A 55,355-nucleotide genomic window follows, 5' to 3' on the forward strand; every position below is an offset into this window, starting at 1 on the left:
ACTGGCTTGGCAGCGGCTGGCTTAGCAGCGGCTGGTTTGGCGGCAACGGCTGGTTTCGCTACAGCTGGTTTTGCGGCTGGTTTAGCAGCAGGTTTGGCAGCCGCTTTTACAGCAGGTTTTGCCGCTGACTTGGCTGCCGGTTTTGCAGCGGCAGGTTTTGCAGCCGGCTTGGCAGCAGGTTTCGCCGCAGCGGTGCGGGCAGCTGGTTTAGCGGCCGGTTTTGCAGCTGGTTTTGCAGCCGGTTTAGCGGCGGCGGCTTTAGCCACGGCCGGCTTGGCAGCAGCGGCTCTTGCAGCGGCAGGTCGTGCGGCGGCTGGTTTGGCAGCCGTGGTTCTAGCCGCAGGTTTTGCAGCGCTGGCAGCAGCCGGTTTTCTCGCAGCCGGTTTGGCTGCGGCAGTTTTAGCGACTGGTTTGGCAGCTGCCGGTTTGGCAGCAGCAGGTTTGGCCGGTGCTTTTGCAGCAGCCGGTTTGGCAGCGGCTTTCTTCGCAGGTGCCGCAGCAGGCTTGGCCGCACGCAAGGACAACACCTTGCCGACAGCCTCTTGTACACGACCGACGCCCTGGGCCAGTTTCAGGCTTTCCTGAGCATCGCGCTTGAGTTGCAGAATGTAGCCGCGGGTTTCCGATTGACGATCCTTGAGGGCATCGAGCAACTCCTCAAGATCGGCCACTGCTTCCTTGGACTTGGCTTGTGCCTTGGCTTTTCCGGCCGCCGCAGCGTCCTGCAATTTGGTGCGGGACTTGTGCAGTTTTTCTTGCGCTTTTCCGCGCTGCTTTTCCAGCTTGGCGAGCAATTTTTCAGCATCAGCCAAGGCTTCGGAACAAGCGGTTTCCAGATGCTCGAGCAAGCTGCCCGAGAGTTGTTGGAGCAGGTGCAATGGAGTGTTTACTGGCTTCTTGGTGGCCGACATGGTTTACCTCCTGGCTGAAGTGAGTGCGGCTCATACTAGACCTCTGCTGCAACCGCCGCTAGGGCATGTTGACACTATCGAAAGCGCTACGTTGCAAAGGATTGAAAAACTTCTGCCGCGGCGCAAAAGCAGTTCACCGTTGTGCGCATTCCCGCTGGCATAATCGCCCGCATTTCAGGTCGGAGAGTGCTCATGTCGCGCTACCTTTTTTTATCGCTGTGCGTGTTTTTTCCAGTGGCTCAAGCCGCTGCAACAACGCAGGAAAATGAAGCCCACGACCTCGCTTACAGCCTGGGTGCAAGCCTTGGCGAACGCTTGCGCCAGGAGGCTCCCGGGCTGCAACTCCAGGCACTGGTCGAAGGATTGCAGCAGGCCTATCAGGGCAAACCGCTGGTGCTGAAGGACGAACAGATCCAGCAAATATTGACCGAGCATGAAGCCCGGATCGCCATGCAGTCAGCCGAGCCGCAAAGTGAAATGGCACTGGAAAAAGAACAGCGTTTTCTCGCCACGGAGAAAGCCAGACCCGGCGTGCGCGAACTGGCTGATGGCGTGTTGCTGACCGAGTTGACGCCAGGCGCTGGCGCCAAGGCCGGACCGAACGGCAAGGTGCAGGTGCTGTACATCGGTCGCTTGCCCGACGGCACGGTGTTCGATCAGAACAGTCAGCCACAATGGTTCAGTCTCGACAGCGTGATCGCCGGATGGCGTAGCGCGCTGCAAAACATGCCGGTCGGGGCGAAGTGGCGACTGGTGATTCCATCGGCTCAGGCCTATGGCGCCGATGGTGCCGGTGACGTGATCGCACCGTTCACACCATTGGTGTTCGAAGTCGAGTTACGTGGAGCCACCAGCTAAATAGCGGGCATAAAAAACGGCGCGCCTTAGCGCACCGTTTTCAGGTACTGCGGGAAGCGATTCAGGCTTGAACCGAATCGGCTTCCTTGTGTGCGGTATGTAGCACTTCGATCAGGCAGTCTTCCAGCTCGAAGCGTTCGTGTAACAGCCCGCCCAGCTCCTTGAACTTCTCGGCGACGCACTTGCCTTCATCGCAAAGGTCATTGAACGCGAGAAGCTTCTCGGTAATGACGTCGATACGCGGGTAGATCGTCTCGGCGAGTTCCAGACCACGCTTGTCGTTGAAAGCCTTGGCCTCCCCCGTCAGCTGTTCATAGATCTCAAAATGCCCGGCAGACACGTAATCGACCAGCACACCGCAGAACTCCTGCAAGGGCTTTCGATTCTCGCTCAGCGCCTCAGGCTTTGCGCCGAGCTTGTCGTACGCATCGATCAGCTCTTTGCGCTCCTGCAACCAGCGATCGATCAGCAGGTGCACTCCGCCCCAGCGTTCCTGAGCATTCTGACAACTTTCGAGCATGGTGATCTCTCTTCCCTTGTGGGTCAGCTGCTCTATGCCCGTTCGCCTCTTGTAACGTCAGTGGGCGGTCAGGCAGAGCGTCATCGAGCAACATAATTCCAATGACACGTGCGGGCCAGATTATGCCCGCACGACACTGGCTTCAAGGTACGCAGGCGATAAAGTTCATACAAGTGTTTAATCGCCCGCAAAGGCCCGGTGCGACGACTCGCCGCTGAGTGGTCGCTGATAGCTGGTCCAGACCAGTCGCAACGACTGGTAAACGGCCAGAATCATCATCGCGACGAAGAACAGCAGGCTCCACTCGGTGAGACTCAGATCGAACAGCGTCCAGGAAATTTCCACACAATCGGCAGCGCCCTTGAACATTTGCCGTACGACCGATAGCCACGGAGAACTGGCCAACAGGTCCGCCAGACGGGTCGAGCACGTCGCTGCCTGCTCCACCGGAAGGCTTTGCAGCACGACCTGTCGCCACGCCGTGATGGTACCGGCCAGGCTGCAACAAAGACTGAGCAGCCAATACAGAACGTTGCCAATGCGACCGGGGCCATGGACCGAAGCCATCAGGCAGACACCGGTAAAGAGCGCCAGGCAAAACCGTTGCACAAGACACAAGCCGCAAGGCCGCAGGCCGACTGCATATTCCAGGTAGTAGGAAACACCCATCGCCAGGGCACCCGCAATGAAAGCCATGAAAAACAAGGAGCGTGAGCAGGCCAAAGACATGGCTTTTCCGTAAAAGTGGTGACAGACCATTACGGTAGAGGAAAGCGCGACGGCCTTTCAAGGCAAGTGCCCACAGAGACTTCAGCGCAGGTGTAGGGAAATCCCGACGCAGGCGAGAGGATAAAATGTAGTCCTCTGTAGGACTTTGCCTGCGACGAAATTTTGCGACCGAATTTCAACTAATCATCGCACTGCGGCGAGGGCGATTGCTCCCTCGTCGCAAGTCATCACTCAGACGCCGGAGGTTGGCGCCAGCGAGGGGGGGATCAAGCGCGGACTGCCACCGGCAGAGGGGCCGCGAGCAAGCGTTCATCCAACAACCCCAGGCCTTCCTGAAACAGCTGGTTGCTGCGCTCGGTATCGCCCATTTGCGCCAACAACCTCGCCAGCTCCGCACAGGCTTCCGGATGGCGTTGTACACGCAGGCTGCTTTCCAGATAGTCCCTGGCCTTGCCCCACAAACTGTTTTGCAGGCATAGACGACCCAGTGTCAGCAGCAGGCCCGGATCGGCCGGATGATCCTTGAGCCAGCCTTCGGCGGCTTGCAGCTGGCGGGCCGGATCATTGCCGCGAACCAGTCCGTAGAGACGTGCCAGATGACTGTCGTAGCTGCGTTTGAGAGCGGTGCGCAGCACTTCTTCGGCCTCGACCTGAACCCCCAACTGCCGCAGTTGTTCGGCATATGCGAGCACCAGTTGCGGCTCCTGACGCTGTGCTGAAGTCAGTTGTTGCCAGGCACGTTCGAGCGATTGCTGCCCCACCGTTCCGTCTTCTTCCCGTTGCGCCGCCAGGGACAGGTTCGCCCCCCAGGCCCGACGCTCCAGATCGGCGAGTTCGGCCGCCGGCAGGATTTTGTCCTTGCGCAGCTCCGGCAGCAGGCGAATCACTGCCGACCAGTCACCACGCTGCGCAAGCAGGCGCTGCAACTGACGCAGGGTCTGTGCGTTATGAGGATGGCGTTCACGCATGGCTTGCAGGGTAGCGAGGGCACCGTCGGTATCACCGCGATCGGTCTGCAACTGAGCGTGGCTCAAGGCGATCGCCAACTCGGCCTGAGGCTGTCGCTCCAGGGCGCGCTCCAGCAAGTTGTCGCTTTCTTCGTAATTGCCTTGTTCGTTCGCGGCACGGGCAGCGCCGAGGTAGTAAAGCAGCGGCTGGCGCTCGGCTTCGGCAGCCCGATGCAAGTGCCGTTGCGCGCTGGCCCAACGGCCCTCGGCCAGGTCCAGCTGACCGTGTTCGATCGCCACCTGCACCCGACGGCTGCGGTTACGTCGCGACCACGGATTGACCACGCCACTGGAAGCCATCACCAGTTCGACCAGCGACTTGATACCCCAGATCACCAGCCAGAGCACAGCCACCAGCGCCAAAGTAGCCCACAGGCTCGACTCATAGCGGAAGGTCTTGTAGGCAATCAGCACGTAACCGGAGTGTTCGGCAATCGCCAGCCCCAGCGCAGCGGCAGCGGCGATCACGAGGAACACGATCACATAGAGGCGTTTCATGGCGTGGCCTCCGGCGCGGTGTTCGCGGCAGGCCTGGCCAGCGGCTTGACCGAATCTTCGGCGTTGACGTTGCGCCGTTCCAGATACCCCTGCACCGCGCTCAGGGTGCCGGTCATGTCCGGCGTGACGACGGTGACAGGTTGCTTGCTCAACTCGGCCACCTGCTCAAGCATGACTTTGCTTTGCGCGTTGTCCGGGTTGAAGTTGCCCTTGAGGATGTCCCGCGCTTCGTCCAGCACCTGGGAGTAAACCGCCGCCTGGCCATTGAGTGCGGCCCACTGCGCTTGCTCCAGCGCCAGGCTCAGGGCCAGGCGTACCTGACTCAGGCTCTGGCCGGCCAGCAATGGGCGAACGTTTTTGTCGGCATTGAAATCGATACGGATGTAGCGCGAAATCTGATCCCACCATTGCGCCCAGCGGCTGGCACCGTCGCCATCGGCAGTCAGGCCCAGCAACGAATCGCCACGGTCCTTGTACTCCGGCGCCAGCTCGGTGAGGCTGGCCACTTGATCGCGCAGCGCGCCCAGACGCAAGAACAGCCCGGTGCGATCAGGTTGTTCGGTGCTGCGCAAGGCGATCAGGGTCTTGGCTACCTGCTCGCGAGCGGCAAAGGAGCCCGGGTCGTTCTGCTCGCGCAGTATCTCGTCGGCACCCTGGACCAGTGCCTGGGCACTGCTGATGTCCTGCAAGGCGGACAGTCGCAGGCTGGCCAGACGCAGCAAGTGCTCGGCCTCGGCCAGACGCCAGTCCTTGCGACTGGCGCCGAGCACGGTTTCCAGCCGTTGGTTCAACCGCTGCTGATCACCTTGCAGCTGAATCACCAGACGACTGCGTGCTTCCAGTTCATCGGCGGGAGGCAATTGCGCCAAGCGTGCGCTCAGGCGTTCCTCATTGAGCTTGAGGCTTTGCGCCTGGTCATTCAGCGCCTGCACCTGGCTCAGTTGCTGCTGATTATTGGCCTGCAGGTGACGCACCTGCCAGACACCCCAACCGCCCACCGCGACACCGGCCGCACCCAACAGCAGCGCGATGATTGCCAGACCATTGCCTCGACGCTGCTCGGCAGCAGGCGGCGGCATTTCATCAACAGGTGCATCAACAGGTGCATCAAGCACAGGTCGCACGTCATCTTTAGGCAAGGCTGTTTCGCTCACGTATCCATCCTTTGCATTAGAAAACGGGTACGGGATGCTCCCGTAACGCCGTCAGCAAGGCCGCGGCACTGGCGCCGCGACAATCCACAACTGATTTGGCCCCGGCGGCACGCGCCAGCTCGGCAACCCTGGGGCTCGGTACAAACAACGGCAATCGCGCCAACTGCGGCCAGGCATCGCCAGCCAGTTGATGCAGGTGCTCAAAACCTTGTCCACTGCTGACCACCAGCCCGTTCAGGCGTTCCGCCTGGATCCGTTGCGGCAGCAGTGTCGGCGGGTAACTCGGCAATCCCCGGCGGTACAACTCCAGATACTCGACACTAGCACCAAGCTCACGCAAACGCTCAGCCAGCAACTCGCGCCCGCCCTCCCCACGCAGGATCAGCACTCGCGCATCGGGTTGTGCGATAGCCTCGCGCAGTCGGGAAAGTTCGAGCAAGGCTTCACTGTCATCGCCTTCTGCCGGGAAGCTCACATCCAGCCCGTGATCCTCGAGGATCTGCGCAGTCGCCGCGCCGACGCTGAACCACTTCACACCAGGCGGTGTTGGCCAATATCGCTCGAGCAGTTCGACGCCGATCCGGGCTGCCGGCTTGCTGACCACGATGACGGCGCAGAACTGATCCAGCGCCTGAATCACATGGCGCATTGTGTCAGTGGCCGCAATGGGCATGATGTCCAAAAGCGGCAGACTGTTACTGAATATCCCCTGCTCGGCCAGAAGACTGCTCAGCGCCGCCGCTTCTTCGGCGGGACGCGTCAGCAGCAAGCGCCAGCCGATCACTCGTGACCAGCCTCGCCATAGACCGCTTTGAGGATGGCGTCGGCACCCTGGCTGAGCAGGTCTTCGGCGACTCGCACACCCAGCGCCTCGGCATCGCCGCGAGGGGCGCGGGCTTGCGCGCTGAGCAGCAGGCCACCGGCTGGATCGCCCACCAATCCGCGCAACCAGACCTGCTCACCTTCCAGCACGGCGTAGCAGGCAATCGGCACCTGGCAGCCGCCATTGAGGTGCTTGTTGAGGGCACGTTCGGCGGTCACGCGGGTGGCGGTGTCCTGGTGATGCAGGGGCGCCAGCAACGCATGGATTTCACTGTCGGCGCTGCGGCATTCGATACCCACCGCACCCTGGCCACCGGCCGGAAGGCTGTCATCGACGCTGATGGCCGAGGTGATGCGATCTTCAAAGCCCAGGCGGATCAGGCCGGCAGCGGCGAGGATGATGGCGTCGTATTCGCCGGCATCGAGCTTGGCCAGGCGAGTGTTGACGTTGCCGCGCAGGAAGCGGATTTCCAAGTCCGGGCGACGGGTCAGTAGTTGAGCCTGGCGGCGCAGGCTGGAGGTGCCGACGATGCTGCCCTGGGGCAACTCATCCAGGCTGGTGTAGGTGTTGGAAACGAAGGCATCGCGCGGGTCTTCCCGCTCGCAGATGCAGAACAGACCGAGGCCTTCGGGGAAGTCCATCGGCACGTCCTTCATGGAGTGCACGGCAATGTCGGCTTCATTTTCCAGCAGCGCGGTTTCGAGTTCCTTGACGAACAGGCCCTTGCCGCCGATTTTCGACAGCGGTGAGTCAAGCAGCTTGTCACCACGGCTGACCATGGGGACGAGAGTCACCAGCAGGCCCGGATGAGCTGCTTCAAGACGGGCTTTGACGTATTCGGCCTGCCACAGGGCGAGAGCGCTTTTGCGGGTGGCGATGCGGATCTGGCGAGAGGACATGGATCAATCCGTACTGAATAGATACGGTAGATAATAACAGCTCAGCCAAATCCACTTTGACTTGTATCAGATACTACTCGGCCTCCCTGGCCCCGGATGTCCGGCAATCGGGTGTGAAATTGGCCTGCGAACAGCTGTTTAAAGCTGTTGCATCATTTTGCGTACCCCAGCCACATGACGCCGGCTGACGATCAGCGCATCACCATTGAGACCTTTGAGGAACAGCTGAAAATGCCCCAGGGGTGTGCGCTGCAGTCGCTCGATACGCTCGCGGGCGACCAGCGCATTGCGATGGATACGCACGAAACGGTCACCGAATTCGTCTTCGAGGGCCTTGAGCGGCTCATCGAGCAGCACTTCGCCGCTTTCGTGGCGCAAGGTCACGTATTTGTGGTCGGCAATGAAATACACCACCTGATCCAGCGGAATCAGCTCGATCCCTTTACGGGTTCGGGCGCTGATATGGCTGCGCGGGCCGTTGCCGCTTTCGGCAGCAGGGCGGGTCAGGGCGGCGAGCTGGGCACGATTGGGGCGCTCGGCTCTCTTTAATGCGTCATGTAATTGTTCAGTTCTCACAGGTTTCACCAGATAGCCTACGGCGCTGGCCTGTAAGGCTTCCACGGCAAATTCATCGGGCCCGGCGCAGAACACCACGGCGGGCGGAGTTTCGCGTTCGCACAACCGCGCAGCCACTTGCAGGCCATCCAGGCCGGGCATGCGGATATCGAGCAGCACGATATCCGGTTTGTGGCTGTCGATCAGTGCCAACGCCTCTTCGCCATTCGTGGCACTAGGCTCCAGGACACTGTATCCCTCGAGTTCGCCAACCATTCGGCTCAGGCGCTCGCGGACCAAGGGTTCGTCATCAACGATCAGGACATTCATATTGCGCTGGATTCCTGCGTGAGTCTCGCACAAGGATAGCGTAGACAGGTGAAGTGACGTCCGTCACCGCGATCCACGCTAAGACTAGCGCGAGCGTCAAAAAGTGCCGCTGGTCCGGCGGCTAAATTTTCATCTGCCGGGCGATTGGCGGTCCAGGTCCGCATTGGCGACACATCGCCACAGGGTTTGCTGATACGCAATATGAACACCCCACTCTTCTTATAGCCAGCGGCTGCACCGAGAAGTGCGCTGATCCTACTGTCCAACTGTAGACGGTTGCCGGGACGATATAGCTCAATTGGAAAATATCGTTCGGCAAAAATACGCGGGTCTTACCCGGGCCAGGGCTCTCACCCCCCCAAAAAACGTATCGACCAGTGTCAGCGACAGGATTGGCAACCCTGTTATTATCCGCGCCAGCGTTCCACGCCTTCTTACCTCAAGCCGATACGAGCGAATTCATGAGCACTGACAAGACCAATCAGTCCTGGGGCGGCCGCTTCAGTGAACCCGTCGACGCCTTCGTCGCCCGCTTCACCGCCTCCGTCACCTTCGACCAGCGCCTGTATCGCCACGACATCATGGGCTCGATCGCCCACGCCACCATGCTGGCCAAGGTCGGCGTGCTGACCGATGCCGAGCGCGACAGCATCATCGATGGCCTGAACACCATCCAGGGTGAAATCGAAGTCGGCCAATTCGACTGGCGCATCGACCTCGAAGACGTCCACATGAACATCGAGGCGCGTCTGACCGACCGCATCGGCGTGACCGGTAAAAAGCTGCACACCGGCCGCAGTCGTAACGATCAGGTCGCCACCGACATCCGTCTGTGGCTGCGTGACGAGATCGACCTGATCCTGGCCGAAATCACCCGCCTGCAAAAAGGCCTGCTTGAGCAGGCCGAGCGCGAAGCCGGCAGCATCATGCCGGGGTTCACCCACCTGCAGACCGCACAGCCGGTGACGTTCGGACACCACATGCTGGCCTGGTTCGAAATGCTCAGCCGCGACTACGAACGCCTGGTCGACTGCCGCAAGCGCACCAACCGCATGCCGCTGGGCAGCGCGGCGCTGGCCGGTACCACCTACCCGATCGATCGCGAATACACCGCCCAACTCCTGGGCTTCGACGCGGTTGGCGGCAATTCGCTGGACAACGTCTCCGATCGTGATTTCGCCATCGAATTCTGCTCGGCGGCCAGCATCGCGATGATGCACCTGTCGCGGTTCTCCGAAGAGCTGGTGCTGTGGACCAGCGCGCAGTTCCAGTTCATCGATCTGCCCGACCGTTTCTGCACCGGCAGCTCGATCATGCCGCAAAAGAAAAACCCGGACGTACCGGAGCTCGTGCGTGGCAAGACCGGTCGCGTATTCGGCGCGCTGATGGGCCTGCTGACCCTGATGAAAGGCCAGCCTCTGGCCTACAACAAGGACAACCAGGAAGACAAGGAACCGCTGTTCGATGCCGCCGATACCCTGCGCGACTCGCTGCGGGCCTTTGCCGACATGATTCCGGCGATCAAGCCCAAGCACGCGATGATGCGCGAAGCGGCCCTGCGCGGTTTCTCCACCGCCACCGACCTGGCCGACTACCTGGTGCGTCGCGGCCTGCCATTCCGTGATTGCCACGAAATCGTTGGTCATGCCGTGAAGTACGGCGTGGACAGCGGCAAGGACCTGGCGGAAATGAGCCTGGAAGAACTGCGCAAGTTCAGCGACCAGATCGATCAGGACGTGTTCGCCGTGCTGACCCTGGAAGGCTCGGTCAATGCCCGTAACCACATCGGCGGCACCGCGCCGGCGCAGGTGAAGGCTGCCGTGGCTCGCGGCCAGGCGTTGCTCGCCAGCCGTTAAATCGCCAAAAGCTTCGTCGGATCGCCGCCCGGAGCAAGCCCGCTCCCACAGGGTTTACGCAATCTTGTGGGAGCGGGCTTGCCCGCGATGACTGACTTCAAAACCCCACAGAACTACTTCTTGGCAGCAATCATCGCCATGAACGCTGGCATAGCCGCTTCCCGGTCTGCCGCCACGCGCTGCACATTCGGGTTACCCCCCAACCGCTCCAGCAACGCCTTGGCCTTCGGCATCTCGGCCAACAGATCGATGCCAAACAACTTCTTGGCGACCCCGCACGCCAGCGGCACGCTGAACAGGAAATACAAATCCGCCACGCTCAAGCTGTCGCCAGCCACGTAAGGGCTGAATTTGGCGTGCCGGCCCAGCGCCGCCATCCCCAGCAACAATTCGGCTTTGGTTTTTTCCTTGATCGCTTCCGGCAGGGTCATGCCGAAAAAGGCTTCGGGATAGCAGGCCCGGCCTGGCAATTCGATGTACAACTCGATTTCCCTGGCCAGTGCCAGCACCTGCGCGCGCTCGAACGGATCGCTCGGCAGCAGCGACGTGCCTTTCTGGCTTTGCTCGATGTATTCGAGGATCACGCTGGTTTCATTGATGAAGCCTTGCTCTACCTGCAGCACCGGGACCTTTCCGCGCGGGCTGATGGCCAGTGCCTCGGGGCTGGTGCCAGCATAAAACGGTACTTCTTCGAAAGGCAGTCCTTTTTCCAGCAGCGCCAGTTTGACCATGTTGTAGTAGTTACTGACGGAGAATCCATAAAGCTTGATCATCACAAAGCCTCCAGGCCATGCGGGGTGGGCGGTGCCTGTTTATAGAACGCTGCCGGGATTCTTGCCAGCAGCATCACGCGACTGAATGCGGGTAAACTGGCCACCTTTCCCTGAGGAGCCTGCCATGAGCGAGCCTACCGATATCGATAACGACGAAGAAGAGTTCGCCGAAAGTACCCTGATCCAGGCCATCGAAAACCAGATCGAAAGCGACAACCCGCCAGCGGCCAAGGCGACGTTCAACAAGCTGACGCTGGTGGGCTATGAGCGCGAAGAAATCCTCAACCTGATGGCTCACGTTCTGGCGGTAGAAATCGACGCGATCCTCGAAGAAGACCGCGCGTTCAACACCGAATGGTACGAAGCTGCGTTGCGCGCATTGCCCGAGTTGCCGCCGGAAAAGCAGTAAGCCCCATCCCTTTCCTGTAGGAGCAGCCGGTCGACGCTCGATCGCTCGCGAAAAACCCGAGAGCGCCGCGGGGCATCCGGTTTCCAGCGTTATCGTTGACGACCTTCGCGAGCAATCGAGCGTCGACCGGCTGCTCCTACAAAGAAAAAACCCTGTCGCGAGTACTGGACATGCCGGACAAGCGGGTTCACCTTAGGGGCGCTGTCGTCCAATTCCTAGAAAGTCTGGAGTCCTTATGTCGCTTACCCCTGAGTTGGTTGCCGAACTGGAAATCCTCGCACTCTTCAACCTGGACAGTTCCCAGGAAGGTTTGAAAATTCATCAGACCGCTGCCCCAAAAGCCATTGCCGCTGCCAAACGCCTATTTGAAAAAGATCTGATCGACCAGCCTGATGGCGGCTATCTGACCAGCCTGGGTCGTGACGCCGCGCAAAATGTGCAAACCGTGCTCACCATTCTGAGAGCCGAAGAAACAGCCTGAATTCCCCCGCATCGCCCACGGAAACCCCTGCTGAAGGATTTCCGTGGGCGCATTTCGATGCCCGTTGTAGCCCGCGCGATAGAAATCTGACGCCAGAAATACAAAATCAGCTTAAAAGTCCCGTGACCCAGGCGCTAAACTCCCCCTCACCTGAGCCCCCACGTCCGAGCCCTGCGAGCCGGTTTGAGCTGACATGACGCGCACCCATGAAATCCGCCCCGATCTGGACGAGGGAATCGACCGCAAGGTTCTCAGCCAGCTGCGCGCACGCTTTCTGAAGCTCAACGAAGGACGCATGGCTCGTGCCATGGAAGGGTTGTCGACCCGCCAGCAAGGGGTCCTGACCTTGCTGCCGCTGTTTTTCCACGTCAACCATCCGCTGTTGCCCGGCTACGTTTCTGGCAGTACGCCGGCCGGGCTGTCGAATTTCGAACCGGATGCCAAAGTCCTTGCTGAAGCCCAGCGCCTGACCCGCTCGTTTTCCTACAAGCCGCGCCACGGCAGTAACCCGCCGAGACCGATTCACGGACTGTTCCTGATGGGCAGCCTCGGCACCCTGGCACAGGCCGACCAGAGCGACATGGATGTGTGGGTCTGCCATGGGCCGGACCTGACCGAGAACGAACTCGCCGAGCTGCGCAAAAAATGCCAGTTGCTGGAAGCCTGGGCCGCCAGCCAAGGCGCCGAAGCGCATTTTTTCCTGATCGACCCGAGCCGTTTCGTCCGTGGCGAGCGCGATACCCAGCTGAGTTCGGAGGATTGCGGCACCACCCAACACTACCTGTTGCTGGACGAGTTTTACCGCACCGCGATCTGGCTGGCCGGACGTACACCGATCTGGTGGCTGGTGCCGGTCTACGAGGAGTCGAGCTACGACCGTTACACCCATACCTTGATTTCCAAACGCTTCATCCGTGCCGATGAAACCCTCGACCTCGGCAACCTGGCCTACATCCCTCCCGGCGAATTTATCGGTGCCGGGCTCTGGCAGTTGTTCAAGGGCATCGAGTCGCCCTACAAGTCGGTACTCAAGCTGCTGCTGACGGAGGTTTACGCCAGTGAGCACCCCAGGGTCCATTGCCTGAGCCTGCGCTTCAAGCAAGCGGTGTTCGCCAACCGGCTCGACCTCGACGAACTGGATCCGTACGTCGTGGTGTACCGGCGCATCGAGGAATACCTGATCGCCCGCAACGAACCGGAACGCCTGGAACTGGTACGTCGCGCGCTGTACCTGAAGGTCAATCGCAAACTCACCGGCAACAGCCGCACCCAGAGCTGGCAGCGCTCTTTGCTCGAACGCCTGGCCCATGAATGGCACTGGGACCAGCGCCAACTGGCCCTGCTCGACAGCCGCAGCCAGTGGAAAGTCCGCCAGGTCAGCTCCGAGCGGCGTGCACTGGTCAACGAGCTGAACTACAGCTACCGCTTCCTCACCCAGTTTGCCCGTCACGAACAAACGGCCAGCCGCATCAACAAGCGCGACCTGAGTGTCCTCGGCCGTCGTCTGTACGCCGCTTTCGAGCGCAAGGCCGGCAAAGTCGAATTCATCAACCCCGGCATCGCCCCGGACCTGGCTGAAGACACCCTGACGCTGGTGTACGCCCCGAACAAGAAAGAACCGGGGCAAGGCCAGTGGGGCTTGTACAACGGCAGCCTGACGGCACTGGAGTGGGAGCATTTCGCGCCGATCAAACGCAGCCGTCACTTGCTCGAACTGCTGACCTGGTGCCACCGCAATGGCGTAATCGACAGCAGTACCCGTCTGGCCTTGCACCCCGGCACCAGCGACATGAGCGAATTCGAACTGTTCAACTTGCTCGGCAGCCTGCAACAGACCATCGCCCTGCCCTTGCCCACCGTTGCCGAGGAACCTCTGTTGCGCGCCAGCGTGCCGAGTGAAGTGCTGATCCTGGTGAATGTCGGCATCGATCCGCTCAAGCATCATCGCGACCTGAACATCCTCATGACCACCGAACGCACCGACTCCCTGAGCTACGCCGGCGTCCGGGAAAATCTGGTGCTGACCCTGGACCAGGTCACGCTCAATAGCTGGAACGAAGTGCTGGTCGGCCGCTACCACGGCCCCCATGCCCTGCTCGACTGCATCCGCGACTACCTCAACAACCTGCCGGCCGGGCCGCAACAGCCGAAGCTGAGGGTGCGTTGCTTCTGCCATAACCGCGCGCAGTTCATTGCCCAACGGGTCGAGGAAATCCTCGATACCGCGCAGAACCTGCTGCTGAGCCGGCTCAATCATCGCTACCTGATTCAGGTCCAGCAGCACTACCACGTGCTGGAGTTGGCGCCGGGCCAGGTCCAGCACATCGCGCTGGCCACTCTGCCGGCGCTGATCGATTACCTGGGCAAGGAAAAGGCGAGCTACAGCCCGCTTCACCTGGACCCAAAGGCACTGGAAGACCACGACCTCGCGCTATTCCTGCCAACGGGCCAGCCGGACTGCATTCAAGTGTTCTATCGGGTTATCGAAGATCAGGCTGATCTGTACGTGCTCGATGAGTTCAATGCCCTGTGGCAGCAACGCCTGCCCTGGCACGATGAGCAAAGCCTGCTGGTGCCGCTGCAGCGTTTCCTGCAATCGATCCAGTACCGCCGCGATGCCCTGCTGCCGATGGACGCGACCCACCCCTCGAGCCTCGACCCCCTGTATTGCCAGTTGCTGCCGTCAGGTCCTGGCCGGGCGCGCCGCATCGAAGCCCGGCCGGAGCCGCAGACGCCGGTGAACAAGCCGTTCTACGACGTGCAGGCGATCGTCGGCAAAGCCGCACCGGGTCAGGTGCAGGTGACGTTGTATTGCAATCAACGGGAGTTTTCCGAGCTGGAACATGGCGACCAGTTGTTCCGCGTGGTCGCCCGGGAAATCGTCGGGCAGCGCCGGGAAACCGAACGCTACCGCTGCTACATCACCGACCTGGACCTGTCAGGCCTGCTCGGTGAAGGGCAGAGTTCCACCCATCTGTACCTGCGCTACAAAGCTGACCTGGAGCACGCATTGAACGAGGCGCTCGATCAGGTCTGAAGGGATGTCACTCCGGGAACGCGCCGCCATTGGCCGGCTGCGATTCGACTTCCAGCAGCGTCAGCTTCAGGGTCTTGCCACCCGGAGCCGGCCAATCGATGTGCTGGCCAACCTTCAGGCCGAGCAACGCGCTGCCCACCGGCGCCAGGATCGAGACCTTGCCTTCGTCGGCGTTCGCATCCTTGGGGTACACCAGGGTTAGGTGGTAGTCCTTGCCACTGCCTTCTTCGCGGCAATGCACACGGGAATTCATGGTCACGACATCCGCCGGCACTTCATCGTGGCCGACCAGTGTATCGGCGCGATCCAGTTCGGTTTGCAACGCGATAACGCCCGGCAGCGTGTCATCCAGGCTGTCGATCAGACGCTCCAGACGCTGAACGTCCAGACGGGTAAGGGTGATGGAAGGTGCGGTCATGATCAGGGCAGACTCCTTTCTTCTGCACGAAAAAAGCAAAACCCCGCCAGAAAAAGGCGGGGTTTTCATCAGCCTCGGTAGGTGGAGGCGTTTCCGGACACTATCACAGCTCAAAAAATATACAAGTCATGGCCAAACAGACGCTATGAACTTATAGAGAACTCCTGTGGCGAGGGGGCTTGTCGGACCGCCGCACCGCCCCGCTGGGTCGCGCAGCGGCCCTAAATTTTTACGACTGCTGCGCAGCCGAACGGGGGCAAGCCCCCTCGCCACAAAAGCCCTTATGCCAAGGATTTACGGTGGGCAGCCTCGGCGCAAATCACCCGCCGACGCTGATCATCGGCCGAACGCCACTCACGAATATCTTCGACATGGCGAAAGCAACCCAGGCAGACTTTCTGCTCGTCCAGCCGGCACACACCGCTGCAGGGCGATGGCACCGCCGGGCTGACGTTGCTGTAGAGCGGCTTGGGCGCACGGACAGGCGCAGGCTGGGTCACGATCTCACAGGCCTTCGAAATCGAGCTCGACACCGGCCTGCTGCTGGACGATACGTTCAAGCATTTCACCCAGCTGTTCTTCGCTCTTGTCGCACATCCAGCGCTCGCTTTCTTCGTCGTAGTCGAAGTGGAAACCACCGGACACCGCCGCCAGCCACAGCTGACGCAGCGGCTCCTGGCGACTGAAGATCAACTGGCTGCCGTTCTCGAACTTGACGGTCAGCACACCGGCCGAGCTTTCGAGGTCGATATCCAGGTCGCTCTCGTCAAAGATGTCCTCCAGGGTTTGCTGGGTGGCATCGACAAGGTCATGGAAACGCGCTTCGGACAAACTCATTACGGCAACCTCAAAAAGTGTCTGATCAGGCTCAAGCGCCGCAAGATACGACCGAGCCCCGTCGATTGCAAAGAATAACGACCTGTGGGATTGCATGATACCAACCGGCCGCGGCCCAACCCCCGCCGGACGGGCGGTCCGTTGCATAGGCAAGCTGCCGGGTGGCCGGTATACTCTGGCGCAATTAATGCATTTTCAAGGATTTCGCCATGAAGCGCCTGATCTCTTCCCTTGCTGCGCTCCTCGCGGTTGCCTGTCTTGTGTCGGCCTGCGGTCAAAAAGGCCCGCTGTACCTGCCCGATGCAGACCAGGACCCTGTCGAGCAAGCCAAGTCGTCGCAGCAGCAGCCTGCTTCCAAAGCACACAAGCACGACGTCTACCAATAATAAGGGAACCTCATGGACGCTTTTAACTACCGTGACGGTGAACTGTTCGCGGAAGGTGTTGCCCTGTCTGCCATCGCCGAGCGCTTTGGTACACCGACCTACGTTTACTCGCGCGCGCACATCGAAGCCCAATACCTGGCTTATGCCGATGCGCTGGCCGGCATGCCGCACCTGGTGTGCTTCGCGGTCAAGGCCAACTCCAACCTGGGCGTACTGAATGTCCTGGCGCGTCTGGGCGCCGGTTTCGACATCGTCTCCCGTGGCGAGCTGGAACGTGTACTGGCCGCTGGCGGCAGCGCCGACAAGATCGTGTTCTCCGGTGTCGGCAAGACCCGTGACGACATGCGTCGCGCCCTGGAAGTCGGCGTGCACTGCTTCAACGTCGAATCCACCGACGAGCTGGAACGCCTGCAAGTGGTCGCCGCCGAACTGGGCGTTCGCGCGCCGATTTCGCTGCGCGTGAACCCGGACGTCGATGCCGGCACCCACCCGTACATTTCCACCGGTCTCAAAGAGAACAAGTTCGGCATCGCCATCGCCGACGCCGAAGACGTGTACGTGCGTGCCGCGCAGCTGCCGAACCTGGAAGTGGTCGGCGTCGATTGCCACATCGGCTCGCAACTGACCACCCTGCCGCCGTTCATCGACGCTCTCGACCGCCTGCTGGGCCTGGTCGATCGCCTCGGCGATTGCGGCATCTACCTGCGCCACATCGATCTCGGTGGCGGCCTGGGCGTGCGATACAAGGACGAGGAGCCGCCACTGGCTGCCGACTACATCAAGGCCGTGCGCGAGCGTCTCGACGGTCGCGATCTGGCGCTGGTGTTCGAACCGGGCCGCTTCATCGTCGCCAACGCCGGTGTATTGCTGACCCAGGTCGAATACCTCAAGCACACCGAGCACAAAGACTTCGCCATCGTCGACGCCGCCATGAACGACCTGATCCGCCCGGCGCTGTATCAGGCCTGGATGGACGTCACTGCCGTGCGCCCACGTACCTCCGCTGCCCGCGCCTACGACATCGTCGGCCCGATCTGCGAGACCGGCGACTTCCTGGCCAAGGATCGTCAGCTGGCACTTGAAGAAGGCGACCTGCTGGCCGTGCATTCGGCCGGTGCCTACGGGTTTGTCATGAGTTCCAACTACAACACCCGCGGCCGTACCGCAGAAGTGTTGGTGGACGGTGATCAGGCATTTGAAGTGCGTCGCCGTGAAACGGTAGCCGAGTTGTTTGCTGGCGAAAGCCTGCTGCCGGAGTAAAACCATGCTGCTGCGTTTTACCAAGATGCACGGCCTGGGCAATGATTTCATGGTCCTCGACCTGGTCAGCCAGCACGCGCACATTCTGCCCAAGCACGCCAAGCAATGGGGCGACCGGCACACCGGCATCGGTTTCGACCAGTTGTTGATCGTTGAAGCGCCGAGCAATCCGGACGTGGATTTCCGCTATCGGATCTTCAACTCCGACGGTTCCGAAGTGGAACAGTGCGGCAACGGTGCGCGCTGCTTCGCCCGTTTCGTGCTCGACAAGCGCCTGACCGCAAAGCGGCAGATCCGCGTCGAGACCAAAAGCGGCGTCATCGAGCTCGACGTGCGTAACGACGGCCAGATCAGTGTCAACATGGGCGCCCCACGCCTGGTGCCGGCGGATATTCCGTTCCAGGCGCCGGAGCAGGCCAAGAGTTATCAGGTCGACGTCGACGGCACCCAGGTCGATCTGGCCGCCGTGTCCATGGGCAACCCCCATGCCGTGCTGCGGGTCAGCGATATAAACAACGCGCCGGTGCATGAGCTGGGCCCGAAAATCGAACATCACCCGCGCTTCCCGGCACGGGTCAACGTCGGTTTTCTCCAGGTCATCGACCGGAGCCGCGCGCAGTTGCGCGTCTGGGAGCGTGGAGCCGGGGAAACCCAGGCTTGCGGAACCGGCGCCTGTGCCGCCGCAGTGGCCGCGATCAGCCAGGGGTGGATGGATTCGCCGCTATTGATCGACCTGCCTGGCGGGCGCTTGTCCATCGAATGGGCAGGCCCTGGCCAACCGGTGATGATGACCGGCCCGGCAGTGCGCGTATATGAAGGACAAGTGCGTCTTTGAGTGAGCGAAATCCATGACCGACAAGCCTCCGGTACCCGCACGACAAGCTGACGAATCACCGTCCGAAAGCCTGGAGGCGGCGGCTGTAGCCGCGTACCTGGAGGCTCATCCGGACTTCTTCGTCGAGCACGAAGAACTGCTCCCGTCCCTGCGTATTCCCCATCGGCGCGGCGATACCGTGTCGCTGGTGGAGCGTCAGATGACGATCCTGCGCGACCGCAACATTGAACTGCGTCATCGCCTGTCGCATTTGATGGACGTGGCCCGGGACAACGACCGGCTGTTCGAAAAGACCCGTCGCCTGATCCTCGCATTGATGGATGCCGCCAGCCTGGAAGACGTGGTGATGTGCGTCGAAGACAGCCTGCGCCAGGAATTTCAGGTGCCCTTCGTCAGCCTCATCCTGCTCGGCGACAACGCCATGCCGGTGGGCCGCTGGGTCACCCACGCCGAAGCGCAAGTGGCCATTGGCGGCCTGCTCTCGGAAGACAAAAGCGTCAGTGGCAGCCTGCGCGAGCATGAACTGGACTTCCTGTTCGGCGAAGAACAGCGCAAGCAGATCGGCTCCACCGCGGTCGTTGCCATCAGCCACCAAGGCATCCACGGCATCCTGGCCATCGCTAGCCGTGATCCCCAGCACTACAAAAGCTCGGTGGGCACCTTGTTTTTGAGCTACATCGCTGAAGTCATGGGTCGCGTGCTGCCACGGGTCAACAACTCCCTGCGCTCGGTACGCTGAACATGGAACGACAACTGGACGCTTACTGCGAACACCTGCGCAGTGAGCGGCAGGTGTCGCCGCACACGCTGTCGGCCTACCGCCGCGACCTGGATAAAGTGCTGGGCTGGTGCGTCAAACAGAATATCGGCAGCTGGACGGCGCTGGACATCCAGCGCCTGCGCAGCCTGATTGCCCGTCTGCACGCCCAGGGCCAATCGTCCCGCAGCCTGGCTCGATTGCTGTCGGCCGTTCGCGGGCTCTATCACTACCTGAACCGCGAAGGTCTGTGCGACCACGATCCGGCCAATGGCCTCGCGCCGCCCAAAGGCGAACGCCGCCTGCCGAAAACCCTCGATACCGACCGCGCGCTGCAACTGCTGGAAGGTGGTGTGGAGGATGACTTTCTGGCTCGCCGGGACCAGGCGATACTCGAACTGTTCTATTCCTCCGGCTTGCGGCTGTCGGAGCTGACGGGGCTCAATCTCGATCAGCTCGACCTGGCTGACGGCATGGTCCAGGTGCTCGGTAAAGGCAGCAAGACCCGCCTGCTGCCGGTAGGAAAAAAGGCCCGCGAGGCCCTGGAGCAGTGGCTGCCACTGCGGGCCATGACCAACCCGGCGGACGATGCAGTGTTTGTCAGCCAGCAAGGTCGACGTCTCGGCCCCCGGGCGATCCAGGTGCGGGTCAAGGCTGCCGGCGAGCGCGAACTGGGGCAGAACCTGCACCCGCACATGCTGCGGCACTCTTTTGCCAGCCATTTGCTGGAATCCTCCCAGGACCTGCGGGCAGTGCAGGAACTGCTCGGCCACTCGGACATCAAGACCACGCAGATCTACACCCACCTGGACTTCCAGCACCTGGCCACGGTCTACGACAGCGCCCACCCACGGGCCAAACGCATTAAGGGCGACGATTCATGAGCATTCAGTTGATCACCTTCGACCTCGACGACACCCTGTGGGACACCGCCCCGGTAATCGTCAGCGCCGAAGCCGTTTTGCGTGAATGGCTGACCGAGCACGCGCCCAACCTGGGGGCGGTGCCGGTGGAGCATCTGTGGACTATTCGTGAGCGTGTATTGAGCAACGAGCCTGGCCTCAAGCACCGCATCAGCGCCCTGCGTCGGCGGGTGCTGTTCCATGCACTGGAAGAGTCTGGCTACACCCATGCAGAAGCCTCGGATCTGGCGGACAAGAGTTTTGAAGTGTTTCTGCACGCTCGCCATCAGATCGATGTGTTTCCGGAGGTCGAACCGACCCTGGAAATCCTCGCCAACCATTACGCCCTCGGCGTGGTCACCAATGGCAACGCCGACGTGCGCCGGCTGGGCCTGGCGGATTACTTCAAGTTTGCGCTGTGCGCCGAAGACATCGGCATTGCCAAACCCGACGCACGATTGTTCCAGGAGGCCTTGCAGCGCGGTGGCGCGACCGCTGAATCGGCGGTGCACATTGGCGATCATCCGGGCGATGACATTGCCGGTGCGCAGCAGGCGGGAATGCGGGCAATCTGGTTCAACCCGGCAGGCAAGGTCTGGGAAGCCGAACGGTTGCCGGATGCGGAGATTCGCAGCCTGACCGATTTGCCGGCATTGCTGGCGCGGTGGAATTCGGTGTCGGCCTGACGAAAAAACCTGTGGGAGCGGGCTTGCTCGCGAAGGCGGTGTACCAGCCACCTCCAATATTGAATGTGATGGCCTCTTCGCGGGCAAGCCCGCTCCCACAGGGACTTCGTCCAGCTCAAAAAGCTTTGTTTCAGGCATGAAAAAGCCCGCGGCGACGGCGGGCTTTTTCAGCAAGCGGGTAGCAGGCTCAGATAGGCCGGCTGCCGTACTTGTTATCAGGCTTCTTGGGCGGATCGGCGACCACATTGGCCTCCACTTCCTGCACCTTGCCACCCTTGGCCAAAAACTCCTCCATGGCCCGCGCGAGAGCATCGCGTTCCTTGTTCTTGGCTTCGACACTCGGCAGCTCATCGACCGATACCGCTGCCTTGGCCTTGCCTTTGGCGGTCGGGACCGGCGCATCACCGCCGTCGTCTTCAGCGACGTCTTCCGCCGCTGCTTCCAGACCTTCTTCGGTTTCGTCGTCGTCGCCTACTTCGAGGTCGTCGTTTTCCAGATCATCGTCGCTCATGTTCTACCTCATGACTTGCGAAAAGCAGATTAGTTATAGCCCAGCTTTGCCCTCTGTCGAAGGCTGCAGGAAAAAATTCAACAGCCGCTGCTGACCAGCGGTTATGCCTCTTCACCGTGCACGGTGGCGAGGACTTTACGGGCACCGCCATGATCACGGTGCTCGCCCAGATAAACGCCTTGCCAGGTCCCCAACGCCAACCGGCCTGCCGAAATCGGCAAACTGAGCTGACAGCCAAGCACGCTGGCCTTGAAGTGCGCCGGGAGGTCGTCCAGGCCTTCGTCGTTATGCTCATAGCCGTCTGTTCCTTGTGGGATCAGACGATTGAAAAATCGTTCGAAGTCGCGACGTACCGCCGGATCGGCGTTCTCGTTGATGGTCAACGACGCCGAGGTATGCTGCAGCCACAAATGCAACAGACCGACCCGACACGCCTTGAGTTCAGGCAGGCCGGCGAGTAACTCGTCCGTTACCAGATGAAAGCCCCGAGGCCTCGCCCGCAAGGTAATCAGAGTCTGTTGCCACATACAGTTCTCCGCACGTTCGGGGCGCATTCTAGCGCGCTCTGGGAAAAAACAAAGACCCTAATATTCCTTCAATCCTGTAAGCCTTTGGCTGCACAAAAACACCCGACGTAAACATCGTAAAACCTGTAGGAAAAAACCTTTCAGCTCAGCCTTCAACGACAAATTCCAGACAAAAAAATGCCCGGCAAGCCGGGCAGTTTTTTTAGTGCTTGCTTACAAGTTGTAGCCGCGTTCGTTGTGAAGCGCCAGATCGATGCCGACCGCTTCTTCTTCTTCGTTGATACGCAGGCCCATGACCGCATCCAGCAACTTGAGGATGATGTATGTGGCGATCGCGGTGTAGATCACCGTGAAGCCCACGCCTTTGCACTGAATCCACACTTGTGCGGCGATGTCGGTCACGGTGCCGAAGCCACCCAGGGACGGAGCAGCGAACACACCCGTCAGGATTGCGCCGAGGATACCGCCGATACCGTGCACGCCGAAGGCGTCCAGGGAATCGTCATAGCCGAGCTTGCGCTTGAGGGTGGTGGCGCAGAAGAAGCACACCACACCAGCTGCCAGACCGATTACCAGCGCGCCCATGGGGCCAACGGTGCCGGCAGCCGGGGTGATTGCCACCAGACCGGCAACCACGCCCGAAGCGATGCCCAGTGCGCTAGGTTTGCCGTGGGTGAGCCACTCGGCAAACATCCAGCCCAGTGCAGCAGCGGCGGTAGCAATCTGAGTTACCAGCATTGCCATGCCGGCGGTGCCGTTGGCCGCAGCGGCGGAACCGGCGTTGAAACCGAACCAGCCGACCCACAGCATGGCCGCACCCATCAGGGTGTAACCGAGGTTGTGCGGCGCCATCGGCGTGGTCGGGAAGCCCTTGCGCTTGCCCAGCACCAGGCAGGCAACCAGACCAGCTACACCTGCGTTGATGTGCACCACGGTGCCGCCGGCGAAGTCGAGCACGCCCCAGTCCCACATCAGGCCACCGTTGCCGGACCAGACCATGTGCGCGATCGGCGCATACACCAGGGTGAACCAGATGCCCATGAACACCAGCATCGCGGAGAACTTCATCCGCTCGGCGAACGCACCGACGATCAGCGCCGGGGTGATGATCGCGAAGGTCATCTGGAAGGTGACGAACACCGCCTCAGGGAACAGCGCCGCAGGGCCGGTCAGGCTGGCTGGCGTGATGCCGGCGAGGAATGCCTTGCCCATGCCGCCGAAGAACGAGTTGAAGTTGACGACGCCCTGCTCCATGCCCGTGGTGTCGAACGCGATGCTGTAGCCATAAATGACCCACAGGACGCTGATCAAACCGGTAATGGCGAAGCACTGCATCATCACGGAAAGAATGTTTTTCGACCGGACCATGCCGCCGTAGAAAAGCGCGAGGCCGGGAATGGTCATGAACAGCACCAAGGCTGTCGAGGTCATCATCCAGGCAGTGTCGCCGGAGTTGAGGACTGGGGCCGCCACTTCGTCTGCCGCCAGAGCAAGGCTGGGCATTACGATGGACAACAGGGCTCCTAGCCCTGCGAATTTACGCAGAGTCATATTGTTTTCTCCTGGGGCGTTGGGTTTGTGGCGGCTTAGATTGCGTCGGTATCGGTTTCGCCGGTACGGATGCGAATCGCCTGTTCCAGATTGACCACGAAGATCTTGCCGTCCCCGATCTTGCCGGTGTTGGCAGCCTTAGTGATGGCCTCGATTACCCGGTCCAGATCCTTGTCGTCGATGGCGACGTCGATCTTCACCTTGGGCAGGAAATCGACCACGTATTCCGCGCCGCGATACAGCTCGGTGTGACCCTTCTGCCGACCAAAGCCTTTGACTTCAGTGACGGTAATGCCCTGCACGCCGATCTCGGACAGCGACTCGCGTACGTCGTCCAGCTTGAACGGCTTGATGATGGCAGTGACTAGCTTCATGAAAACTCTCTCCCGAATTGGTGGACTTGCCCCAGGAAAACAAACCCGACTCAAGTCTAAGCGCAGTGCCTGGCTTTGTAACGCATCGTCGGCCTTACCTGCCCGTTCGACGCCAGCTAACCGCTCCTGACGAAGCACTCCCCGTGTTTCGCTTGGCGCACTGCATTCGTCACAGCGACTGCATCAGTGCATGGGTCACCAGCATCTAAGCAGAAACCTTGCCATCTCCACAAAACTCATAGTTTTCAATCTTTTGCTGGCAGATGTCCGCCATATCGCAACAACACTCACCGGGTTACGCACAATAACGGTGCGACGCCGTCCGTCCGCATGCGCGAAAAGCGTGCGTGCTTCGCCTGCGCAAATGACTATAGACACTGCGTGATACACTGCCCGTCATTGTTTCCAGGACACTGCCCATGCTCGCGCCCAAAGACTTCCTCGACGCCCTCACCGGCACCGCCTCCCGCCTCTTCAGCGGCGATACGCCTCTGCCGAAAGCTGAAATCGAAAGCCAGTTCAAAATGTTGCTGCAAAGTGGCTTCAGCAAACTGGATCTGGTGAGTCGGGAAGAATTCGATAGCCAGATGGTTGTATTGGCGCGCACCCGGGCTCGGCTGGAAAGTCTTGAAGCGAAAGTGGCGGAGCTGGAAGCGAAGCTCAATCCGCCGACCGAATAAATTCTGTTGTGAAATGCAGTCCCCTTGTGGGAGCGAGCCTGCTCGCGATTGAAGGTCGGAACGACCTTGCGCTTCACCTGTAGGACCTGCCGAAGGCTGCGATCTTTTGATCTTCAGCCCCGCAACAATCCCGGCAACGTCCTACAAACATCACACCGCCGTCCGATTGCGTCGCAGATCTCCGGTTTCTAAGCTCACCCAATGCTGAATGTTCAGCACTGGGTTTGGCGACCTGGAAAAAACCCGACGCACTACGACCACATTCGAAATAGGGAGTTTTTCCCCATCTTGAGTTATGGCAGCTGTGCGTGGGAGACCTTAGGGTCTGCCGGTTTTTCGGGCGTTACCGGTTCGCCAACCCGCGCATAGCTGCCACCCTTTTCGTTTGGCGACGATCAGAGGCAGTTGCTCTTCACTCGACCCCGAGAACTGCACGATGGAAGAAAACTACCTAATCCCCCACATCTTCACCCGCCACAAACTCCACCTCCACGCTCTCCTAATACAAAACCAACCCTGGTTCAGCGCCCGCGACCTAGGCCGATTGCTACGCATCTACCTCAACGACCGTCAACTCCGAAAACTCGATCCCGACCAATACCAAACAGCCAAAACCCTCATCCACGGTCACATCGAAAACATCCTGCTGATCAGCGAATCCGGCGTTTACGCATTACTGGTCTACCACTACTGCCCCGAATACAGAGCCCTGCGTGAATGGCTCACCCACGAAGTTGTTCCCGCCCTGCGAGATGCCCAATACCCCACCACAACCGAACGCCCGCAACTGAGCCTGCTCAACTGGCCGGAAATGTCGTTGAGCCTGCTGCACTGGAACAACCAGCCGTGGATTCGGTTGCAGGATGTGCCGCAGATGATGACAGAGCAGGATCAGGCAAGACGCCCGGTAAAACCGTGGTGGAAGCGGGCTTCACTCATCTTGCAGTCGCTTTGAATATTTAACGTTCAACCACGCTCGATCTGGACTGAGCGCAACTCGTAGGTCGATTGCAGATTCAGCCAGAACTCGGGCGTGGTGTTCAGGTTGATGGATAGCTTTTGCGCCAGACCAACACTGACACCGCTCCGCTGATTCACAACATCGCTTATTTCCGCCTCCGGCTCGTTCACCGAGCGAGCCAGAGCATCGGTTGTAACGCCCAGTGACTTCAAAAACTCCTCGCTGAGAATTTCGCCAGGATGAATCGGGCGCATTCCATTCCTGTCCATTCACGCCTCCTAAGGCTGCATTCAGCGAGATCATAAGCAGCAACCTTCATCCGGCAAGGCCATCCACGCTCTTTCACCGATGTCCTTCATCTTTCTCGGCAAGGTCCTACAAAAAGCGGCGCTCCGGCCTGATTTATCAGTCCTCACCCTTTTCTTTACGCTTTTCGCCTTGTTACTCGATAGACGCTAGCAATGAGAAGAAAAGGAAAAGGCACCGAACTTCGAAACCAGACTTACAAATCAGATGCACGAAAGCTCGCATATAAAATGTTCGTCAAGGACTGTAAATCTCGGGCCAGGAAACTCAACACCGAGGCGGTTAGGTTCGACCCAATAACTCCAGCTGCGATTACTGCCTGCCTCCCGTGGTTGGAAGCTGCACTCTTCCCATGGGAAAGCGTGTCGAACTGGAAGTGCAAAGATGCCAAGGGATTGGATTTGGCCATCTGGTACGAACAGAAACTATGTGGTCTGTGTTATGCCACTCCGCGTAAAAGCGCTATTTGCATAAAAATAATTCTTTTGCAGGGTCACCCAGACAGGTCTCATCCTCTTCGTGGTTTGATCGCCCCGATGGCACTGCTGGCTACAGATACCTATGCACGAATGCTAGGGTGCAAAGAAATAGAGATTCAGGATCCTGGCCCAAATGTCGTCCCCTACTACCAGAACCTCGGATTCAGCTTCGACCAGAACAATCGACTTGTCATTTACCTGGACGATTAATAGTATCGATCTCACTCCCAGGCACAGGAGGTGTCCATGATTCAAAGAAAGCGAAAAGCCAAGCTTTTACTCATCATTCAATATCATGCTGAAGCACTTCGGCTAGGCGGCAAGATTTCAGCCAATCAACAACGATTTCTTGATGTCGCTGCGGCTCACGGCAAAGACCTTGAACCTCCGGGCTTACTTGCCGGTAAAAGAGCCTGAAACTGTCTACCAAAGAACCGCCCGAATGGCGGTTTTTTCTGCCCGCCCGTCCGGCGATGGCTCGCAACATCCTGCGAAAATTCACCTTCCCAGACACCACGCGAAATGCTCATCTCCTGACTACCCTTGAAAAACCGCAGGAAGCGGCTCCCCGTAATTTCAAGGAACGACCATGTCCCTCTCCATCGTCCACAGCCGTGCCCAGGTCGGCGTGGAGGCGCCAGCCGTTACTGTTGAAGTCCATCTGGCCAACGGTTTGCCGTCTCTGACCATGGTCGGCCTGCCCGAGGCGGCGGTGAAAGAAAGCAAGGATCGGGTGCGCAGTGCGATCATCAATTCGGGACTGCAATTTCCGGCGCGACGGATCACGCTGAATCTGGCGCCGGCGGATTTACCCAAGGATGGCGGGCGGTTCGATCTGGCGATTGCCCTGGGGATTCTCTCGGCCAGCGTGCAGGTGCCGACGCTGACACTGGATGACGTGGAGTGCCTGGGGGAGCTGGCGCTTTCCGGTGCAGTGCGGCCCGTCCGTGGGGTGCTGCCGGCGGCATTGGCGGCGCGCAAGGCCGGGCGCTGGTTGATGGTGCCGCAGGCGAATGCCGAAGAGGCTTGTCTGGCATCGGGGTTGAAGGTCATCGCAGTGGACCATCTGCTGCAGGCAGTGGCGCATTTCAATGGGCACACACCCATCGAACCTTACGTTTCCAACGGGTTGCTCTACGCCAGCAAACCCTATCCTGATTTGAATGAAGTTCAGGGGCAAATGGCGGCCAAACGCGCGCTGCTGATTGCGGCAGCGGGTGCGCATAACCTGCTGTTCAGCGGGCCACCGGGCACAGGCAAGACGCTATTGGCGAGCCGATTGCCAGGGCTGCTGCCACCCCTGGCCGAGAGCGAAGCACTGGAAGTCGCAGCGATTCAATCCGTCGCCAGTTGTGTGCCACTGAGCCATTGGCCACAGCGCCCCTTCCGACAACCACACCATTCCGCCTCAGGACCGGCACTGGTGGGCGGTGGCTCGAAACCACAACCGGGCGAAATCACCCTCGCTCACCATGGCGTGCTGTTCCTCGATGAACTCCCGGAATTTGATCGCAAGGTATTGGAGGTGTTGAGAGAGCCACTGGAATCCGGCCACATCGTGATTTCCCGCGCCAAGGACCGCGTACGCTTCCCGGCGCGCTTTCAACTGGTCGCCGCGATGAATCCCTGCCCCTGTGGATATCTTGGCGAACCGAGTGGCCGTTGTTCCTGTACGCCGGACATGGTTCAGCGCTATCGCAACAAACTGTCGGGACCACTGCTGGATCGTATTGATCTGCACCTGACGGTTGCTCGCGAAGCCACGGCATTGAATCCTGCGTTAAAACCCGGCGACGACACTGCCACCGCCGCCGAGTTGGTTGCCGATGCACGAGAACGGCAACAAAAGCGCCAAGGCTGTGCCAATGCCTTTCTCGACTTGCCGGGCCTGCGCAGACACTGCAAGTTATCCACAACAGACGAAACCTGGCTGGAGACGGCGTGTGAACGACTGACCTTGTCACTGCGAGCGGCCCATCGACTGCTCAAAGTAGCGCGCACTCTTGCGGACCTTGAACAAGTCGATGAGATCAGACGCGAGCACTTGGCCGAAGCGCTGCAATATCGGCCAACAAGCCAGTAGCTCAAATTTGTAAGTGTTTTTTTGAGAAAACGTCATTTCCAAGTGTTTTTTTCGACCAATAAGCGGTTTTCGGAAAGATGGCGAAAATCAACCCTTGGTAAGGTCAACCAACGGCGTCTGCCGCACCTCAGTCTCCCGCCCACCTTGAATCTCGCTCACCTGCTTCAACGCCTTATCCACAGCGGTCTTATCCGCCAGCAAGCCGTAGCTGATGCGGAACTGCTTCTGCTCCTTCGGCCCAATCATTGGCACCAGGTTCAGTGGCCGCTGATACCGGCGGTTGTAGGAAAAACTCGTGCCTGGCTCCAGCCCCGTGACATAGCCCTGCCCTTGGGTATCGGTGTTTTTCCACAGGGAGAACACGGGCAGTGTTTGAGTGTTGAAACCGACCGAGACGCCCAGGCTGCCGGCCTTGTTATGCAGGACGGTCAATGTATCGCCCTTGGCATCGGCGTACGGCACTACGTTGTAAACCGTTTCGTCGTAGTCCTTGGTCGGTGCGCGGTAGGTTTGCCAGTCCGGCAAATCGCTTTTGGCTTTATCGTTGAACGGCGACACCTGTTTCACCGGCGCGGCGAATCGGGCGCCCTGCTCCAGGAATGGGGTGCTGAAGTTGCTGTGATACAACGCCTGGTATTCCTTCGGATAGTCGCCGTTGTTGGTCAGGGTGTCGTTGAGGGCGAACGCTACGCTGCCGGGCTCGGTGACCAGTTCGGTCGCGACCGAGAAGTCGACTTTCTTGAAAGCCTGCTCTTTCAGCTCGCCGCGCAGGCTGATGGCGTACGGCGGTTTTTCATCGATGTGCAGGGTGACTTTGTTGGCCGGGATATTGGCAGCGCGACCGTGCAGAGTCAGCAGTTCGCCGTTGTCGATGCCGGGGTGGCCGACCCATTCGTAGCCGCAGCGGGTGACCAGTTCATTGAAGCCTTCCAGCCAGCCCAGGCCACCACGGCCGTTGAGCTCGATGAAGGACGGATTGACCACTTCCTTGACTGGCGAATCCCAACCCATGCGCACGTTACCGACCGAGGCCTGCAGGACGTTCATGCCGCGAGTTGGAACTACCGAAAGTTTCATCGTGCCGTTATCGATGTCGACGATGCTGACGCCTTCCTGCCGACCGCCGTGCAAGGTGCGCAGGGTCACGCTGAAAGGTTTGTCGATTTTTACGCCGAGTTGCTGGCTGGTGATTTGCCAGTTCTGGGCGGCTTTGTCGGTGTCGAGCAGGACGTAATCCCAGGCTAGGGCTTGGGAGGCAGCGGACAGTGCGCTGAGGGCAACGAAGAGTTTGAGTGGGGTCATGGCAATAGCCTTTCTTGGAGTTGTGCCATTTTTATAGACTTGATGAAACGTTTCAGCAAGCATAAAAGTCGAGAAATGCCAAGAAAGACAATTGATCCGTAGATGGGGGGGACAAACGGAAATTGAGTCGATGCCATCGATTCAGCCCAGGCGTTCGACATCCGGTAACTCCATGGCCCGGACCTCGCCTTGCAGGAAATCGCTGAGGCGACGCAAACGCTCACCGCCGGGCCGGGTTTTCGGCCATACCAGGTAATAACACTCGCCACTGGCGACGGCGGTCGGCCACGGCAAACTCAGGCGTCCCTGGGCCACATCCTCCGCCACCATCAACAGATCGCCCATCGACACGCCATAACCCCGCGCGGCGGCGATCATGCCCAGTTCCAGGGTATCGAACACCTGTCCGCCCTTGAGTGACACCTGATCGGCCAGCCCCATGCGCTCCAGCCAGTTGCGCCAGTCGCGGCGGTCCGGCGTCGGGTGCAGCAACTCGGTGTTGGCCAGGCGCTCGACATCCCAAGGCTGGTCGCCCCGCAGGTTGGGCGCGCCGACCGGGATCAATTCCTCGGGGAACAGGTAACTCGCCTCCCAGTCCGGGGGGAAATGTCCATTGCCCAGCAACACCGCACAGTCAAACGGCTCGTCGTTGAAGTCCACCGAATCGATGTCCATCCACGCACTGGTCAATTGCACTTCGTTGCCCGGCTGCAGATGACGGAAGCGACTGAGGCGCGCCAGCAACCAGCGCATGGTCAGGGTCGACGGAGCTTTCATACGCAGGATGTCGTCTTCGGCGCGCAAGGTATTGCAGGCGCGCTCCAGGGCAGTGAAGCCTTCGCGAATGCCCGGCAACAGCAAACGGGCCGACTCGGTCAGTTGCAGGTTACGGCCACTGCGGTGAAACAAGCGGCAGGCAAAATGCTCTTCGAGCGTACGAATATGTCGGCTGACCGCACTTTGGGTAATCGACAGTTCTTCGGCTGCGCGGGTAAACGAGCTGTGCCGCGCCGCCGCTTCGAATGCGCGCAGGGCATACAAGGGAGGAAGACGACGGGACATTGGGAAAGCTCCTACTGCGGGTTTCGCCCACACTAGCAGAAACTCTCCAGCATGAGTTTGAATCATGCCATCCATCCTTTTTATCCCTTTGTGAAAACCGCGCAGAGCGCCGAGAATCGGTGCTTTCCTGTTCCTTTTGATAATCGAGCGTGATGACCATGCAGCATCCAGCACGAACTGAACTCTGGGCCATCCTGCGGCTGGCGGGGCCGCTGATTGCCTCGCAGTTGGCGCACATGCTGATGGTCCTCACCGACACCCTGATGATGGCGCGCCTGAGTCCCGAGGCGTTGGCCGGTGGCGGGCTCGGTGCGGCGACCTATTCGTTCGTGTCGATTTTCTGCATCGGCGTGATCGCAGCGGTCGGCACTCTGGTGGCGATCCGTCAGGGTGCCGGCGATATCGTCGGAGCTACCCGGCTGACCCAGGCCGGGTTGTGGCTGGCATGGCTGATGGCGCTGGTCGCCGGTTTGCTGCTGTGGAACCTCAAACCGGTGCTGCTGCTGTTCGGCCAGACCGAAAGCAACGTCCACGCAGCCGGGCAGTTTTTGATCTTCCTGCCGTTCGCCCTGCCCGGCTACCTGAGCTTCATGGCCCTGCGCGGGTTCACCAGCGCCATTGGCCGTGCGACGCCAGTGATGGTCATCAGCGTTGGCGGTACGGTTGCCAACTTCCTGCTCAACTATGCGCTGATTACCGGGATGTTCGGCCTGCCGAAACTGGGGCTGACGGGCATCGGGCTGGTCACGGCGATTGTCGCCAACCTGATGGCACTTGCGCTGGCGTGGCACATTCGTCGGCATCCGGCTTATGAGGCCTATCCGCTGCGCCAGGGCCTGTCGCGGCTGAACCGCCGGTACCTGAAGGAACTGTGGCGCCTGGGACTGCCGATTGGCGGTACCTACGCGGTGGAAGTCGGGCTGTTTGCCTTCGCCGCGCTGTGCATGGGCACCATGGGCAGTACGCAACTGGGCGCACACCAGATCGCCCTGCAAATCGTTTCGGTGGCGTTCATGGTTCCGGCGGGTATTTCCTACGCGATCACCATGCGCATCGGCCAGCACTACGGCGCCGGGCAATTGCTGGATGCACGGCTGGCCGGGCGGGTCGGTATTGCGTTCGGGGCGGCGGCGATGCTGTGTTTCGCCATGGTCTTCTGGCTATTGCCAAACCAGTTGGTCGGCCTGTTTCTCGACCACAACGACCCGGCGTTTCGCGATGTCATCAACCTTGCCGTGAGCCTGCTGGCGGTGGCTGCATGGTTCGAGCTGTTCGACGGCGTGCAAACCATTGCCATGGGCTGCATTCGCGGACTCAAGGATGCCAAGACCACTTTCCTCGTCGGCCTGGGTTGCTATTGGCTGATTGGCGCACCGGCGGCGTGGTGGATGGCGTTCCACCTGGACTGGGGGCCAACGGGTGTCTGGTGGGGTCTGGCGCTGGGGCTGGCGTGTGCGGCGGTGAGCCTGACCCTGGGGTTTGAGTGGAAGATGAAGCGGATGATCAAGCGCGAGCCGGTGGCGCGGGACGGTTTCACTGTCGCTCAGCCCGACTGAAATCCCCTGTGGGAGCGAGCTTGCTCGCGATAGCGGAGTATCAGTCGACATCAATGCTGACTGAACTGGCCTCATCGCGAGCAAGCTCGCTCCCACAGGTTTTGGATCAACTGAAAAGTCGCGATCAGCTCACGACTTCCAACATCGGCTGCTGACTGGAGCCAAACGTCAGATACTCCACCAGCTCGGCCAGCGGCAATGGCATGCTGATCAAATATCCCTGCACCTGATCGCATTCAAACCCACGCAGCAGATCCAGTTGCTCCGGCGTTTCCACGCCTTCTGCGACCACCTCAAGGTTGAGGTTGTGCGCCAGGTTGATCATCGCGTGGACCAGTTTGCGGTTTTCCTCACGCTGTTCCATGCCGCCGACAAAGCTCTTGTCGATCTTCAGCAAGGTGATCGGCAGGCTGTTGAGGTGCACGAACGACGAGAACCCGGTGCCGAAGTCGTCGAGGGAGAAGCGCACACCGAGGCGCCCGAGGGCGTCCATGGTCTGCTTGACCAGGTCGCTGCGGCGCATCACGGCGGTTTCGGTCAGCTCGAATTCCAGCCACTGCGCCTCGACACCGCGCTCGGCAATCAGGCGACTCAGGGTCGACAGCAACTGGCTGTCCTGGAACTGCCGGAACGACAGGTTGATCGCCATGTGCAACGGCGGCAAACCCAGTTCAAGCAGCGCCTGCATGTCGCGCAAGGCCCGGGAAATCACCCAATAGCCCAGCGGCACGATCAGGCCGCTTTGCTCAGCCAGCGGTACGAATTCGCTCGGCGGCAGCAAGCCGCGCTCGGCATGCCGCCAGCGCACCAACGCTTCGAGGCCGACGATCTGCCCGTCTTCGAGGTTCAGGCGTGGCTGGTAGTGCAATTCCAGTTCATCGCGACGCAGTGCCCGGCGCAGCTCGGTTTCGAGGTCGGCGATGCTGCGGGCATTGCGATTGATGCGTTCGTTGAAAATGTGAAAGGTGCAGCCCTGGGTGCTTTTGGCTTGCTGCATGGCGATGTGCGCATGCCACATCAGCGGATCCGCATCGGTCTGGGCCCGGGCGTAGGCGATACCCAGGCTGGAACCGATCAGCAGGCTTTCGCCATCGACCCAATAAGGTTCGGCCAGCGCTTCGCTGATGCGCTCGGCCATCCACTCGGCACGCTGGGGAGCGCGACGGGTGTCGATCAGCAGAGCGAATTCATCACTGCCCAGGCGCGCCAGTTGATCGCCGACCTCAAGCTGGCACTTGAGCCGCGCCACCACTTGCAAGATCAGGCGGTCACCGGCCTGATGGCCGAGGGCATCGTTGGCGTAACGGAAATTGTCGAGGTCGAGATGGCCGAGGGCCAGGCCACGACCGTCGTTTTCCGCCAGCCGCGCCGTCAGCAGGGTCTGGAAACCCTGGCGGTTGGCGATACCGGTGAGCGGATCTTGCTCGGCCAGGCGTTGCAGAGTGTTTTCCAGGACGCCCCGCTCGCGCACATGGCGCAGGCAGCGGCGCAACATGCCGGAATCGAGCAGGTCGCGCACCAGCCAGTCACTCACACCGTCGGGCGGGGTCAGCGGCTCATGGTCGAGCAGCAACACCGTCGGCAGGCTGCAACGGCCCGGCGCCGGTTGAAGTTGCGGGATGGTCAATAACACCGCGCTGCGGTTGTCATCGAACAGGCTGCTGACCGACTCCCAACTCGGCGCGCTGATGAGAACGGCCGAGCTCCCCATAGGAACCAGACACTCGCGCAACAACGCTGCCCACGCTGGCTCTTCAGCCAGTAGCAGCAAACGCAAGGGTTCGACAGGCGTAGACAAGCTAGCTCCCTAGACTCTGCAAAGATGTAGGCGACGGGCATTATGCCGTTCCGATGATCAATGACAATGACATCAGTTGGCAAAACGAGCCCTTTGTATCCGGAATTACGAACATTAGCCGCAAATTCGTTGCGCATCCTGCGTGAAAATAACAAAACCGGCGATTACAGATAGCGTGGTACGTCACAAGTCGGACAGAGCAGCACAATTCGCTGAGCCTGTTAAAATGCCGGCCCATTTTGTGACTGACTCCTGAATTTACCTATGTCCCGACTCAATCCCCGGCAGCAAGAAGCCGTGAGCTACGTCGGCGGCCCTCTTTTGGTGCTCGCCGGTGCAGGCTCCGGCAAGACCAGCGTGATCACGCGCAAAATCGCGCACCTGATCCAGAACTGCGGCATTCGCGCCCAGTACATCGTCGCCATGACCTTTACCAACAAGGCCGCCCGCGAAATGAAGGAACGGGTCGGCACGCTGCTTCGTGCCGGTGAAGGTCGCGGGCTGACGGTCTGCACGTTCCACAACCTGGGCCTGAACATCATCCGCAAGGAGCACGTGCGGCTGGGCTACAAGCCGGGCTTCTCGATCTTCGACGAGACCGACGTCAAGGCCCTGATGACCGACATCATGCAGAAGGAATACTCGGGCGACGACGGCGTCGACGAGATCAAGAACATGATCGGCGCCTGGAAAAACGACCTGATCCTGCCGGCCCAGGCCCTGGAAAACGCGCGCAACCCCAAGGAACAGACCGCCGCCATCGTCTACACCCACTACCAGCGCACGCTCAAGGCGTTCAACGCGGTGGACTTCGACGACCTGATCCTGCTGCCGGTGAAGCTGTTCGAAGAGCACGCCGACATCCTGGATAAGTGGCAGAACAAGGTGCGCTACCTGCTGGTCGACGAATACCAGGACACCAACGCCAGCCAATACCTGCTGGTGAAAATGCTCATTGGCAAGCGCAACCAGTTCACCGTGGTAGGCGACGACGACCAGTCGATCTACGCCTGGCGCGGCGCTCGCCCGGAAAACCTGATGCTGCTCAAGGACGACTACCCGTCCTTGAAGGTGGTAATGCTGGAGCAGAACTACCGCTCCACCAGCCGCATCCTGCGTTGCGCCAACGTGCTGATCTCGAACAACCCCCACGAATTCGAAAAGCAACTGTGGAGTGAAATGGGCCACGGCGACGAGATCCGCGTGATCCGTTGCCGCAACGAGGATGCCGAGGCCGAGCGCGTGGCCATGGAAATCCTCAGCCTGCACTTGCGCACCGACCGCCCGTACAGCGATTTCGCGATCCTGTATCGCGGCAACTACCAGGCCAAGCTGATCGAACTGAAGTTGCAGCATCACCAGGTGCCGTATCGCCTGTCCGGCGGCAACAGCTTTTTCGGGCGTCAGGAAGTAAAAGACCTGATGGCCTACTTCCGCCTGATCGTGAACCCGGACGACGACAACGCGTTCCTGCGGGTAATCAACGTGCCGCGCCGCGAGATCGGCTCGACCACGCTGGAGAAGCTGGGCAACTATGCGACCGAGCGCAAGATCTCGATGTACGCCGCCACCGACGAGTTGGGTTTGGGCGAGCATCTGGACTCACGCTTCACCGATCGCCTGTCGCGCTTCAAGCGTTTCATGGACAGGGTGCGCGAGCAGTGCGCCGGCGAAGACCCGATCTCGGCCCTGCGCAGCATGGTCATGGACATCGACTACGAGAACTGGCTGCGCACCAACAGCTCCAGCGACAAGGCCGCCGATTACCGCATGGGTAACGTCTGGTTCCTGATCGAGGCGCTGAAAAACACCCTGGAAAAAGACGAAGAAGGCGAGATGACCGTCGAGGACGCCATCGGCAAACTCGTCCTGCGCGACATGCTTGAGCGCCAGCAGGAAGAAGAAGATGGCGCCGAAGGCGTGCAGATGATGACCTTGCATGCGTCCAAGGGCCTGGAATTCCCCTACGTGTTCATCATGGGCATGGAGGAGGAAATCCTCCCGCACCGTTCCAGCATCGAAGCCGACACCATCGAAGAAGAGCGTCGCCTGGCCTACGTGGGCATTACCCGCGCGCGCCAGACCCTGGCCTTCACCTTCGCCGCCAAGCGCAAGCAGTACGGCGAGATCATCGACTGCGCGCCGAGCCGCTTCCTCGATGAGTTGCCGCCGGACGATCTGGCCTGGGAAGGCAACGACGACACACCGACCGAAGTCAAGGCCGTGCGAGGCAACAACGCATTGGCGGATATACGCGCGATGTTAAAGCGCTAGAATTGACCACTTTTTTAAAACCTTAGGGCGCACAAGGCGCCAACAGAGGACAGCTTCATGGAAGCCCTGCACAAGAAAATTCGCGAAGAAGGCATCGTGCTTTCCGACCAGGTCCTGAAAGTCGACGCCTTTCTGAACCACCAGATCGACCCGGCCCTGATGAAGCTGATCGGCGACGAATTCGCCACGCTGTTCAAGGATTCGGGCATCACCAAAATCGTCACCATCGAAGCTTCGGGCATCGCCCCGGCGATCATGACGGGCCTGAACCTGGGTGTGCCGGTGATTTTCGCCCGCAAGCACCAGTCCCTGACCCTGACCGAAAACCTGCTGTCGGCGACCGTGTACTCGTTCACCAAGCAGACCGAAAGCACCGTGGCCATCTCCCCGCGCCACCTGACCAGCAGCGACCGCGTGCTGATCATCGATGACTTCCTGGCCAACGGTAAGGCGTCCCAGGCACTGATTTCGATCATCAAGCAGGCCGGCGCCACCGTGGCGGGCCTGGGTATCGTGATCGAGAAGTCGTTCCAGGGTGGGCGTGCGGAGCTGGATTCGCAGGGTTATCGCGTAGAGTCGCTAGCCCGCGTGAAATCGCTGAAAGATGGCGTCGTAACCTTCATCGAGTAAGCCGCCACACCGCAATCCACCCTGTGGGAGCGGGCTTGCTCGCGAAAGCGGTGTGTCAGTCGACTTGTTTGTGACTGATACACCGCATTCGCGAGCAAGCCCGCTCCCACATTTGATTTATGTTGGCTGTTATTGCGCAGTGGCCTTGAGGCCTGTGAGCAGCAACCGCTGATACAAGTCCTCCTTCATCCCCTCCGGGTTGGCCAGTTGCATGCGCTGCAGATGCTCCTGGAACAACGCAGGCTCCGGCGCATCCAGCGCAGCCTTGCCCAGCTCCAGCACCTCGCTCAGCTTGAACTTGCTCTTGAGCCAGTTCAGTGCCCGCAACAGATCACGCTCGACCTCGGTGAAATCACAGCCCAGCGGATACTCCGGAAACAGCTGCGGATGCCGTGCCTGAATCGCCTGCAAACGCTGCGGACTGTTATCGGTAAAGCGCGGATCGAGACAGAAGTCCTTGGGCAGTTTGCCGACTTTCTGCGCCTGCTCGATCAATTCCGACTGAAAACGCGAGTCGCTGATATTGAGCAAGGCCTCGATCACTGCCGCATCGGTTTTGCCGCGAAGATCGGCGATGCCGTATTCGGTGACCACGATGTCCCGCAAGTGCCGGGGAATCGTGCAGTGACCATACTCCCAGACGATGTTCGAGCTGACGTCGCCGCCGGACTCGCGCCAGCTGCGCAACAGCAACACCGAGCGCGCGCCTTGCAACGCATGGCCCTGAACCACGAAGTTGTACTGCCCACCTACGCCACTGAGCACACGTCCGTCTTCGAGCTGATCCGCCACTGCGGCACCGAGCAAGGTCACGGTGAACGCGGTGTTGATGAACCGCGCATCCAGGCGCTGCAAGCGCTTGAGTTCTTCCTGGCCGTAGAGCTCGTTGATGTAGCTGATGCGGGTCATGTTGAATGCAAGCCGCTTGTTTGGTGGCAATTCGCGCAAGCGTTCGTAGTAGCTGCGCGGGCCGAGAAAGAAACCGCCGTGCACCGAGATGCCATCGGTTCGCGCAGTCTCGTCGAGGGTGCCGGCATTCGCCTGCTGTTGGGTCGCCACGTCCGGATAAACCTTGCGCCGCACGATCCCGGCATCGGCCAGCACCAGCAAGCCATTGACGAACATTTCACTGCAGCCATACAGGCCATTGGCGAAGGCTTCGATGCCGCCTTCGCGCTCGATCAGTTGCTTCCAGTGGCTGAGGTTTACGTCTGCCAGCAAAGCCCTGTATCCGTCGTTGTCGGCTTGCCGCGCCAGCAGCGCCGCCGTCAGCGCATCGCCCATGGAACCGATGCCGATCTGCAAGGTGCCGCCGTCACGCACCAGGGTGCTGGCGTGCAGGCCGATGAAATGGTCCTGACACCCCACCGGCATGTTCGGCGTGGAAAACAGCGTGGTGTTGTCCTTCTCATCGATCAACAGGTCAAAGGTGTCGATGCCAAGTTCCGCATCGCCGGGCATGTAAGGCAGATCGTTGTGCACCTGGCCGACCATCAGGATGGTTTCTCCGGCGGCGCGGCGCCTGGCAATCAACGGCAACAGGTCGAGGGTGATGTCCGGGTTGCAGCTCAGGCTCACGCGGTCGGGATGTTCGGCATGGCTGGCCACCAGCTGCGCCACCAGATTCAATCCGGCGGCATTGATGTCCCGCGCCGCATGGCTGTAATTGCTGCTGACGTAATCCTGTTGCGCCGTGGCACTGTTGAGCAGGCTGCCGGGCTGCATGAAGAACTGCTGGATGTGGATGTTGCCCGGTAGAACGTCGCGGCGCAGGTCGGCGAGAAATTCCAGCTCCGGATAGTCGCCGAAGACCCGTTCGATAAAGGGTTCGAGAAATCGCTTTTGCAGACCATCGCCCAAGGGCGGGCGCCCCAGACACAACGCGGTGTAGATCGTCAGCCGTCGCTCGGGCGACTGTGCGATTCGCCGATACAGCGCGTTGACGAAGTGATTGGGTTTGCCCAACCCCAGAGGCAGGCCCATGTGGATATGCGCCGGTAACCGTGCCAAGACGTCATCGACTGCCTGTTCGATAGAGCAGAGCTGAACCATTCGATCCTCCCTTGCATTCCATGGTATGGGGTTGGACCGAGCTTGCCGGGTCTTTGCTGCAATGAACAGCCCTGTGGGAGCGAGCTTGCTCGCTCCCACAGGGGTTTACGGCGTCTGCTGAATCACAGGTACAAAAAAGCCGCTTGAAAGCGGCTTTTTTGCGAAAGAGGCGGGCTGGTTACAGACCGGACATCTCTTTGATGGCGCCCTTGAGCTCGTCGTCGGAGCAGTCGGCGCAGGTGCCTTTAGGCGGCATCGCGTTGACGCCGGTAATGGCTTTGGCCAGGATGCCGTCGAGGCCGCCCTGGTGATCGGCGCGTTCTTTCCAGGCCGCTTTGTCGCCGATTTTCGGCGCGCCCAGCAGGCCGGTGCCGTGGCAAGCGTTGCAATGCTTGGCAATAACATCTTTAGGCGCCTTGGCACCGCCACCGCCGCCGGCCGAAGCTGCCACTTCCATGCCCTTGCACTCTTTACCCTGAACACAAACCTGGCCAACTGGCTCAAGGCGTTTGGCAATTTCGTCGTTGGTCGCAGCCTGAGCGCTGACACTGACAGCCCATAGGGCCAATACGGTTGCTGGTGCAGCCAGCATTTTCATAATTAGGTTCACGCGTTCACCCTCAATGGTGGCTAGTCACGCCTACGGCCACGGTTCGCAGGCGGGCGCAAGTATAGCGGTAAGCCCGTCGCACTGAAACAACCCCAAAGTCGGAGGGGTCTTAGGCCGCGACGGAAAAACAGCCCGGGCGCCTCTACGATGCTGGCAGGACGCCTCTTTTCTTAGAAATTCGCCGGTGTGGCTGCGCTGATTAGTCGCGCCGGCACATCGAACGGATTACGGAAACGGTGTGGCTTGGTACTTTCAAAGTAGTAGCTATCGCCGGCTTCGAGGACAAAAGTTTCGAGACCGACCACCAGTTCCAGTTTTCCTTCGACCAGGATGCCGGTTTCCTCGCCCTCATGGGTGAGCATCTCGTCACCGGTGTCGGCGCCTGGCGGATAGATTTCATTGAGGAATGCGATAGCCCGGCTCGGGTGCGCCCGACCGACCAGTTTCATGGTCACGGCGCCATCGGAAATATCGATCAGCTCGTTGGCCTTGTAGACGATCTGGGTCGGTTTTTCCTGCAGGATTTCTTCGGAAAAGAACTCGACCATGGACATGGGAATCCCGCCCAACACCTTGCGCAGCGAACTGATCGAAGGGCTCACGCTGTTCTTTTCGATCATCGAAATCGTGCTGTTGGTGACCCCCGCCCGTTTGGCGAGCTCACGCTGGGAAAGGCCTTTGAGCCTACGGATGGATTGCAGTCGTTCACCGACGTCCAAAGCTTGCGCCTCCAGGATTCAGGATTGTTGGAATAGTGAGCGTTATCATGGCGACAGCGTTCAGTATTTACAACACCTTGACCTGAATCCTGCTCAGCGAGGCGACTTCCGGTCTGGAGCCCTGCTCACTAAGCCCCGGAATAGAGCAGTGGCACTCGGCGCAGGTTGCAGAAAATCTGGTAAGGAATCGTGCCGGCAGCCATGGCCACATCACTGGCGAGGATGTTTTTGCCCCACAATTCGACGGTCGAACCGAGGCCGGCCTGCGGCACATCGGTCAGATCGATACAGAGCATGTCCATCGACACCCGGCCGATCAACTGGCTGCGCTGCCCTGCAACCAGCACTGGCGTGCCGGTCGGTGCCAGACGCGGGTAGCCGTCGGCGTAACCCATGGCCACGACGCCAATGCGCATCGGTTTGGGGGTGATGAATTTGGCGCCGTAACCGATGGGCTCGCCAGCCGGCAATTCGCGCACACTGATCACTTTCGACTCCAGGGTCATGACCGGTTGCAGCCGCGATGCCACTTCGTTGGCTTCTTCGAAGGGCGTGGCGCCATAGAGCATGATGCCCGGGCGCACCCAATCGCTCGGAATCTGCGGCCAACCGAGCACCGCCGGCGAGTTGCGCAGGCTGACCTCGGCGGACAAGCCCTTGCGCGCCGCTTCAAATACCGCCACCTGATCGGCGCTGGCCTGCTCGTGCAGTTCGTCGGCACGCGCAAAGTGGCTCATCAGCACCACTTTCGCGACTTTGCCGCTGGCTAGCAGCCGTTGATAGGCCGCCTGATAATCCGCCGGGTGCAGCCCCACGCGGTGCATGCCCGAATCGAGCTTCAGCCACACGGTGATCGGCTTGCTCAACGCCGCTTTCTCGATGGCTTCGAGTTGCCACAGTGAATGCACCACGCACCAGAAATCATGCTCGACGATCAGCGCCAGCTCATCGGCTTCGAAAAAACCTTCCAGCAGCAGGATCGGCGCACGAATGCCCGCCGCCCGCAGCTCCAACGCCTCTTCGATACACGCCACGGCAAACCCGTCCGCCTCGGCTTCCAGCGCCTGGGCGCAACGCACCGCGCCATGGCCATAGGCATCGGCCTTGATCACCGCGAGGGCTTTGGCCCCCGTGAGCTCACGGGCGATTCGGTAGTTGTTGCGCAGGGCTTGAAGGTCGATCAGGGCACGGGCAGGACGCATGGCGGCAGACTTCTGGTCGGGTTATCGGGAAGAAAAACCGGTGCTGGCTGACGGCGTGAACCGCCAACAGCACCGGGAGAGGGATCTGTCTGAAAGCTTATGGTAGAGCGGCTACAACCGACAGCTCGACCAGGATTTCCGGTTCGCACAGTTTCGATTCGACTGTGGCGCGGGTCGGAGCGACGCCTTTTGGCAGCCACTGGTCCCACACTTCGTTCATGCCTTCGAAATGCGCGTCGATGTCTTTCAGGTAAATCGTCACCGACAACAGATTGTGCTTGTCGGTGCCGGCCAGATCGAGCAACCGCTCGATGTTGGCGAGGGTTTCACGGGTCTGCTGTTCAATCCCGGCGTTCATGTCATCGCCGACCTGTCCGGCAAGGTAAACCGTGCCGTTATGGGTGACGATCTGACTCATGCGCTCATTGGTGAGCTGGCGCTGGACTGACATGCTTTGCAGGCTCCTGGGTTTTGCTGCCATAACGGGAAATATCGAGGCCTTCGGCGCTGATCTGCGGCTTTTTCTTCGCCATCAGGTCTGCCAGCAAGCGACCGGAGCCGCAGGCCATGGTCCAGCCGAGCGTGCCGTGACCGGTGTTCAGGAACAGGTTCTTGAACGGGGTGGCGCCAACGATCGGCGTGCCATCCGGCGTAGTCGGACGCAGACCGGTCCAGAAATCGGCCTGGGCCAGATCGCCGCCCTGAGGATAAAGGTCGTTGACGATCATCTCCAGGGTTTCCCGGCGACGCGGGTTCAGCGACAGGTCAAAACCGGCGATTTCAGCCATGCCGCCAACGCGGATGCGGTTGTCGAAACGGGTGATCGCGACCTTGTAGGTCTCGTCGAGAATGGTCGAAGTCGGAGCCATCGCCGAGTTGGTGATCGGCACGGTCAGGGAGTAGCCCTTGAGCGGGTACACCGGCGCCTTGATCCCCAGCGGCTTGAGCAGTTGCGGCGAGTAGCTGCCGAGGGCCAGCACGTAGCGGTCGGCGGTTTCCAGCTTGCCGTCGATCCATACGCCGTTGATGCGGTCACCGGCAAAGTCGAGTCGCTGAATGTCCTGGCCGAAACGGAATTGCACACCAAGGTTCGCGGCCATCTCGGCAAGCTTGGCGGTGAACATCTGGCAGTCGCCAGTCTGGTCGTTCGGCAGGCGCAAGGCACCGGCGAGGATGTCAGTGACGCTGGCCAGTGCCGGCTCAACGCGGGCAATGCCATCGCGGTCGAGCAGCTCGAACGGCACGCCGGACTCTTTCAGCACGGCGATGTCTTTCGCGGCGCCGTCGAGCTGAGCCTGGGTGCGGAACAGTTGGGTCGTACCAAGGCTGCGGCCTTCATAGGCGATGCCGGTTTCGGCACGCAGTTCATCGAGGCAGTCACGGCTGTACTCGGACAGACGGACCATGCGCGCCTTGTTCACCGCGTAACGGCTGGCGGTGCAGTTGCGCAGCATCTGTGCCATCCACAGGTACTGGTCGATGTCGGCGGTGGCCTTGATCGCGAGGGGTGCGTGGCGCTGCAACAGCCACTTGATGGCCTTGAGCGGCACACCCGGCGCGGCCCACGGCGAGGCATAACCCGGCGAGACTTGCCCGGCGTTGGCGAAACTGGTCTCCATGGCGGCAGCTGGCTGCCGGTCGACCACCACCACTTCAAACCCGGCACGGGCCAGATAATAAGCACTGGTGGTACCGATGACGCCGCTACCCAAGACCATGACGCGCATTTTCATATCCCTCATCGCGGCTAACCGCTGACGTTTGTTATTCAGAGCTTTAGATGCGCGCAGTGTAAAAAAGATTCGCCAGTGCTTTTCACTATATAAGCGCCTATATTTGGCGACAATTCTCGGCAAAAACCCTTTTCACGGAGGCGCATCCCCTATGCGTACCAACACTCAGACCAAACGTGAGCTGGACAAGATCGACCGCAACATCCTGCGGATCCTGCAAGCGGACGGGCGGATTTCCTTTACGGAGCTTGGGGAAAAGGTCGGGCTCTCGACCACGCCCTGTACTGAGCGGGTCCGGCGTCTGGAGCGCGAAGGGATCATCATGGGCTACAACGCCCGGCTCAATCCGCAGCACCTGAAGGGTAGTCTGCTGGTGTTCGTCGAGATCAGCCTGGACTACAAATCCGGCGATACTTTCGAAGAGTTCCGACGTGCGGTGCTGAAATTGCCCCATGTGCTGGAGTGTCACCTGGTGTCAGGGGATTTCGACTACCTGGTGAAAGCACGGATTTCCGAGATGGCTTCGTACCGCAAGTTGCTGGGCGACATCCTGCTCAAGCTGCCTCATGTACGGGAATCCAAGAGCTATATCGTGATGGAAGAGGTGAAGGAGAGCCTGACTTTGCCGATTCCCGATTGAGATGCGCGGTGCATGTTCAGCCGCTTTCGCGAGCAAGCCCGCTCCCACAGTGGATCAGTGTCGAACACAAACTCTGTGTTCACTGAAGATCGAATGTGGGAGCGGGCTTGCTCGCGAATGCAGGCGACTCGGTCTCTCTTAAACCAACACCTGTCGGTTCGAAGCCATGTACTCGAACACCTGCTTCTCCACCCGCGGATGAATCAGCTCCACCGGCCCGCGACCATTCGGGCACGGCAAGGTCTTGGTGGTGCCGAACAACCGGCAAATCAGCGGCCGCTCGTCATACACCGTGCAACCATTCGGCCCCAGATGCACACAGTTGAGTTCTTCCATAGCGGCATCCTGCTCGGCGCGGGTCTTGCGCGGCAGACGCGACATTTCTTCGGGCGAGGTGGTCACCGGCCCGCAGCAGTCATGGCAGCCGGGAACGCACTCGAACGAGGGAATCTGTTGTCGCAATGTGCGGATTGTCTGGCTGTTGCAGCTCATTGAAGCGGTGACCAATAGCGGAATAGAGCGCGATTCTGACGCAAAAGCCCCGATCCAGACAGCACCAGCCGACCAATGTTGCCCGTCCGGGAAGGTCCGGCTTATGCTCCGTCAAGTTTCCAAACGCAAGAATCAGGAACACGCACATGAATGCCCGTGCTCAACAGCCTGCCCTGAACCACACCGCGTCCTACTACGCCGCCAGCAGCCTGCCGCAGCCCGAACTTCCGGTGCTCAAAGGTGAAGTGCTGGCCGATGTCTGTGTGGTGGGCGGCGGGTTTTCGGGGTTGAACACGGCGCTTGAGCTGGCCGAACGCGGCCTCAGCGTGGTGTTGCTTGAAGCCCATAGAATCGGCTGGGGCGCCAGTGGACGCAATGGCGGGCAGCTGATTCGCGGCGTCGGCCACGGCCTCGATCAGTTCACCAATGTCATCGGTGTCGAAGGCGTGCGGCAAATGAAACTCATGGGCCTGGAAGCCGTGGAAATCGTCCGTCAACGGGTCGAGCGCTTCCAGATCCCCTGCGACCTGACTTGGGGCTACTGCGACCTCGCCAACAAGCCCCGTGACCTTGAAGGCTTCGCCGAGGATGCCGAAGAACTGCGCAGCCTCGGTTATCGCTACGAGACCCGTTTGCTGCAAGCCAATGAGATGCACACCGTGGTCGGCTCCACGCGTTACGTCGGTGGCCTGATCGACATGGGCTCGGGGCACCTGCATCCACTGAACCTGGCCTTGGGCGAAGCCGCAGCGGCACAACGACTGGGGGTCCAGCTGTTCGAGCACTCAGCCGTGACCCGCATCGACTATGGCCCCGAGGTCAAGGTCCATACCGCCGAGGGCTCGGTGCGCGCCAAGACCCTGGTGCTGGGTTGCAATGCCTACCTCAATAACCTCAACCCGGAGCTCAGCGGCAAAGTCCTGCCCGCCGGCAGCTACATCATCGCCACCGAACCGTTGAGCGAAGAACTGGCTCACGCCCTGCTACCGCAGAACATGGCGGTCTGTGACCAGCGGGTGGCGCTGGACTACTACCGGCTCTCGGCGGACCGGCGCCTGCTGTTTGGCGGCGCCTGCCATTACTCGGGCCGTGACCCGAAAGACATCGCCGCGTACATGCGCCCGAAAATGCTCGAGGTTTTCCCGCAGCTGAGCGCAGTGAAGATCGATTACCAATGGGGCGGTATGATCGGCATCGGCGCCAACCGCCTGCCGCAGATCGGGCGACTCAAGGACCAGCCGAACGTGTACTACGCCCAGGCCTATTCCGGTCATGGCCTGAATGCCACGCACCTCGCCGGCAAGCTGCTGGCCGAAGCGATTAGCGGGCAGCACAGTGGTGGTTTTGATTTGTTCGCCAAGGTGCCGCACATCACTTTCCCGGGTGGCAAGCATTTGCGCTCACCGTTGCTGGCGTTGGGGATGTTGTGGCATCGGCTTAAAGAGTTGGTCTGAAAGATTGTCGGTGTCAGCTCTGACGCCTTCGCGGGCAAGCCCGCTCCCACAGTTGATCCGTGTCGAACACAAAATCTGTGTTCGCTGAAGATCTAATGTGGGAGCGGGCTTGCTCGCGAATGGGCCTAAAAATCACCATGGATTTCAGATCCTCCAGAAAGGCTTCAGCCCCTCCTCTCGCGCCTGTTCCCGCGTCAGCCCGATATCCTTGAGCTGATCGGCCGTCAGGGCCAGCAAGGCCTTGCGCGTGTGCAGGCGACGCCAGAACTGGTCCCAGCGACTCAGGCCGGACGACGCATTGCCCATGCCCGCCTCCCGAGTGCCGTTGTTCTGCCCGGTCACCAGTTCCTGACTGTGTAACGTCAGCCGCACATCGCTCAAACCGTTCATCTTGGATGCTCCTGTTTACTTGGGTAGCCAGAGGTTCCATGATGCGTGGGCGCGCAAAAGCATTACAGATTCAAAGCATCTGTATTAACTCCATACAGTTTTGCCGATTCCGCCACTGAATCCCGATTTTTTGCCCGATCTGTACTGGTTAACCGAATCACCCCTATCGAGGCTGCACCATGACCCTTTACGTCAACCTCGCCGAATTACTCGGCACACGTATCGAACAGGGCTTCTATCGCCCCGGTGACCGGTTGCCTTCGGTACGGGCGCTGAGCGTCGAGCACGGCGTCAGCCTGAGCACGGTGCAGCAGGCCTATCGGGTGCTGGAAGACAGCGGGCTGGCCATGCCACGGCCCAAGTCCGGATACTTCGTCCCCGCCAGCCGCGAATTGCCGGACTTGCCGGCAGTCGGCCGCCCGGCCCAACGGCCGGTGGACATATCCCAATGGGATCAAGTGCTGGAGTTGATTCGCGCCGTGCCGCGCAAAGACGTGGTGCAACTGGGCCGCGGCATGCCGGACATCACCAGCCCGACGATGAAACCGCTGCTGCGTGACCTGGCGCGAATCAGCCGGCGGCAGGACATGCCCGGTCTGTATTACGACAACATCCACGGCAACCTCGAACTGCGCGAACAGATCGCTCGCCTGATGCTCGATTCCGGCTGCCAGTTGAGCGCCAGCGAACTGGTGGTCACCACCGGTTGCCACGAGGCGCTGTCCACCAGCATTCGCGCAATCTGCGAGCCGGGCGACATTGTCGCGGTAGACTCGCCGAGCTTTCACGGCGCGATGCAGACCCTCAAGGGCCTGGGCATGAAAGCCCTGGAAATCCCCACCGACCCGCTGACCGGCATCAGTCTCGAAGCGCTGGAACTGGCCCTGGAACAGTGGCCGATCAAGGTCATACAGCTGACTCCCAACTGCAACAACCCGTTGGGCTACATCATGCCGGAGTCGCGCAAACGCACATTGTTGACGCTTGCCCAGCGCTATGACGTGGCGATCATCGAGGACGATGTGTATGGCGAACTGGCCTATACCTATCCGCGCCCACGCACGATCAAGTCCTTCGACGAGGACGGTCGCGTCCTGTTGTGCAGCTCGTTTTCCAAGACCCTGGCGCCGGGCCTGCGCATCGGCTGGGTCGCGCCCGGTCGCTATCTGGAACGGGTGCTGCACATGAAATACATCAGCACCGGATCCACCGCGCCACAGCCGCAGATCGCCATCGCCGAATTTCTCAAGGGTGGCCACTTCGAACCACATTTGCGGCGGATGCGCACGCAATACCAACGCAATCGCGACGTGATGATTGATTGGGTGACCCGCTATTTCCCGGCCGGCACTCGCGCGAGTCGCCCACAAGGCAGCTTCATGCTGTGGGTCGAACTTCCGGAAGGTTTCGACACCCTGAAACTGAATCGTGCATTGCACGACCTAGGCGTACAGATTGCCGTGGGCAGCATTTTTTCCGCCTCCGGCAAGTACCGCAATTGCCTGCGCATGAACTACGCTGCCAAGCCAACACCGCAGATCGAAGACGCGGTGCGCAAGGTGGGTGCGACAGCGATCAAACTGCTGGAGGAAACCGATCAGCTCTGCGACTGACTTTTATTCGGGGATCTGCGTCCATATGCCTATCTGCGCCGCCAAACGGAACGATCCTACGTGAGAGTCAGACAGCCCCCGCTTGCTCTTCTGCTACTCGCCGCGTTCCTGGGCGGTTGCTCCAGCTTCGACGTTCAGCGTGTGCCGAGCCAGGCGCTGCCGGCTGCAGGCTCCGCATTCGGTCGCTCGGTCCTGGCGCAAGCCGCACCCTACAACGGACAATCGGGTTTTCGCCTGCTATCGGACAGCACCGAGGCCTTCACCGCCCGCGCCGAACTGATCCGTAACGCCCAAAGCAGCCTCGACTTGCAGTACTACATCGTGCACGACGGCATCAGCACGCGCATGTTGATTGAGGAGTTACTCAAAGCCGCCGACCGGGGCGTCCGGGTGCGGGTGCTGCTCGACGACACCGCCAGCGACGGCCTGGACCAGGTCATTGCCACCCTCGCCGCGCATCCGAACATCCAGATCCGCGTGTTCAACCCGCTGAACCTGGGCCGCAGTACGGGGGTGACACGCACCGTGGGCCGGCTGTTCAACCTGTCGCAACAGCATCGACGCATGCACAACAAGTTGTGGCTGGCGGACAACAGCATGGCCATCGTCGGCGGGCGTAATCTGGGGGACGAGTATTACGATGCCAAGCCCAACATGAATTTCACCGATATCGACATGCTCAGTGTCGGCCCGGTCGCCGAGCAACTCGGGCACAGTTTCGACCAGTACTGGAACAGCGCCCTGAGCAAGCCGATCGACGAATTCCTGTCGAGCAAACCCACACTCCGGGACCTGGAAAACACCCGTACCCGACTGGAAGAGTCCCTGGCGGAGACACGCAAGCAGAATCACGCGCTCTACAAACACTTGATGACCTTCACCACCCACCCACGCCTGGACATCTGGCGCCGCGAACTGATCTGGGCCTGGAACCAGGCATTGTGGGATGCGCCGAGCAAGGTACTGGCCAAGGGCGAACCCGATCCGCAGTTGCTGCTGACTACGCAACTCGCGCCTGAACTCAATAACGTCAGCAAAGAGCTGATCATGATCTCGGCCTACTTTGTGCCCGGCCAGCCGGGGCTGGTGTACCTGACCGGGCGCGCCGATGCCGGCGTTTCCGTGAGTTTGCTGACCAATTCACTGGAAGCCACGGATGTTCCGGCGGTGCACGGTGGTTACGCGCCCTATCGCAGGGCGCTGCTGGAGCACGGCGTAAAGCTGTACGAATTGCGTAGCCAACCCGGCGAGGAAGGCGGCAGCGGTAGCGGGCCGCATCTGTTTTCCAGCAGCGCCTATCACAGCTCTGACTCCAGCCTGCACAGCAAGGCGATGATCTTCGACCAGCAGAAGTCCTTTATCGGCTCGTTCAATTTCGATCCGCGCTCGGTGCTGTGGAACACCGAAGTCGGCGTGCTGGTGGACAGTCCGGAATTGGCTGCACGGGTCCGAGAACTGGCGCTGCAGGGTATGGCACCGGCCCTGAGTTATCAGGTGGAGTTGGAAAACGGTCAGATCGTCTGGACCACCGAAGACGACGGAAAAATGCACACCCTGGCCAAGGAGCCAGGGAGTTGGTGGCGGCGCTTCAATGCGTGGATGAGCAATACGGTTGGGCTGGAGAAGATGTTGTAGCCAGCCGATGATCCATTGTGGCGAGGGAGCTTGCTCCCTCGCCACAGTTTTTTGTAGTTCTTCAGGCTGGTTCTGCAGCCGCGCCAAACGCCCCTTGCCGCGACACCACAATCAACACACCCAAGGCCCCCACCGCCATCAGCAACGGTAACGCATGGCCGTTGATCCACTGGCTGCCGGCCCCCGCCAGCAGCGGCCCGATCAGGCAACCTATCCCCCACAGTTGGGCGATGTGCGCGTTAGCCCGCACCAGCGCATCGTCACGATAACGCTCGCCGATCAGGATCAACGACAAGGTGAACAACCCGCCAGCGCTGGCGCCGAACAGCACCCACAATGGCCAGATCAGCAGCGTGTCGATCAGCAGCGGGATTGCCAGGCTCGACATCAGCAGGACCACCGCACAGCCGCTGAACAACGCACGCCGTGACAAGCGATCGGCCAACGCACCAATCGGCAACTGCAGCACCGCATCGCCGACCACCACCGTACTGACCATCGCCAGCGCGATCTCCGTGGTGAAGCCCTGACGCAGGCAATAGACCGGCAACAGCGTCAGAATCATCGCCTCGAACGCGGCGAACAGCGACACCGCCCAGGCAATCGCCGGCAGGCCACGACAGAACTCAAGCAAATCACGCAGGGTCACGCTGCTGGCTTCACTGCTTGGCGCACCACTGCGGCCCAGCAACAGGAACGGTGCAGCCATCAGCAAACCGACACCCACCCAAAAGCCATAGTCGTGCTCGGTACCGAGGAACCCCAGCAACACCGGCCCTGCCAGCTGACTCAATGCATAGCTGCTGCCATACAGTGCCACCAACCGCCCGCGCCACTGCTCGACCACCAGTTGATTGATCCAGCTTTCACCGATGATGAATACGAGGGTCAGGATCACCCCGATCATCAGCCGCAGCACCAACCAGATCGGATAGCTCGGCAACAGCGCCAGCAAACCGATCGAAACCGCCCCGGCCCACAGGCACAGGCGCATCAGATTGGCCGTGCCGAATCGCGCTGCCAGATGGCTGGAGATTTTCGCCCCCAGCAGGACACCGATGGCCGGCATCGCGGCCATCACGCCAATAGCAAACGAGCCGTAGCCCCAGCTTTCCAGGCGAAACGACACCAGCGGCATGCTGACACCCAGGGCCAGGCCGACACTCAGGACAGATGCCAAAACGGCGAAATACGTCGCCCAACGCATGTTCCACGCTCCTGTGGATTGTTATTTTTTGAGGCCATACAAAACAATGTGGGAGCGGGCTTGCCCGCGAAGAGGTCATCACATCCAACATCAACGTTGGCTGATACACCGCCTTCGCGAGCAAGCCCGCTCCCACAAGGGATCTGCGTCGTTCGGGAGGCCCGCTCTACAACAGACCTCCCTTAACGGCTTACAACTTGATCCAGGTCGCCTTCAGCTCGGTGTACTTGTCGAAAGCATGCAGCGATTTATCGCGACCGTTGCCGGACTGCTTGAAGCCACCGAACGGTGCGGTCATGTCGCCGCCATCGTACTGGTTGACCCACACGCTACCGGCACGCAGTGCGCGGGCGGTGAGGTGAGCCTTGGAAATGTCGGCCGTCCAGACCGCAGCAGCCAGGCCGTACGGCGTGTCGTTGGCGATCGCGACGGCTTCTTCGGCGTTGTCGAATGCAATGACCGACAGTACCGGGCCGAAGATTTCTTCCTGGGCGATTTTCATCGCATTGCTCACGCCATCGAAAATCGTCGGCTCAACGTAAGTGCCGCCAGTTTCCTGGAGCGTACGCTTGCCACCGGCCACCAGCTTGGCACCGTCGGCATGACCGGACTCGATGTAGGACAGCACGGTGTTCATCTGCTGGGTATCGACCAGCGCACCAACGTTGGTCGCCGGATCCAGCGGGTTGCCCGGCTTCCAGGCTTTCAGCGCTTCGATCACCAGCGGCAGGAATTTGTCCTTGATCGAACGCTCCACCAGCAGGCGCGAACCGGCGGTGCAGACTTCGCCCTGATTGAAGGCGATGGCGCCAGCTGCGGCTTCGGCAGCGTCTTGCAGGTTCGGCGCATCGGCGAACACGATGTTCGGGCTCTTGCCGCCGGCTTCGAGCCAGACTCGCTTCATGTTCGACTCGCCGGAGTAGATCAGCAGCTGCTTGGCGATTTTGGTCGAACCCGTGAACACCAGGGTATCGACGTCGTTGTGCAGGGCCAGGGCCTTGCCGACGGTGTGGCCATAACCCGGCAGCACGTTCAGCACGCCTTTCGGGATGCCGGCTTCGACAGCCAGTTCAGCGATGCGAATGGCGGTCAGCGGGGATTTTTCGGACGGCTTGAGGATCACCGAGTTACCGGTGGACAGCGCAGGACCGAGTTTCCAGCACGCCATCATCAGCGGGAAGTTCCACGGCACGATGGCGCCAACAACACCCACCGGCTCACGGGTCACCAGACCTAGCTGGTCGTGCGGGGTGGCCGCTACTTCGTCGTAGATCTTGTCGATGGCTTCGCCGCTCCAGCTCAGGGCTTGCGCCGCGCCGGGAACGTCGATGTACAGGGAATCGCTGATCGGCTTGCCCATGTCCAGGGTTTCAAGCAGAGCCAACTCTTCGGCGTGCTGTTTCAGCAGGCCGGCGAAACGGATCATGGTGGATTTGCGCTTGGTCGGCGCCAGGCGCGACCAGACACCGGAATTGAAGGTGGCGCGAGCGTTTTCCACAGCGCGCTGGGCATCGGCGGCGTCACAGCTGGCAATCTTGCCCAGCAGACGGCCATCGACCGGGCTGATGCACTCGAAAGTCTCGCCGGAAACGGCGGCGGTGTATTCGCCATTGATATAGGCGCGGCCTTCGATTTTCAGGTCGCGGGCACGTTGCTCCCAGTCGGCACGGGTCAGGGTGGTCATGCGAGTGTCCTCCTCTTATTGATACGACACCCGCGTTCTTCGCGGGCGCTGTCAGGAATTCTGCCCGGCCAGCCTGCTTTTCGGCCCAAGGCATCCACCACCCTAAACCAGCCGCATATGAAGTTTCAATATATTTGACAAAACGCTGGCAAACGGCCTTGCGATGTTCATTTTAATAAACATAGACTTTGAGCCTTTCTACGTAATCACGGGAGATAACAACAATGAATATCCAGAACGTCGTCGACTTCAGCCAAGCCACCACCGCCGCCGAACGCTACCGCCCGGACCCGGCCAAAGTGCTCAAGGGTAACCCGGAGCAAGCGGCTTACAACCACTACAAAAGCCCTTGTGGCCAGTTGAATGCTGGCGTGTGGGAAAGTGAAGTCGGGCAGTGGGCGGTGAACTTCACCGAGCACGAATACTGCGAGATCCAGCAAGGGGTTTCGGTGCTACGTGACAGCGAGGGCAATGCCAAGACCCTGCGCGCAGGCGACCGCTTCGTGATCCCTGCCGGCTTCAAGGGCACCTGGGAAGTGCTGGAGCCGTGCCGCAAGATCTACGTGGCGTTTGAACAGAAGGCTTGAACCCACATCGAAACAGTCGCTGACACTCTGCCGCTGGCCCAGGGCAGCGACACCGGGTAAGACTTGCTGACAGGTGCCACGTATTTCATCGTCGGGACGGTAACGCACAGGACGTGCTGCCACCCGGCGACGCAGGCGCCCCAACCAACAGTCATGCAAGGAGGCAACATGCCAGTCTTACCCGATCAATGCGATCTCGCCATCGCCCAATACACCATCGGCCAGAAATGCACCCCGCAACTGCTTGAAGAAGTTCGCGCCCTGGCCAATGGCGCGCCAGTGCGAGCCACTGGACCGAAGTACCCTTCGAGCTGGGACCTGCGCCCGCGACGTATCAACCTGCATACCAATGCCGACAGAATCATCGTCAGCATCAACTGCGGCTGATTCGTTTCGGTACTGACAAAACAACTTGATTCCCGCGCAACAAAAAAGGCCCGTATCTCGCGATACGGGCCTTTTTCGTAAGAGGGAAAAATCAATTACTTGATTTTGCCTTCTTTGTAGATCACGTGCTTGCGAACAACCGGATCATATTTCTTGATCTCGATTTTGTCCGGGGTAGTACGCTTGTTCTTGTCGGTAGTGTAGAAGTGACCAGTACCGGCGCTCGAAATCAAACGAATCAATTCACGCATGATTAGCTCCCTTAAACCTTGCCATCGCGGCGAAGTTCGGCCAGCACGACAGTGATGCCACGCTTGTCGATGATACGCATGCCTTTGGCAGATACGCGCAGACGCACAAAACGTTTCTCTTCTTCAACCCAGAAGCGGTGATGCTGCAGGTTCGGCAGGAAACGACGACGGGTTTTGTTGTTTGCGTGGGAAATGTTATTCCCGGTTACCGGACCCTTACCGGTAACTTGACATACTCTAGACATGCCTCAGCCCTCTAAAACCACATGCCCAACCCGGCATGGGTTGGCCGCTTAATCTCTCAGTCATTTGGCGCCAGGCGCCGCGTTTCTTTAGAGGTCTTACCGGCTACACCTACAGTGAAGGAACCGGGCCCCTAGAAAAGAGCGCTGCTTTATACCAGAAAGACTGGAGAGCAACAACATTCAGTGTGCGTAGAATTCACAAAAACCCCGTTTTCCGGGCTCCGAGCGCCTTGGACAAAGGCTATCGTCGATGGCGACCGCTCGTCGCAGAGAATCGCTCATCGAGCCAACCAGGGGTTTTGCTCAACCGCTGCACAGCAAAATCTGGCGCCTATAGTCCCCCCAAAATGAAAAAGGGGATAGTCATTTGCAAAAGAGCCCACTAGGGTAAGCCTTTTCCAGACTGCACTTGCAGATGGGCCTTCGACCTGTAAAGGAAGCCGACCATGCGCCTTGCTGCCCTACCGCTGTTGCTCGCCCCGCTTCTGCTGAGTCCACAGGCCTTTGCCGCCGCCCTGAGCGTCTGCACCGAGGCCAGCCCTGAAGGGTTCGACGTGGTGCAGTACAACTCGCTGACCACCACCAACGCCTCGGCCGATGTGCTGATGAACAGCCTGGTGGACTTCGACACGGCCAGTGGCAAAGTGGTCGCCAGCCTCGCCGACAGCTGGGAAGTCAGCCCCGACGGCCTGACCTACGTCTTCAAGTTGCACCCACAGGTGAAATTCCATCGCACGGAGTACTTCACCCCGACGCGTGACTTGAGCGCCGAGGACGTGATTTTCAGCTTCGACCGCATGCTCGACCCGGCCAATGCGTGGCACAAAGTCGCCCAGAGCGGCTTCCCGCATGCGCAATCGATGCAGTTGCCTGCACTGATCAAGAAGATCGACGCCCTCGATCCGCAGACCGTGCGCTTCACCCTCGACCACCCGGACTCGACCTTCCTGGCGACCCTGACCATGGGCTTCGCCTCGATCTATTCGGCCGAATACGCCGACAAACTGATGAAGGCCGGCACACCCGAGAAGCTCAACAGCCAGCCGATCGGCACGGGGCCGTTCGTTTTCACCCGTTTCCAGAAGGACGCCTCGGTTCGCTACAAAGCCAACCCAGAATACTTCGGCGGCAAACCTTCTGTAGATCCGCTGATCTTCGCCATCACCCCCGACGCCAATGTGCGCCTGCAGAAATTGCGCCGTAATGAATGCCAGATCGCCCTGTCGCCCAAGCCTCTGGACGTACAGGAAGCGCTGAAAGAGCCGACGCTGAAAGTCGAAAAGACTGACGCATTCATGACCGCATTCGTCGGCATCAACAGTCAGCATCCGCCACTGGACAAGCCTGAAGTCCGCCAGGCCATCAACCTTGCTTTCGACAAGGCCAACTATGTCAAAGCCGTGTTCGAAGACACTGCCGAGGCGGCCAACGGTCCGTAC

The 55,355-nt window shown here is 60.2% G+C and carries 57 protein-coding genes and 1 pseudogene (2 of these 58 only partly in view); 25 read left to right on the forward strand and 33 right to left on the reverse strand.

Translation table 11 applies throughout. The annotated features are described in order from the left end of the window. Positions 1–911, reverse strand: the 5' portion of a protein-coding gene (locus AC3IT6_RS28175) for an AlgP family protein (RefSeq protein ID WP_489353798.1). Its footprint begins 223 nt before the window's first position; the window shows 911 of its 1,134 coding nt (coding positions 1–911); its start codon is at positions 909–911; its stop codon lies off the left edge, out of view. A gap of 192 nt (positions 912–1,103) precedes the next feature. On the opposite strand from AC3IT6_RS28175, the gene AC3IT6_RS28180 reads away from it, so the two are divergent. Next, complete coding sequence (locus AC3IT6_RS28180; protein ID WP_489353799.1) at positions 1,104–1,769, forward strand: FKBP-type peptidyl-prolyl cis-trans isomerase; 666 nt, start codon at positions 1,104–1,106, stop codon at positions 1,767–1,769. Between the two features lie 61 nt (positions 1,770–1,830). Here the strand turns inward: AC3IT6_RS28180 and rsd are convergent, their stop codons facing one another. The 8 genes and pseudogenes from rsd to AC3IT6_RS28220 form a co-directional block, all read right to left on the reverse strand. Further along, positions 1,831–2,289, reverse strand: coding sequence for a sigma D regulator (gene rsd, locus AC3IT6_RS28185; RefSeq protein WP_095057564.1), 459 nt, complete (start codon positions 2,287–2,289; stop codon positions 1,831–1,833). A gap of 177 nt (positions 2,290–2,466) precedes the next feature. Further along, the gene (locus tag AC3IT6_RS28190; RefSeq protein ID WP_489353800.1) at positions 2,467–3,018 is read right to left on the reverse strand and encodes a disulfide bond formation protein B; all 552 of its coding nucleotides are present in this window, start codon (positions 3,016–3,018) and stop codon (positions 2,467–2,469) included. A 266-nt stretch (positions 3,019–3,284) separates the two neighbouring features. Then, positions 3,285–4,523 (reverse strand): heme biosynthesis protein HemY, encoded by a 1,239-nt coding sequence (locus tag AC3IT6_RS28195; RefSeq protein ID WP_489353801.1) that lies wholly within the window; start codon positions 4,521–4,523, stop codon positions 3,285–3,287. Continuing rightward, a complete protein-coding gene (locus AC3IT6_RS28200; RefSeq protein WP_489353802.1) occupies positions 4,520–5,677 on the reverse strand; it encodes a uroporphyrinogen-III C-methyltransferase in 1,158 nt (385 codons plus the stop codon). The genes AC3IT6_RS28195 and AC3IT6_RS28200 overlap by 4 nt, the downstream gene beginning before the upstream one ends. Positions 5,678–5,693: 16 nt before the next feature. Next, positions 5,694–6,461 carry a uroporphyrinogen-III synthase gene (locus tag AC3IT6_RS28205; RefSeq protein ID WP_489353803.1) on the reverse strand — a complete coding sequence of 256 codons (768 nt, stop codon included), beginning with the start codon at positions 6,459–6,461 and terminating at the stop codon, positions 5,694–5,696. Continuing rightward, positions 6,458–7,399, reverse strand: a complete 942-nt coding sequence (hemC, locus tag AC3IT6_RS28210; RefSeq protein WP_347909712.1) for a hydroxymethylbilane synthase — start codon at positions 7,397–7,399, stop codon at positions 6,458–6,460. Before hemC ends, AC3IT6_RS28205 begins: the two co-directional genes overlap by 4 nt. A gap of 138 nt (positions 7,400–7,537) precedes the next feature. Beyond that, positions 7,538–8,284, reverse strand: a complete 747-nt coding sequence (locus tag AC3IT6_RS28215; protein ID WP_150724927.1) for a LytR/AlgR family response regulator transcription factor — start codon at positions 8,282–8,284, stop codon at positions 7,538–7,540. Beyond that, positions 8,281–8,403 (reverse strand): annotated as a pseudogene (locus AC3IT6_RS28220) (sensor histidine kinase); the annotation flags it as partial. The pseudogene AC3IT6_RS28220 and the gene AC3IT6_RS28215, both read right to left, overlap by 4 nt. 342 nt (positions 8,404–8,745) lie before the next feature. Here AC3IT6_RS28220 and argH point away from each other — a divergent pair. Further along, positions 8,746–10,140 carry an argininosuccinate lyase gene (argH, locus tag AC3IT6_RS28225; protein ID WP_489353804.1) on the forward strand — a complete coding sequence of 465 codons (1,395 nt, stop codon included), beginning with the start codon at positions 8,746–8,748 and terminating at the stop codon, positions 10,138–10,140. Positions 10,141–10,253: 113 nt separating this feature from the next. Here the strand turns inward: argH and AC3IT6_RS28230 are convergent, their stop codons facing one another. Continuing rightward, positions 10,254–10,913 (reverse strand): glutathione S-transferase family protein, encoded by a 660-nt coding sequence (locus AC3IT6_RS28230; RefSeq protein WP_150724925.1) that lies wholly within the window; start codon positions 10,911–10,913, stop codon positions 10,254–10,256. Between the two features lie 124 nt (positions 10,914–11,037). Between AC3IT6_RS28230 and AC3IT6_RS28235 the strand changes: the two genes are divergently transcribed. The 3 genes from AC3IT6_RS28235 to AC3IT6_RS28245 all read left to right on the forward strand — a co-directional run bounded on the left by AC3IT6_RS28235 (position 11,038) and on the right by AC3IT6_RS28245 (position 14,840). Beyond that, positions 11,038–11,322 (forward strand): hypothetical protein, encoded by a 285-nt coding sequence (locus tag AC3IT6_RS28235; RefSeq protein ID WP_046039010.1) that lies wholly within the window; start codon positions 11,038–11,040, stop codon positions 11,320–11,322. Between the two features lie 235 nt (positions 11,323–11,557). After that, positions 11,558–11,803: a TIGR02647 family protein gene (locus AC3IT6_RS28240; protein WP_150724924.1), complete on the forward strand. Its 246-nt coding sequence runs from the start codon at positions 11,558–11,560 to the stop codon at positions 11,801–11,803. 193 nt (positions 11,804–11,996) lie between these two features. Next, the gene (locus AC3IT6_RS28245; protein WP_489353805.1) at positions 11,997–14,840 is read left to right on the forward strand and encodes a class I adenylate cyclase; all 2,844 of its coding nucleotides are present in this window, start codon (positions 11,997–11,999) and stop codon (positions 14,838–14,840) included. Between the two features lie 7 nt (positions 14,841–14,847). Here the strand turns inward: AC3IT6_RS28245 and rnk are convergent, their stop codons facing one another. From rnk to cyaY, 3 genes are all read right to left on the reverse strand, one after another. Further along, positions 14,848–15,258: a nucleoside diphosphate kinase regulator gene (rnk, locus tag AC3IT6_RS28250; protein ID WP_008050852.1), complete on the reverse strand. Its 411-nt coding sequence runs from the start codon at positions 15,256–15,258 to the stop codon at positions 14,848–14,850. A gap of 281 nt (positions 15,259–15,539) precedes the next feature. After that, entirely contained in the window at positions 15,540–15,758 is a 219-nt protein-coding gene (locus AC3IT6_RS28255) for a DUF1289 domain-containing protein (protein ID WP_080925278.1), read from the reverse strand. Positions 15,759–15,762: 4 nt separating this feature from the next. Further along, positions 15,763–16,095, reverse strand: coding sequence for an iron donor protein CyaY (gene cyaY, locus AC3IT6_RS28260; RefSeq protein WP_008050853.1), 333 nt, complete (start codon positions 16,093–16,095; stop codon positions 15,763–15,765). Between the two features lie 209 nt (positions 16,096–16,304). Here cyaY and lptM point away from each other — a divergent pair, with 209 nt between their 5' ends. Genes lptM through AC3IT6_RS28290 form a run of 6 tightly spaced genes read left to right on the forward strand, consistent with a single transcriptional unit; the run spans position 16,305 to position 20,921 of the window. Further along, positions 16,305–16,481 (forward strand): LPS translocon maturation chaperone LptM, encoded by a 177-nt coding sequence (gene lptM, locus AC3IT6_RS28265; protein ID WP_150716244.1) that lies wholly within the window; start codon positions 16,305–16,307, stop codon positions 16,479–16,481. A gap of 12 nt (positions 16,482–16,493) precedes the next feature. After that, the gene (gene lysA, locus AC3IT6_RS28270) at positions 16,494–17,741 is read left to right on the forward strand and encodes a diaminopimelate decarboxylase (protein WP_223455380.1); all 1,248 of its coding nucleotides are present in this window, start codon (positions 16,494–16,496) and stop codon (positions 17,739–17,741) included. A gap of 4 nt (positions 17,742–17,745) precedes the next feature. After that, entirely contained in the window at positions 17,746–18,576 is an 831-nt protein-coding gene (gene dapF / locus AC3IT6_RS28275) for a diaminopimelate epimerase (protein ID WP_489306808.1), read from the forward strand. 13 nt (positions 18,577–18,589) lie between these two features. After that, a complete protein-coding gene (locus AC3IT6_RS28280) occupies positions 18,590–19,315 on the forward strand; it encodes a DUF484 family protein (protein ID WP_150724918.1) in 726 nt (241 codons plus the stop codon). A gap of 2 nt (positions 19,316–19,317) precedes the next feature. Further along, positions 19,318–20,217: a tyrosine recombinase XerC gene (gene xerC, locus AC3IT6_RS28285; RefSeq protein ID WP_489353806.1), complete on the forward strand. Its 900-nt coding sequence runs from the start codon at positions 19,318–19,320 to the stop codon at positions 20,215–20,217. Continuing rightward, positions 20,214–20,921: an HAD family hydrolase gene (locus AC3IT6_RS28290; protein ID WP_489353807.1), complete on the forward strand. Its 708-nt coding sequence runs from the start codon at positions 20,214–20,216 to the stop codon at positions 20,919–20,921. The genes xerC and AC3IT6_RS28290 overlap by 4 nt, the downstream gene beginning before the upstream one ends. Before the next feature lie 187 nt (positions 20,922–21,108). On the opposite strand, the gene sutA is transcribed toward AC3IT6_RS28290, so the two are convergent. The 4 genes from sutA to glnK all read right to left on the reverse strand — a co-directional run bounded on the left by sutA (position 21,109) and on the right by glnK (position 23,884). Beyond that, positions 21,109–21,432, reverse strand: a complete 324-nt coding sequence (gene sutA, locus AC3IT6_RS28295; protein ID WP_008050867.1) for a transcriptional regulator SutA — start codon at positions 21,430–21,432, stop codon at positions 21,109–21,111. A 101-nt stretch (positions 21,433–21,533) separates the two neighbouring features. Continuing rightward, positions 21,534–21,959 (reverse strand): secondary thiamine-phosphate synthase enzyme YjbQ, encoded by a 426-nt coding sequence (locus AC3IT6_RS28300; RefSeq protein WP_008015517.1) that lies wholly within the window; start codon positions 21,957–21,959, stop codon positions 21,534–21,536. 213 nt (positions 21,960–22,172) lie between these two features. Continuing rightward, positions 22,173–23,510, reverse strand: coding sequence for an ammonium transporter (locus tag AC3IT6_RS28305; protein WP_489353808.1), 1,338 nt, complete (start codon positions 23,508–23,510; stop codon positions 22,173–22,175). Between the two features lie 35 nt (positions 23,511–23,545). Then, positions 23,546–23,884, reverse strand: coding sequence for a P-II family nitrogen regulator (gene glnK / locus AC3IT6_RS28310; RefSeq protein ID WP_002555808.1), 339 nt, complete (start codon positions 23,882–23,884; stop codon positions 23,546–23,548). Positions 23,885–24,303: 419 nt separating this feature from the next. Between glnK and AC3IT6_RS28315 the strand changes: the two genes are divergently transcribed. Both AC3IT6_RS28315 and AC3IT6_RS28320 read left to right on the forward strand, forming a co-directional pair. After that, complete coding sequence (locus AC3IT6_RS28315; protein WP_046038993.1) at positions 24,304–24,564, forward strand: accessory factor UbiK family protein; 261 nt, start codon at positions 24,304–24,306, stop codon at positions 24,562–24,564. Between the two features lie 436 nt (positions 24,565–25,000). Next, positions 25,001–25,519: a BRO-N domain-containing protein gene (locus AC3IT6_RS28320; protein ID WP_489353809.1), complete on the forward strand. Its 519-nt coding sequence runs from the start codon at positions 25,001–25,003 to the stop codon at positions 25,517–25,519. Positions 25,520–25,530: 11 nt separating this feature from the next. On the opposite strand, the gene AC3IT6_RS28325 is transcribed toward AC3IT6_RS28320, so the two are convergent. Then, entirely contained in the window at positions 25,531–25,794 is a 264-nt protein-coding gene (locus AC3IT6_RS28325; RefSeq protein ID WP_489353810.1) for a HigA family addiction module antitoxin, read from the reverse strand. A gap of 762 nt (positions 25,795–26,556) precedes the next feature. Between AC3IT6_RS28325 and AC3IT6_RS28330 the strand changes: the two genes are divergently transcribed. Together AC3IT6_RS28330 and AC3IT6_RS28335 are read left to right on the forward strand one after the other, a co-directional pair. Continuing rightward, on the forward strand, positions 26,557–26,727 hold the full coding sequence (locus AC3IT6_RS28330) for a hypothetical protein (RefSeq protein ID WP_223544716.1): 171 nt from the start codon (positions 26,557–26,559) through the stop codon (positions 26,725–26,727). A 172-nt stretch (positions 26,728–26,899) separates the two neighbouring features. Continuing rightward, complete coding sequence (locus AC3IT6_RS28335) at positions 26,900–28,393, forward strand: YifB family Mg chelatase-like AAA ATPase (RefSeq protein ID WP_489353811.1); 1,494 nt, start codon at positions 26,900–26,902, stop codon at positions 28,391–28,393. Between the two features lie 87 nt (positions 28,394–28,480). Here AC3IT6_RS28335 and AC3IT6_RS28340 read toward each other — a convergent pair whose 3' ends face one another. Together AC3IT6_RS28340 and AC3IT6_RS28345 are read right to left on the reverse strand one after the other, a co-directional pair. Further along, positions 28,481–29,695 (reverse strand): aldose 1-epimerase family protein, encoded by a 1,215-nt coding sequence (locus AC3IT6_RS28340; RefSeq protein ID WP_489353812.1) that lies wholly within the window; start codon positions 29,693–29,695, stop codon positions 28,481–28,483. A gap of 141 nt (positions 29,696–29,836) precedes the next feature. Next, entirely contained in the window at positions 29,837–30,757 is a 921-nt protein-coding gene (locus tag AC3IT6_RS28345) for a LysR substrate-binding domain-containing protein (protein WP_489353813.1), read from the reverse strand. A 158-nt stretch (positions 30,758–30,915) separates the two neighbouring features. On the opposite strand from AC3IT6_RS28345, the gene AC3IT6_RS28350 reads away from it, so the two are divergent. Then, positions 30,916–32,313 carry a NorM family multidrug efflux MATE transporter gene (locus AC3IT6_RS28350; RefSeq protein WP_489353814.1) on the forward strand — a complete coding sequence of 466 codons (1,398 nt, stop codon included), beginning with the start codon at positions 30,916–30,918 and terminating at the stop codon, positions 32,311–32,313. A 124-nt stretch (positions 32,314–32,437) separates the two neighbouring features. Here AC3IT6_RS28350 and AC3IT6_RS28355 read toward each other — a convergent pair whose 3' ends face one another. Continuing rightward, positions 32,438–34,111, reverse strand: a complete 1,674-nt coding sequence (locus tag AC3IT6_RS28355; RefSeq protein ID WP_223443824.1) for a putative bifunctional diguanylate cyclase/phosphodiesterase — start codon at positions 34,109–34,111, stop codon at positions 32,438–32,440. A gap of 264 nt (positions 34,112–34,375) precedes the next feature. On the opposite strand from AC3IT6_RS28355, the gene rep reads away from it, so the two are divergent. Beyond that, on the forward strand, positions 34,376–36,385 hold the full coding sequence (rep, locus tag AC3IT6_RS28360; protein WP_489353815.1) for a DNA helicase Rep: 2,010 nt from the start codon (positions 34,376–34,378) through the stop codon (positions 36,383–36,385). A gap of 57 nt (positions 36,386–36,442) precedes the next feature. After that, complete coding sequence (locus tag AC3IT6_RS28365) at positions 36,443–37,015, forward strand: xanthine phosphoribosyltransferase (RefSeq protein WP_217829247.1); 573 nt, start codon at positions 36,443–36,445, stop codon at positions 37,013–37,015. Between the two features lie 129 nt (positions 37,016–37,144). Here the strand turns inward: AC3IT6_RS28365 and AC3IT6_RS28370 are convergent, their stop codons facing one another. The 6 genes from AC3IT6_RS28370 to dadA all read right to left on the reverse strand — a co-directional run bounded on the left by AC3IT6_RS28370 (position 37,145) and on the right by dadA (position 43,325). Next, positions 37,145–39,067, reverse strand: coding sequence for an acetyl-CoA hydrolase/transferase C-terminal domain-containing protein (locus AC3IT6_RS28370; protein ID WP_489353816.1), 1,923 nt, complete (start codon positions 39,065–39,067; stop codon positions 37,145–37,147). Positions 39,068–39,245: 178 nt separating this feature from the next. Further along, the gene (locus AC3IT6_RS28375; protein ID WP_150725225.1) at positions 39,246–39,665 is read right to left on the reverse strand and encodes a c-type cytochrome; all 420 of its coding nucleotides are present in this window, start codon (positions 39,663–39,665) and stop codon (positions 39,246–39,248) included. Between the two features lie 182 nt (positions 39,666–39,847). After that, on the reverse strand, positions 39,848–40,396 hold the full coding sequence (locus AC3IT6_RS28380) for a cupin domain-containing protein (RefSeq protein ID WP_008023455.1): 549 nt from the start codon (positions 40,394–40,396) through the stop codon (positions 39,848–39,850). A 128-nt stretch (positions 40,397–40,524) separates the two neighbouring features. Further along, positions 40,525–41,598: an alanine racemase gene (gene alr, locus AC3IT6_RS28385; RefSeq protein ID WP_489353817.1), complete on the reverse strand. Its 1,074-nt coding sequence runs from the start codon at positions 41,596–41,598 to the stop codon at positions 40,525–40,527. A gap of 97 nt (positions 41,599–41,695) precedes the next feature. Then, on the reverse strand, positions 41,696–42,049 hold the full coding sequence (locus AC3IT6_RS28390; protein WP_489353818.1) for a RidA family protein: 354 nt from the start codon (positions 42,047–42,049) through the stop codon (positions 41,696–41,698). Further along, a complete protein-coding gene (gene dadA / locus AC3IT6_RS28395) occupies positions 42,021–43,325 on the reverse strand; it encodes a D-amino acid dehydrogenase (RefSeq protein WP_489353819.1) in 1,305 nt (434 codons plus the stop codon). Before dadA ends, AC3IT6_RS28390 begins: the two co-directional genes overlap by 29 nt. Before the next feature lie 157 nt (positions 43,326–43,482). Here dadA and AC3IT6_RS28400 point away from each other — a divergent pair, with 157 nt between their 5' ends. Further along, positions 43,483–43,971 (forward strand): Lrp/AsnC ligand binding domain-containing protein, encoded by a 489-nt coding sequence (locus AC3IT6_RS28400; protein WP_007975155.1) that lies wholly within the window; start codon positions 43,483–43,485, stop codon positions 43,969–43,971. Positions 43,972–44,109: 138 nt separating this feature from the next. On the opposite strand, the gene AC3IT6_RS28405 is transcribed toward AC3IT6_RS28400, so the two are convergent. After that, on the reverse strand, positions 44,110–44,463 hold the full coding sequence (locus AC3IT6_RS28405) for a YkgJ family cysteine cluster protein (RefSeq protein WP_057398678.1): 354 nt from the start codon (positions 44,461–44,463) through the stop codon (positions 44,110–44,112). 146 nt (positions 44,464–44,609) lie between these two features. Between AC3IT6_RS28405 and AC3IT6_RS28410 the strand changes: the two genes are divergently transcribed. Then, positions 44,610–45,917, forward strand: a complete 1,308-nt coding sequence (locus AC3IT6_RS28410; protein WP_489353820.1) for an NAD(P)/FAD-dependent oxidoreductase — start codon at positions 44,610–44,612, stop codon at positions 45,915–45,917. 144 nt (positions 45,918–46,061) lie between these two features. On the opposite strand, the gene AC3IT6_RS28415 is transcribed toward AC3IT6_RS28410, so the two are convergent. Then, a complete protein-coding gene (locus tag AC3IT6_RS28415) occupies positions 46,062–46,307 on the reverse strand; it encodes a DUF1127 domain-containing protein (RefSeq protein ID WP_489353821.1) in 246 nt (81 codons plus the stop codon). 179 nt (positions 46,308–46,486) lie between these two features. Between AC3IT6_RS28415 and AC3IT6_RS28420 the strand changes: the two genes are divergently transcribed. Continuing rightward, positions 46,487–47,920 (forward strand): aminotransferase-like domain-containing protein, encoded by a 1,434-nt coding sequence (locus AC3IT6_RS28420; RefSeq protein ID WP_489353822.1) that lies wholly within the window; start codon positions 46,487–46,489, stop codon positions 47,918–47,920. A 60-nt stretch (positions 47,921–47,980) separates the two neighbouring features. Then, on the forward strand, positions 47,981–49,555 hold the full coding sequence (locus AC3IT6_RS28425) for a phospholipase D family protein (RefSeq protein ID WP_489353823.1): 1,575 nt from the start codon (positions 47,981–47,983) through the stop codon (positions 49,553–49,555). 61 nt (positions 49,556–49,616) lie between these two features. On the opposite strand, the gene AC3IT6_RS28430 is transcribed toward AC3IT6_RS28425, so the two are convergent. Then, the gene (locus AC3IT6_RS28430; RefSeq protein WP_489353824.1) at positions 49,617–50,762 is read right to left on the reverse strand and encodes an MFS transporter; all 1,146 of its coding nucleotides are present in this window, start codon (positions 50,760–50,762) and stop codon (positions 49,617–49,619) included. A 190-nt stretch (positions 50,763–50,952) separates the two neighbouring features. Beyond that, positions 50,953–52,446, reverse strand: coding sequence for an aldehyde dehydrogenase (locus tag AC3IT6_RS28435; protein WP_489353825.1), 1,494 nt, complete (start codon positions 52,444–52,446; stop codon positions 50,953–50,955). A gap of 224 nt (positions 52,447–52,670) precedes the next feature. Here AC3IT6_RS28435 and AC3IT6_RS28440 point away from each other — a divergent pair, with 224 nt between their 5' ends. Then, positions 52,671–53,033, forward strand: a complete 363-nt coding sequence (locus tag AC3IT6_RS28440; protein ID WP_489353826.1) for a cupin domain-containing protein — start codon at positions 52,671–52,673, stop codon at positions 53,031–53,033. 168 nt (positions 53,034–53,201) lie between these two features. Further along, entirely contained in the window at positions 53,202–53,420 is a 219-nt protein-coding gene (locus AC3IT6_RS28445; RefSeq protein ID WP_150753847.1) for a peptidase inhibitor, read from the forward strand. 95 nt (positions 53,421–53,515) lie between these two features. Here AC3IT6_RS28445 and rpmG read toward each other — a convergent pair whose 3' ends face one another. Then, the gene (rpmG, locus tag AC3IT6_RS28450; protein WP_003177274.1) at positions 53,516–53,671 is read right to left on the reverse strand and encodes a 50S ribosomal protein L33; all 156 of its coding nucleotides are present in this window, start codon (positions 53,669–53,671) and stop codon (positions 53,516–53,518) included. Between the two features lie 11 nt (positions 53,672–53,682). Continuing rightward, complete coding sequence (rpmB, locus tag AC3IT6_RS28455) at positions 53,683–53,916, reverse strand: 50S ribosomal protein L28 (RefSeq protein ID WP_007975166.1); 234 nt, start codon at positions 53,914–53,916, stop codon at positions 53,683–53,685. Positions 53,917–54,362: 446 nt separating this feature from the next. Here rpmB and AC3IT6_RS28460 point away from each other — a divergent pair, with 446 nt between their 5' ends. After that, positions 54,363–55,355, forward strand: partial view of an ABC transporter substrate-binding protein gene (locus AC3IT6_RS28460; RefSeq protein WP_489353827.1) — the 5' portion only. Its footprint extends 594 nt past the window's final position; 993 of the gene's 1,587 nt are visible here — the first part of the coding sequence; the start codon lies at positions 54,363–54,365; its stop codon lies off the right edge, out of view.

It is taken from the genome of Pseudomonas sp. KH_017 (genome assembly GCF_057840285.1).

Excerpts from the sequence above, each read along its gene's own strand:
- cyaY (WP_008050853.1), bottom strand. The coding sequence starts at position 16,095 with ATGAGTTTGTCCGAAGCGCGTTTCCATGACCTTGTCGATGCCACCCAG.
- lysA (WP_223455380.1), top strand. The coding sequence starts at position 16,494 with ATGGACGCTTTTAACTACCGTGACGGTGAACTGTTCGCGGAAGGTGTT.
- AC3IT6_RS28245 (WP_489353805.1), top strand. The coding sequence starts at position 11,997 with ATGACGCGCACCCATGAAATCCGCCCCGATCTGGACGAGGGAATCGAC.
- AC3IT6_RS28180 (WP_489353799.1), top strand. The coding sequence starts at position 1,104 with ATGTCGCGCTACCTTTTTTTATCGCTGTGCGTGTTTTTTCCAGTGGCT.
- glnK (WP_002555808.1), bottom strand. The coding sequence starts at position 23,884 with ATGAAGCTAGTCACTGCCATCATCAAGCCGTTCAAGCTGGACGACGTA.
- AC3IT6_RS28410 (WP_489353820.1), top strand. The coding sequence starts at position 44,610 with ATGAATGCCCGTGCTCAACAGCCTGCCCTGAACCACACCGCGTCCTAC.
- AC3IT6_RS28330 (WP_223544716.1), top strand. The coding sequence starts at position 26,557 with ATGATTCAAAGAAAGCGAAAAGCCAAGCTTTTACTCATCATTCAATAT.
- alr (WP_489353817.1), bottom strand. The coding sequence starts at position 41,598 with ATGCGTCCTGCCCGTGCCCTGATCGACCTTCAAGCCCTGCGCAACAAC.
- xerC (WP_489353806.1), top strand. The coding sequence starts at position 19,318 with ATGGAACGACAACTGGACGCTTACTGCGAACACCTGCGCAGTGAGCGG.
- AC3IT6_RS28390 (WP_489353818.1), bottom strand. The coding sequence starts at position 42,049 with ATGTCAGTCCAGCGCCAGCTCACCAATGAGCGCATGAGTCAGATCGTC.
- AC3IT6_RS28335 (WP_489353811.1), top strand. The coding sequence starts at position 26,900 with ATGTCCCTCTCCATCGTCCACAGCCGTGCCCAGGTCGGCGTGGAGGCG.
- AC3IT6_RS28240 (WP_150724924.1), top strand. The coding sequence starts at position 11,558 with ATGTCGCTTACCCCTGAGTTGGTTGCCGAACTGGAAATCCTCGCACTC.
- AC3IT6_RS28430 (WP_489353824.1), bottom strand. The coding sequence starts at position 50,762 with ATGCGTTGGGCGACGTATTTCGCCGTTTTGGCATCTGTCCTGAGTGTC.
- AC3IT6_RS28280 (WP_150724918.1), top strand. The coding sequence starts at position 18,590 with ATGACCGACAAGCCTCCGGTACCCGCACGACAAGCTGACGAATCACCG.
- sutA (WP_008050867.1), bottom strand. The coding sequence starts at position 21,432 with ATGAGCGACGATGATCTGGAAAACGACGACCTCGAAGTAGGCGACGAC.
- AC3IT6_RS28195 (WP_489353801.1), bottom strand. The coding sequence starts at position 4,523 with ATGAAACGCCTCTATGTGATCGTGTTCCTCGTGATCGCCGCTGCCGCT.
- hemC (WP_347909712.1), bottom strand. The coding sequence starts at position 7,399 with ATGTCCTCTCGCCAGATCCGCATCGCCACCCGCAAAAGCGCTCTCGCC.
- lptM (WP_150716244.1), top strand. The coding sequence starts at position 16,305 with ATGAAGCGCCTGATCTCTTCCCTTGCTGCGCTCCTCGCGGTTGCCTGT.
- AC3IT6_RS28315 (WP_046038993.1), top strand. The coding sequence starts at position 24,304 with ATGCTCGCGCCCAAAGACTTCCTCGACGCCCTCACCGGCACCGCCTCC.
- AC3IT6_RS28445 (WP_150753847.1), top strand. The coding sequence starts at position 53,202 with ATGCCAGTCTTACCCGATCAATGCGATCTCGCCATCGCCCAATACACC.
- rpmB (WP_007975166.1), bottom strand. The coding sequence starts at position 53,916 with ATGTCTAGAGTATGTCAAGTTACCGGTAAGGGTCCGGTAACCGGGAAT.
- AC3IT6_RS28320 (WP_489353809.1), top strand. The coding sequence starts at position 25,001 with ATGGAAGAAAACTACCTAATCCCCCACATCTTCACCCGCCACAAACTC.
- AC3IT6_RS28375 (WP_150725225.1), bottom strand. The coding sequence starts at position 39,665 with ATGAAAATGCTGGCTGCACCAGCAACCGTATTGGCCCTATGGGCTGTC.
- rnk (WP_008050852.1), bottom strand. The coding sequence starts at position 15,258 with ATGACCGCACCTTCCATCACCCTTACCCGTCTGGACGTTCAGCGTCTG.
- AC3IT6_RS28290 (WP_489353807.1), top strand. The coding sequence starts at position 20,214 with ATGAGCATTCAGTTGATCACCTTCGACCTCGACGACACCCTGTGGGAC.
- rsd (WP_095057564.1), bottom strand. The coding sequence starts at position 2,289 with ATGCTCGAAAGTTGTCAGAATGCTCAGGAACGCTGGGGCGGAGTGCAC.
- AC3IT6_RS28340 (WP_489353812.1), bottom strand. The coding sequence starts at position 29,695 with ATGACCCCACTCAAACTCTTCGTTGCCCTCAGCGCACTGTCCGCTGCC.
- rep (WP_489353815.1), top strand. The coding sequence starts at position 34,376 with ATGTCCCGACTCAATCCCCGGCAGCAAGAAGCCGTGAGCTACGTCGGC.
- AC3IT6_RS28370 (WP_489353816.1), bottom strand. The coding sequence starts at position 39,067 with ATGGTTCAGCTCTGCTCTATCGAACAGGCAGTCGATGACGTCTTGGCA.
- AC3IT6_RS28420 (WP_489353822.1), top strand. The coding sequence starts at position 46,487 with ATGACCCTTTACGTCAACCTCGCCGAATTACTCGGCACACGTATCGAA.
- AC3IT6_RS28415 (WP_489353821.1), bottom strand. The coding sequence starts at position 46,307 with ATGAACGGTTTGAGCGATGTGCGGCTGACGTTACACAGTCAGGAACTG.
- AC3IT6_RS28325 (WP_489353810.1), bottom strand. The coding sequence starts at position 25,794 with ATGGACAGGAATGGAATGCGCCCGATTCATCCTGGCGAAATTCTCAGC.
- dadA (WP_489353819.1), bottom strand. The coding sequence starts at position 43,325 with ATGCGCGTCATGGTCTTGGGTAGCGGCGTCATCGGTACCACCAGTGCT.
- AC3IT6_RS28345 (WP_489353813.1), bottom strand. The coding sequence starts at position 30,757 with ATGTCCCGTCGTCTTCCTCCCTTGTATGCCCTGCGCGCATTCGAAGCG.
- dapF (WP_489306808.1), top strand. The coding sequence starts at position 17,746 with ATGCTGCTGCGTTTTACCAAGATGCACGGCCTGGGCAATGATTTCATG.
- AC3IT6_RS28400 (WP_007975155.1), top strand. The coding sequence starts at position 43,483 with ATGCGTACCAACACTCAGACCAAACGTGAGCTGGACAAGATCGACCGC.
- AC3IT6_RS28230 (WP_150724925.1), bottom strand. The coding sequence starts at position 10,913 with ATGATCAAGCTTTATGGATTCTCCGTCAGTAACTACTACAACATGGTC.
- AC3IT6_RS28300 (WP_008015517.1), bottom strand. The coding sequence starts at position 21,959 with ATGTGGCAACAGACTCTGATTACCTTGCGGGCGAGGCCTCGGGGCTTT.
- argH (WP_489353804.1), top strand. The coding sequence starts at position 8,746 with ATGAGCACTGACAAGACCAATCAGTCCTGGGGCGGCCGCTTCAGTGAA.
- AC3IT6_RS28235 (WP_046039010.1), top strand. The coding sequence starts at position 11,038 with ATGAGCGAGCCTACCGATATCGATAACGACGAAGAAGAGTTCGCCGAA.
- AC3IT6_RS28405 (WP_057398678.1), bottom strand. The coding sequence starts at position 44,463 with ATGAGCTGCAACAGCCAGACAATCCGCACATTGCGACAACAGATTCCC.
- AC3IT6_RS28215 (WP_150724927.1), bottom strand. The coding sequence starts at position 8,284 with ATGAATGTCCTGATCGTTGATGACGAACCCTTGGTCCGCGAGCGCCTG.
- AC3IT6_RS28350 (WP_489353814.1), top strand. The coding sequence starts at position 30,916 with ATGCAGCATCCAGCACGAACTGAACTCTGGGCCATCCTGCGGCTGGCG.
- AC3IT6_RS28305 (WP_489353808.1), bottom strand. The coding sequence starts at position 23,510 with ATGACTCTGCGTAAATTCGCAGGGCTAGGAGCCCTGTTGTCCATCGTA.
- AC3IT6_RS28190 (WP_489353800.1), bottom strand. The coding sequence starts at position 3,018 with ATGTCTTTGGCCTGCTCACGCTCCTTGTTTTTCATGGCTTTCATTGCG.
- AC3IT6_RS28435 (WP_489353825.1), bottom strand. The coding sequence starts at position 52,446 with ATGACCACCCTGACCCGTGCCGACTGGGAGCAACGTGCCCGCGACCTG.
- rpmG (WP_003177274.1), bottom strand. The coding sequence starts at position 53,671 with ATGCGTGAATTGATTCGTTTGATTTCGAGCGCCGGTACTGGTCACTTC.
- AC3IT6_RS28440 (WP_489353826.1), top strand. The coding sequence starts at position 52,671 with ATGAATATCCAGAACGTCGTCGACTTCAGCCAAGCCACCACCGCCGCC.
- AC3IT6_RS28365 (WP_217829247.1), top strand. The coding sequence starts at position 36,443 with ATGGAAGCCCTGCACAAGAAAATTCGCGAAGAAGGCATCGTGCTTTCC.